Annotated in this window: 58 protein-coding genes and 1 tRNA gene (2 of these 59 cut by a window edge); 32 read left to right on the top strand and 27 right to left on the bottom strand. The window is 64.3% G+C overall.

Annotation, left to right across the window (positions count from 1 at the left end):
- Together AC1DX6_RS07230 and AC1DX6_RS07225 are read right to left on the bottom strand one after the other, a co-directional pair.
- A protein-coding gene (locus AC1DX6_RS07230; RefSeq protein ID WP_477312054.1) for an NAD(P)-binding domain-containing protein crosses the window boundary here: on the bottom strand, positions 1-546 show its 5' end (the start). It extends 1,257 nt beyond the left edge of the window; 546 of the gene's 1,803 nt are visible here — the first part of the coding sequence; its start codon is at positions 544-546; its stop codon lies off the left edge, out of view.
- 174 nt (positions 547-720) lie between these two features.
- Positions 721-1,620: a LysR family transcriptional regulator gene (locus tag AC1DX6_RS07225; RefSeq protein ID WP_477312053.1), complete on the bottom strand. Its 900-nt coding sequence runs from the start codon at positions 1,618-1,620 to the stop codon at positions 721-723.
- Between the two features lie 96 nt (positions 1,621-1,716).
- On the opposite strand from AC1DX6_RS07225, the gene tmpA reads away from it, so the two are divergent.
- The 15 genes from tmpA (at position 1,717) to AC1DX6_RS07150 (ending at position 19,202) form a co-directional block, all read left to right on the top strand.
- Complete coding sequence (gene tmpA, locus AC1DX6_RS07220) at positions 1,717-2,868, top strand: 2-trimethylaminoethylphosphonate dioxygenase (protein WP_477312052.1); 1,152 nt, start codon at positions 1,717-1,719, stop codon at positions 2,866-2,868.
- Positions 2,865-3,449: a (R)-1-hydroxy-2-trimethylaminoethylphosphonate oxygenase gene (gene tmpB / locus AC1DX6_RS07215; RefSeq protein WP_477312051.1), complete on the top strand. Its 585-nt coding sequence runs from the start codon at positions 2,865-2,867 to the stop codon at positions 3,447-3,449. The genes tmpA and tmpB overlap by 4 nt, the downstream gene beginning before the upstream one ends.
- 395 nt (positions 3,450-3,844) lie before the next feature.
- Positions 3,845-5,626 carry an acetolactate synthase 3 large subunit gene (locus tag AC1DX6_RS07210; RefSeq protein WP_477312050.1) on the top strand — a complete coding sequence of 594 codons (1,782 nt, stop codon included), beginning with the start codon at positions 3,845-3,847 and terminating at the stop codon, positions 5,624-5,626.
- An 84-nt stretch (positions 5,627-5,710) separates the two neighbouring features.
- Positions 5,711-6,283 carry an acetolactate synthase small subunit gene (ilvN, locus tag AC1DX6_RS07205; RefSeq protein WP_477244780.1) on the top strand — a complete coding sequence of 191 codons (573 nt, stop codon included), beginning with the start codon at positions 5,711-5,713 and terminating at the stop codon, positions 6,281-6,283.
- A 103-nt stretch (positions 6,284-6,386) separates the two neighbouring features.
- Positions 6,387-6,983, top strand: coding sequence for a LysE family translocator (locus AC1DX6_RS07200; protein WP_477312049.1), 597 nt, complete (start codon positions 6,387-6,389; stop codon positions 6,981-6,983).
- A 135-nt stretch (positions 6,984-7,118) separates the two neighbouring features.
- Positions 7,119-7,589: a nucleoside deaminase gene (locus AC1DX6_RS07195; RefSeq protein WP_477312048.1), complete on the top strand. Its 471-nt coding sequence runs from the start codon at positions 7,119-7,121 to the stop codon at positions 7,587-7,589.
- Between the two features lie 220 nt (positions 7,590-7,809).
- Positions 7,810-9,075 (top strand): efflux RND transporter periplasmic adaptor subunit, encoded by a 1,266-nt coding sequence (locus AC1DX6_RS07190; protein WP_477312047.1) that lies wholly within the window; start codon positions 7,810-7,812, stop codon positions 9,073-9,075.
- Positions 9,072-12,239 (top strand): efflux RND transporter permease subunit, encoded by a 3,168-nt coding sequence (locus AC1DX6_RS07185; RefSeq protein ID WP_477312046.1) that lies wholly within the window; start codon positions 9,072-9,074, stop codon positions 12,237-12,239. The genes AC1DX6_RS07190 and AC1DX6_RS07185 overlap by 4 nt, the downstream gene beginning before the upstream one ends.
- Before the next feature lie 62 nt (positions 12,240-12,301).
- Positions 12,302-12,907: a nitrile hydratase subunit alpha gene (gene nthA / locus AC1DX6_RS07180; protein WP_477312045.1), complete on the top strand. Its 606-nt coding sequence runs from the start codon at positions 12,302-12,304 to the stop codon at positions 12,905-12,907.
- Positions 12,904-13,563: a nitrile hydratase subunit beta gene (gene nthB / locus AC1DX6_RS07175; RefSeq protein WP_477312044.1), complete on the top strand. Its 660-nt coding sequence runs from the start codon at positions 12,904-12,906 to the stop codon at positions 13,561-13,563. The genes nthA and nthB overlap by 4 nt, the downstream gene beginning before the upstream one ends.
- Positions 13,532-13,942 carry a nitrile hydratase accessory protein gene (locus AC1DX6_RS07170; RefSeq protein WP_477312043.1) on the top strand — a complete coding sequence of 137 codons (411 nt, stop codon included), beginning with the start codon at positions 13,532-13,534 and terminating at the stop codon, positions 13,940-13,942. Before nthB ends, AC1DX6_RS07170 begins: the two co-directional genes overlap by 32 nt.
- Before the next feature lie 158 nt (positions 13,943-14,100).
- Positions 14,101-15,228: an ATP-dependent DNA helicase gene (locus AC1DX6_RS07165; RefSeq protein ID WP_477313627.1), complete on the top strand. Its 1,128-nt coding sequence runs from the start codon at positions 14,101-14,103 to the stop codon at positions 15,226-15,228.
- A 135-nt stretch (positions 15,229-15,363) separates the two neighbouring features.
- A complete protein-coding gene (locus AC1DX6_RS07160; protein ID WP_477312042.1) occupies positions 15,364-16,104 on the top strand; it encodes a pyridoxine 5'-phosphate synthase in 741 nt (246 codons plus the stop codon).
- Between the two features lie 103 nt (positions 16,105-16,207).
- On the top strand, positions 16,208-18,127 hold the full coding sequence (locus AC1DX6_RS07155; protein ID WP_477312041.1) for a potassium transporter Kup: 1,920 nt from the start codon (positions 16,208-16,210) through the stop codon (positions 18,125-18,127).
- Between the two features lie 34 nt (positions 18,128-18,161).
- Complete coding sequence (locus AC1DX6_RS07150; protein WP_477312040.1) at positions 18,162-19,202, top strand: SDR family oxidoreductase; 1,041 nt, start codon at positions 18,162-18,164, stop codon at positions 19,200-19,202.
- Between the two features lie 41 nt (positions 19,203-19,243).
- Here AC1DX6_RS07150 and AC1DX6_RS07145 read toward each other — a convergent pair whose 3' ends face one another.
- A complete protein-coding gene (locus tag AC1DX6_RS07145; protein ID WP_477312039.1) occupies positions 19,244-20,137 on the bottom strand; it encodes an SDR family oxidoreductase in 894 nt (297 codons plus the stop codon).
- Between the two features lie 139 nt (positions 20,138-20,276).
- Here AC1DX6_RS07145 and AC1DX6_RS07140 point away from each other — a divergent pair, with 139 nt between their 5' ends.
- Complete coding sequence (locus tag AC1DX6_RS07140) at positions 20,277-20,687, top strand: winged helix-turn-helix transcriptional regulator (RefSeq protein ID WP_477312038.1); 411 nt, start codon at positions 20,277-20,279, stop codon at positions 20,685-20,687.
- 71 nt (positions 20,688-20,758) lie between these two features.
- Complete coding sequence (locus tag AC1DX6_RS07135; protein ID WP_477312037.1) at positions 20,759-21,997, top strand: FAD-dependent oxidoreductase; 1,239 nt, start codon at positions 20,759-20,761, stop codon at positions 21,995-21,997.
- Here the strand turns inward: AC1DX6_RS07135 and AC1DX6_RS07130 are convergent.
- Positions 21,945-22,676: a glutathione S-transferase family protein gene (locus tag AC1DX6_RS07130; RefSeq protein WP_477312036.1), complete on the bottom strand. Its 732-nt coding sequence runs from the start codon at positions 22,674-22,676 to the stop codon at positions 21,945-21,947. The genes AC1DX6_RS07135 and AC1DX6_RS07130 overlap by 53 nt on opposite strands.
- Position 22,677: 1 nt before the next feature.
- Positions 22,678-22,983 carry a Rieske (2Fe-2S) protein gene (locus AC1DX6_RS07125; protein WP_477312035.1) on the bottom strand — a complete coding sequence of 102 codons (306 nt, stop codon included), beginning with the start codon at positions 22,981-22,983 and terminating at the stop codon, positions 22,678-22,680.
- A 99-nt stretch (positions 22,984-23,082) separates the two neighbouring features.
- On the opposite strand from AC1DX6_RS07125, the gene AC1DX6_RS07120 reads away from it, so the two are divergent.
- From AC1DX6_RS07120 to AC1DX6_RS07100, 5 genes are all read left to right on the top strand, one after another.
- Positions 23,083-23,541 (top strand): MarR family winged helix-turn-helix transcriptional regulator, encoded by a 459-nt coding sequence (locus AC1DX6_RS07120; protein WP_477312034.1) that lies wholly within the window; start codon positions 23,083-23,085, stop codon positions 23,539-23,541.
- 155 nt (positions 23,542-23,696) lie between these two features.
- A complete protein-coding gene (locus AC1DX6_RS07115; RefSeq protein ID WP_477313625.1) occupies positions 23,697-24,347 on the top strand; it encodes a TetR/AcrR family transcriptional regulator in 651 nt (216 codons plus the stop codon).
- A 25-nt stretch (positions 24,348-24,372) separates the two neighbouring features.
- Positions 24,373-25,392, top strand: a complete 1,020-nt coding sequence (gene ilvC / locus AC1DX6_RS07110; protein WP_477312033.1) for a ketol-acid reductoisomerase — start codon at positions 24,373-24,375, stop codon at positions 25,390-25,392.
- 138 nt (positions 25,393-25,530) lie between these two features.
- Entirely contained in the window at positions 25,531-25,809 is a 279-nt protein-coding gene (locus AC1DX6_RS07105; RefSeq protein WP_477312032.1) for a hypothetical protein, read from the top strand.
- A gap of 249 nt (positions 25,810-26,058) precedes the next feature.
- A complete protein-coding gene (locus AC1DX6_RS07100; protein WP_477312031.1) occupies positions 26,059-27,027 on the top strand; it encodes a DUF3592 domain-containing protein in 969 nt (322 codons plus the stop codon).
- A 12-nt stretch (positions 27,028-27,039) separates the two neighbouring features.
- Here AC1DX6_RS07100 and AC1DX6_RS07095 read toward each other — a convergent pair whose 3' ends face one another.
- The gene (locus tag AC1DX6_RS07095; RefSeq protein WP_477312030.1) at positions 27,040-27,399 is read right to left on the bottom strand and encodes a hypothetical protein; all 360 of its coding nucleotides are present in this window, start codon (positions 27,397-27,399) and stop codon (positions 27,040-27,042) included.
- Positions 27,400-27,472: 73 nt separating this feature from the next.
- On the opposite strand from AC1DX6_RS07095, the gene AC1DX6_RS07090 reads away from it, so the two are divergent.
- Together AC1DX6_RS07090 and AC1DX6_RS07085 are read left to right on the top strand one after the other, a co-directional pair.
- The gene (locus tag AC1DX6_RS07090; RefSeq protein WP_477312029.1) at positions 27,473-27,994 is read left to right on the top strand and encodes a hypothetical protein; all 522 of its coding nucleotides are present in this window, start codon (positions 27,473-27,475) and stop codon (positions 27,992-27,994) included.
- Positions 27,995-27,998: 4 nt separating this feature from the next.
- Positions 27,999-28,613: a hypothetical protein gene (locus AC1DX6_RS07085; protein ID WP_477312028.1), complete on the top strand. Its 615-nt coding sequence runs from the start codon at positions 27,999-28,001 to the stop codon at positions 28,611-28,613.
- A gap of 41 nt (positions 28,614-28,654) precedes the next feature.
- Here the strand turns inward: AC1DX6_RS07085 and AC1DX6_RS07080 are convergent, their stop codons facing one another.
- The gene (locus AC1DX6_RS07080) at positions 28,655-28,939 is read right to left on the bottom strand and encodes a PilZ domain-containing protein (protein WP_477312027.1); all 285 of its coding nucleotides are present in this window, start codon (positions 28,937-28,939) and stop codon (positions 28,655-28,657) included.
- A gap of 174 nt (positions 28,940-29,113) precedes the next feature.
- On the bottom strand, positions 29,114-29,686 hold the full coding sequence (locus AC1DX6_RS07075) for a BA14K family protein (protein WP_477312026.1): 573 nt from the start codon (positions 29,684-29,686) through the stop codon (positions 29,114-29,116).
- Between the two features lie 186 nt (positions 29,687-29,872).
- Here AC1DX6_RS07075 and AC1DX6_RS07070 point away from each other — a divergent pair, with 186 nt between their 5' ends.
- Together AC1DX6_RS07070 and AC1DX6_RS07065 are read left to right on the top strand one after the other, a co-directional pair.
- Positions 29,873-30,985 carry an endonuclease/exonuclease/phosphatase family protein gene (locus AC1DX6_RS07070; protein ID WP_477312025.1) on the top strand — a complete coding sequence of 371 codons (1,113 nt, stop codon included), beginning with the start codon at positions 29,873-29,875 and terminating at the stop codon, positions 30,983-30,985.
- Positions 30,986-30,987: 2 nt separating this feature from the next.
- The gene (locus AC1DX6_RS07065) at positions 30,988-31,719 is read left to right on the top strand and encodes an NUDIX hydrolase (protein WP_477312024.1); all 732 of its coding nucleotides are present in this window, start codon (positions 30,988-30,990) and stop codon (positions 31,717-31,719) included.
- Positions 31,720-31,771: 52 nt separating this feature from the next.
- Here the strand turns inward: AC1DX6_RS07065 and AC1DX6_RS07060 are convergent, their stop codons facing one another.
- Complete coding sequence (locus AC1DX6_RS07060) at positions 31,772-32,893, bottom strand: 1-aminocyclopropane-1-carboxylate deaminase (RefSeq protein WP_477313623.1); 1,122 nt, start codon at positions 32,891-32,893, stop codon at positions 31,772-31,774.
- 147 nt (positions 32,894-33,040) lie between these two features.
- On the opposite strand from AC1DX6_RS07060, the gene AC1DX6_RS07055 reads away from it, so the two are divergent.
- The gene (locus tag AC1DX6_RS07055) at positions 33,041-33,517 is read left to right on the top strand and encodes an Lrp/AsnC family transcriptional regulator (RefSeq protein ID WP_477313621.1); all 477 of its coding nucleotides are present in this window, start codon (positions 33,041-33,043) and stop codon (positions 33,515-33,517) included.
- Positions 33,518-33,553: 36 nt separating this feature from the next.
- Here the strand turns inward: AC1DX6_RS07055 and AC1DX6_RS07050 are convergent, their stop codons facing one another.
- Positions 33,554-33,796 (bottom strand): hypothetical protein, encoded by a 243-nt coding sequence (locus AC1DX6_RS07050; protein ID WP_477312023.1) that lies wholly within the window; start codon positions 33,794-33,796, stop codon positions 33,554-33,556.
- A gap of 170 nt (positions 33,797-33,966) precedes the next feature.
- On the opposite strand from AC1DX6_RS07050, the gene AC1DX6_RS07045 reads away from it, so the two are divergent.
- The gene (locus AC1DX6_RS07045) at positions 33,967-34,332 is read left to right on the top strand and encodes an ArsR/SmtB family transcription factor (protein ID WP_477312022.1); all 366 of its coding nucleotides are present in this window, start codon (positions 33,967-33,969) and stop codon (positions 34,330-34,332) included.
- Positions 34,333-34,336: 4 nt separating this feature from the next.
- Positions 34,337-34,825, top strand: a complete 489-nt coding sequence (locus AC1DX6_RS07040; RefSeq protein WP_477312021.1) for an SRPBCC domain-containing protein — start codon at positions 34,337-34,339, stop codon at positions 34,823-34,825.
- 101 nt (positions 34,826-34,926) lie between these two features.
- Here AC1DX6_RS07040 and AC1DX6_RS07035 read toward each other — a convergent pair whose 3' ends face one another.
- From AC1DX6_RS07035 to AC1DX6_RS07025, 3 genes are read right to left on the bottom strand one after another with little or no spacing between them, the layout of a single operon-like run.
- Complete coding sequence (locus AC1DX6_RS07035) at positions 34,927-36,144, bottom strand: ABC transporter permease (RefSeq protein ID WP_477312020.1); 1,218 nt, start codon at positions 36,142-36,144, stop codon at positions 34,927-34,929.
- Positions 36,145-36,146: 2 nt separating this feature from the next.
- The gene (locus tag AC1DX6_RS07030; protein ID WP_477312019.1) at positions 36,147-36,854 is read right to left on the bottom strand and encodes an ABC transporter ATP-binding protein; all 708 of its coding nucleotides are present in this window, start codon (positions 36,852-36,854) and stop codon (positions 36,147-36,149) included.
- A 4-nt stretch (positions 36,855-36,858) separates the two neighbouring features.
- Positions 36,859-38,151 carry an efflux RND transporter periplasmic adaptor subunit gene (locus AC1DX6_RS07025; protein ID WP_477312018.1) on the bottom strand — a complete coding sequence of 431 codons (1,293 nt, stop codon included), beginning with the start codon at positions 38,149-38,151 and terminating at the stop codon, positions 36,859-36,861.
- Between the two features lie 113 nt (positions 38,152-38,264).
- Here AC1DX6_RS07025 and AC1DX6_RS07020 point away from each other — a divergent pair, with 113 nt between their 5' ends.
- A complete protein-coding gene (locus AC1DX6_RS07020) occupies positions 38,265-39,173 on the top strand; it encodes a PhzF family phenazine biosynthesis protein (RefSeq protein WP_477312017.1) in 909 nt (302 codons plus the stop codon).
- A 106-nt stretch (positions 39,174-39,279) separates the two neighbouring features.
- Positions 39,280-39,355 (top strand) — tRNA-Lys (locus AC1DX6_RS07015).
- 123 nt (positions 39,356-39,478) lie between these two features.
- Here the strand turns inward: AC1DX6_RS07015 and cobT are convergent.
- The 7 genes from cobT to cbiE are packed head-to-tail and all read right to left on the bottom strand — an operon-like array spanning position 39,479 to position 45,785.
- Complete coding sequence (gene cobT / locus AC1DX6_RS07010) at positions 39,479-40,489, bottom strand: nicotinate-nucleotide--dimethylbenzimidazole phosphoribosyltransferase (RefSeq protein ID WP_477312016.1); 1,011 nt, start codon at positions 40,487-40,489, stop codon at positions 39,479-39,481.
- A gap of 24 nt (positions 40,490-40,513) precedes the next feature.
- Positions 40,514-41,290, bottom strand: a complete 777-nt coding sequence (locus AC1DX6_RS07005) for an adenosylcobinamide-GDP ribazoletransferase (RefSeq protein WP_477312015.1) — start codon at positions 41,288-41,290, stop codon at positions 40,514-40,516.
- A complete protein-coding gene (locus AC1DX6_RS07000; RefSeq protein ID WP_477312014.1) occupies positions 41,287-42,600 on the bottom strand; it encodes a cobyrinate a,c-diamide synthase in 1,314 nt (437 codons plus the stop codon). Before AC1DX6_RS07000 ends, AC1DX6_RS07005 begins: the two co-directional genes overlap by 4 nt.
- Positions 42,597-43,415: a uroporphyrinogen-III C-methyltransferase gene (gene cobA / locus AC1DX6_RS06995; RefSeq protein ID WP_477312013.1), complete on the bottom strand. Its 819-nt coding sequence runs from the start codon at positions 43,413-43,415 to the stop codon at positions 42,597-42,599. The genes AC1DX6_RS07000 and cobA overlap by 4 nt, the downstream gene beginning before the upstream one ends.
- Entirely contained in the window at positions 43,412-44,176 is a 765-nt protein-coding gene (gene cobM / locus AC1DX6_RS06990; protein WP_477312012.1) for a precorrin-4 C(11)-methyltransferase, read from the bottom strand. Before cobM ends, cobA begins: the two co-directional genes overlap by 4 nt.
- The gene (locus tag AC1DX6_RS06985; protein ID WP_477312011.1) at positions 44,173-44,559 is read right to left on the bottom strand and encodes a cobalamin biosynthesis protein; all 387 of its coding nucleotides are present in this window, start codon (positions 44,557-44,559) and stop codon (positions 44,173-44,175) included. Before AC1DX6_RS06985 ends, cobM begins: the two co-directional genes overlap by 4 nt.
- Positions 44,556-45,785, bottom strand: a complete 1,230-nt coding sequence (gene cbiE, locus AC1DX6_RS06980; protein WP_477312010.1) for a precorrin-6y C5,15-methyltransferase (decarboxylating) subunit CbiE — start codon at positions 45,783-45,785, stop codon at positions 44,556-44,558. The genes AC1DX6_RS06985 and cbiE overlap by 4 nt, the downstream gene beginning before the upstream one ends.
- A 1-nt stretch (position 45,786) precedes the next feature.
- On the opposite strand from cbiE, the gene AC1DX6_RS06975 reads away from it, so the two are divergent.
- A complete protein-coding gene (locus tag AC1DX6_RS06975; RefSeq protein WP_477312009.1) occupies positions 45,787-46,554 on the top strand; it encodes a cobalt-precorrin-6A reductase in 768 nt (255 codons plus the stop codon).
- Here the strand turns inward: AC1DX6_RS06975 and AC1DX6_RS06970 are convergent.
- The 7 genes in view from AC1DX6_RS06970 to AC1DX6_RS06940 are tightly spaced (at most 18 nt apart) and all read right to left on the bottom strand, a layout consistent with a single transcriptional unit that may run on beyond the window.
- On the bottom strand, positions 46,518-47,282 hold the full coding sequence (locus AC1DX6_RS06970; RefSeq protein ID WP_477312008.1) for a precorrin-3B C(17)-methyltransferase: 765 nt from the start codon (positions 47,280-47,282) through the stop codon (positions 46,518-46,520). The genes AC1DX6_RS06975 and AC1DX6_RS06970 overlap by 37 nt on opposite strands.
- Positions 47,279-48,052 (bottom strand): precorrin-2 C(20)-methyltransferase, encoded by a 774-nt coding sequence (locus AC1DX6_RS06965; RefSeq protein WP_477312007.1) that lies wholly within the window; start codon positions 48,050-48,052, stop codon positions 47,279-47,281. Before AC1DX6_RS06965 ends, AC1DX6_RS06970 begins: the two co-directional genes overlap by 4 nt.
- Entirely contained in the window at positions 48,049-48,681 is a 633-nt protein-coding gene (locus AC1DX6_RS06960; RefSeq protein WP_477312006.1) for a precorrin-8X methylmutase, read from the bottom strand. Before AC1DX6_RS06960 ends, AC1DX6_RS06965 begins: the two co-directional genes overlap by 4 nt.
- Positions 48,682-48,683: 2 nt before the next feature.
- Positions 48,684-50,147, bottom strand: coding sequence for a precorrin-3B synthase (cobG, locus tag AC1DX6_RS06955; RefSeq protein WP_477312005.1), 1,464 nt, complete (start codon positions 50,145-50,147; stop codon positions 48,684-48,686).
- Positions 50,144-53,680: a cobaltochelatase subunit CobN gene (locus tag AC1DX6_RS06950; RefSeq protein WP_477312004.1), complete on the bottom strand. Its 3,537-nt coding sequence runs from the start codon at positions 53,678-53,680 to the stop codon at positions 50,144-50,146. Before AC1DX6_RS06950 ends, cobG begins: the two co-directional genes overlap by 4 nt.
- Positions 53,681-53,698: 18 nt before the next feature.
- Positions 53,699-54,736, bottom strand: a complete 1,038-nt coding sequence (gene cobW / locus AC1DX6_RS06945; protein ID WP_477312003.1) for a cobalamin biosynthesis protein CobW — start codon at positions 54,734-54,736, stop codon at positions 53,699-53,701.
- A gap of 2 nt (positions 54,737-54,738) precedes the next feature.
- On the bottom strand, positions 54,739-54,884 hold the end of the coding sequence (locus AC1DX6_RS06940; RefSeq protein ID WP_477312002.1) for a DUF1636 family protein. It continues 283 nt past the right edge of the window; 146 of the gene's 429 nt are visible here — the last part of the coding sequence; the start codon falls outside the window, past its right edge — the gene reads right to left on this strand; its stop codon occupies positions 54,739-54,741.

Here is a 54,884-nt window from a genome sequence, read left to right as displayed (position 1 = left end):
GGCGCCGAGCGCGATGCCGCCCTGGCCGCCGCCAATGATGAGCGTATGGGGCTGGGTCTTGAAGCCGAGCTCGGCGGCTTCCTTCTCGCGCTCCTCCTTCCAGGTTGGACGGTTCTTGCCATGACCGTGCTTGGCGCCGAGCGGGCGGTCGAAGCCGGCCGGTTCCTCATGGCCTTTCAGTTCGACCATGGTGGTGAGCAGCGTCCAGATCTTGCCGGCCTTGAGCCGGATATGGCCGAAGCCACGCGCGACCTCTGTTTCGAAGCTGATCCAGCCCTCCAGCAGCCCGTCGCTTTCGCTGGCGTCTTCGCCTTTGGCAATTTCCCAATTCGATGGCTTTGTCTTCGCCAGCTGGCTCATCAGCATGGCGCGCACCTGGTCACGGCCCTCCATGGTCTTGATGTTCCAGGTGAAGGTCACCAGGTCGCGCCAGTAGCAATCCTCCTGAAAACACGCGACTGCCTTGTCGATGTCGCCGGCGGCAAGTGCCGCGCCGAAGCGGTCGAGCAGGTCGGAAAGCTTCTTGTTGGGGGCCTTGTCGAGCATCAAATTTCCTCCGCAATTTTTCGTGGCCGCCTGGGATGAGCGGAACCTGCCGAAGCTTGACGTCCGGCCTTGCGCAGTATCGCGGCAAACTATGCGCCGCGTCACGTCGTCAAATAGTTTGGCGCGTTTTCAGCGACTTATCGGGAAAATCGAGGGAGACTGACCCTGCCGGGATCAATGTGAGGGGTGATCGCTCATGCGTTGAGCGAACACTGTCGCGAACCAGTGACGGACATCGTCTTCCGCGCGGCTGAGATGGGCGCCGGAAGGAGCGGTCAGACAATGGCCGGCGCCGCTCGACAGGGCGAAATCCGACAGCGTCACGAGCGATCCGTCGCGCAGTGCCGCGTCGGCCAGCGGGCGTGAGCCGAGCACCATGCCGGCGCCATGCTTTGCCGCTGCCAGCGCGGTGACGAAACTGTCGAATTTGTGCATGGGACCGATCGCCAGCGTCATGCGGGCGGCAGCAAACCATTCGCCCCACATTTCGCGCGCGCCGACGACGCCCAGCATCGGCAGCTGCGTCCAGTCCGAGGTTTTGGCAAGGCTGGGCGCCGCCATCGGGATCAATGTCTCCCGGGTCAGGCGATCCGCCTGCCGCCCGGCGAAAGAGCCATTGCCGAAGCGGATGTCGAGCACGCCGGAGCGTTCGCCATAGTCGGCGGGCGTGTGGATGGTCTCGATCTGCAGCTGGACGAAGGGCAGGCTTTTGGCCATTTCAGGCAGGATCGGCGCGATCATCAGCACGGCAAACGAAATCGGCGAGCGTATCGTCACGCTCTGGATCGTCTTGGGTTCGAACAGGTCCCGCGTGCTGTTGCCGATCACGGCGAAGGCCGACTGCAGATGCGGCAGGTAGGCGGCGCCTTCCGGGGTCAATTCGACGCCGCGCGCCAGGCGGATAAACAGCGGCTGTCTGAGCCGGTCTTCGAGCGAGCGGACATGCTGGCTGACGGCCGCCTGGGTGAGGCCAAGCTCGGCGGCCGCGGCGGTGAAATTGGACAGCCGCGCGGCGGCCTCGAAACTGCGTAGCCAGTCGAGCGGGGGCAGTTTCTCTGATCGGAAGCCAGTCATAAAATTTCTATGGCCTAAGGTCGAAAAATGATAATTTGAATTATGCATGCGCGGGGATCACGGTGCAAGGGTGGAAGCCAGGCAGGGAACCCAATCATGCTGACCAATGTGGAGATCGCCGACGACGGGCGAACGGTTGAACTCGGCTGGAGCGGCGGCAAGCATGCCCGCTTTCATGCGATCTGGCTGCGCGACAACGCGCTCGACGACAAGACGCGCAGCCCTGGCAACGGCCAGCGGCTGATCACCATTCTCGACATTCCGGCGGAGACGCGGATCGGCCAAGCCACGATCGAACACGGCGACCTGCGGCTGCGTTTCCTGCCCGAAGGCAAGGACGTGACATTCCCGTCCGCGTGGCTCAGCGCAAACGGCTATGACCGTGAGCCACCTGACACGGCAGGCTGGACCGGCGACGTCATCAGGCGCTGGACCAAGGCGACGATGCAGGACACGCTGCCGCTTGCCGGCTACCCTGCAGCGGCTCGCCATCCCGCGGTGCTCGCAGGCTGGCTGGCGGCGGTCAGGAGCTACGGCTTTGCCGTCATGGATGGGCTGCCGGCCGAATCGGGAGCCCTGTGCAAAGTCGTCGACCTGTTCGGCTACATCAGGGAGACCAATTACGGGCGCTGGTTCGAGGTGCGCGCCGAGGTCAATCCAAGCAATCTCGCCTACACCAATCTCGGCCTGCAGGCGCATACCGACAATCCCTATCGCGATCCGGTGCCGACGCTGCAGGTCTTGGCCTGCATCGAAAACACCGTCGAGGGCGGTGAATCGAGCGTCGTCGACGGTTTCGCCGTTGCCGCCGCGTTGCAGGCCGAGAACCCCGAGGGGTTTCGTCTGCTGAGTTCATGTCCGGCCCGTTTCGAGTATGCCGGCTCCTCGGGCGTGCGGCTTCAGTCGAAGCGACCGATGATCGAGCTCGGCCCGGACGGCGAACTGATCGCCATCCGTTTCAACAACCGCTCGCTTGCCGCCACCACCGACGTGCCGTTCGCCGATATGGAAGCCTACTATTCCGCCTATCGGCGTTTCGCCGAACTGATCGAGGATCCCGCCTTCGAGGTGACCTTCAAGCTCGAACCTGGACAGGCCTTCATCGTCGACAACACCCGCGTCATGCATGCGCGCAAGGCGTTTTCGGGAACCGGCAAGCGCTGGCTGCAAGGATGCTACGCCGACAAGGACGGGCTGCTGTCGACCCTTGCCGCGATCGAACACGGGTTCAAGGAAGCAGCCGAATGAGCAAGCAACAACCGACCACCGACACCATCGTCGAATTCATCGCCGACATCTTTGAAAGGCGCGGCGCCGAGTCCTATCTCGGTGAGCCGGTGACGATGTCCGAGCATATGCTGCAAGGCGCCTGGCTGGCCGAGCAGGACGGCGCGCCCGACGTGCTGGTCGCGGCGGCCCTGCTGCACGACATCGGCCACTACACCAGCGAGTTCGGCACCTATTCACCCGACGATGTCGAGGACAAGCACCATGACGAGGCCGGCGGCGAGGTGCTGGCGCCGTTCTTCCCGCCGGTCATCGTCGAATGCGTCAGGCTGCATGTGTCCGCCAAACGCTATCTCTGCGCCACCGACCCGACCTATTTCTCCAGGCTGTCGCAGGCTTCGGTCCATACGCTCTCTCTACAAGGCGGGCCGATGGACGCCGAGGAAGTCGCCGAGTTTCGCAAGAACCCGTTCCATGAGGAAGCGGTGCGGGTGCGCATCTGGGACGAGGGCGGCAAGGTTGCCAACATGAAGACGCGGGCGTTCCGCGATTATGTGCCGCTGCTGCAGCGGGTTGTTCGCGACTTTAGCAAACGCGCCTGACGCTGGCGGGGGCAGCCCATGTGTTTCCGCTTCGATGAAGGCGCAGTGACACCATATAGACCGGATGACTGCCGGGAGGGCCTGCCAGCCACAAGCAGTACCGCTGCGCTACCAACGGCTCCTCGCGGCAAGTTGATTGAACCTGATATGATCTGCGCGTCCGGACAGGCCGAGGACGTGCATATTCGCCGTTGACAGCGGCGCAAAACCAATCCTATTGTCCGCCACCATGAAAAAGGCACTCATTCTCGTAGTAGGAAAGCGCGTGGGCAAGGCGGTGTAACCGCCGGGCGGAAACCTCCCATGCGCAAGACACAGGCTCCCTCGGGGGCCTTTTTTATTGCCTGAAACACGACTAAACAACGCCCAGATGGCGACAGTACGGGACCAGACCGATGAGCAACGGACAGAACGAACGGCGCGAAATGACGGGCGCCGAAATGGTGGTGCAGGCGCTGAAGGACAATGGCGTCAAGCATATTTTCGGCTATCCCGGCGGCGCCGTGCTTCCGATCTACGACGAGATTTTCCAGCAGGACGAGGTCGAGCACATCCTGGTCCGCCACGAGCAGGGCGCAGGCCATGCGGCCGAAGGCTATGCGCGCTCGACCGGCAAGGCCGGCGTCATGCTGGTGACCTCTGGGCCGGGCGCCACCAATGCGGTGACGCCGCTGCAGGATGCGCTGATGGATTCGATCCCGCTGGTCTGCCTGACCGGGCAGGTGCCGACCTCGCTGATCGGCTCCGACGCGTTTCAGGAGTGCGATACCGTCGGCATCACGCGTCCCTGCACCAAGCACAACTGGCTGGTGAAGGACGTCAACGAGCTCGCCGCCACCATTCATGAGGCCTTCCATGTCGCCACCACCGGCCGTCCCGGTCCGGTCGTGGTCGACATTCCGAAGGACGTGCAGTTCGCCAGGGGCATCTACGTGCCGCCGCAGACGGCGCCGCGCACCAGCTACCAGCCGAAGGTCCAGGGCGACCTGGAAAAGATCAAGGCGGCGGTCGATCTGATGGCCGGCGCCAAAAAGCCGATCATCTATTCGGGCGGCGGCGTCATCAATTCCGGCCCGGAGGCAAGCCATCTACTGCGCGAGCTGGTCGACCTCACCGGCTTTCCCATCACCTCGACGCTGATGGGTCTCGGCGCCTATCCGGCATCGGGCAAGAACTGGATGGGCATGCTGGGCATGCACGGCACCTATGAAGCCAACATGGCGATGCATGATTGCGACGTCATGATCTGCATCGGCGCGCGCTTCGACGACCGCATCACCGGCCGGCTGACCGCGTTCTCGCCGAACTCGAAGAAGATCCACATCGACATCGATCCGTCGTCGATCAACAAGAACGTCCACACCGAAGTGCCGATCATCGGCGATGTCGGCCGGGTGCTGGAGGATATGGTGCGGCTGTGGCGGGCGACCGCCAAGTCCGACAAGAAGGCGCTGCACCCGTGGTGGGAGCAGATCGCCAAATGGCGTGCGCGGGATTCGCTCGCCTACAAGATGAACCACGACGTGATCATGCCGCAATATGCCGTCCAGCGGCTCTATGAACTGACCAAGCATATGGACACCTACATCACCACCGAGGTCGGCCAGCACCAGATGTGGGCGGCGCAGCACTATCATTTCGAGAAGCCGAACCGCTGGATGACCTCCGGCGGACTGGGCACGATGGGCTATGGCCTGCCGGCGGCACTCGGCGTGCAGATCGCGCATCCCGACGCGCTGGTCATCGACATTGCCGGCGACGCCTCGGTGCAGATGACGATCCAGGAGATGAGCGCGGCGGTGCAGCACAATGCGCCGATCAAGATCTTCATCCTCAACAACCAGTATATGGGCATGGTGCGGCAGTGGCAGCAGCTGCTGCACGGCAACCGGCTGTCGCATTCCTACACCGAAGCGATGCCTGATTTCGTCAAGCTGGCGGAGGCCTATGGCGGCCACGGCATTCGCTGCGAAAAGCCCGACGAGTTGGACGATGCCATCAAGGAGATGATCGCGGTGAAGAAGCCGGTGATCTTCGACTGCCGCGTGGCAACGCTCGCCAATTGCTTCCCGATGATCCCGTCTGGCAAGGCGCATAACGAGATGCTGTTGCCGGATGAAGCCACCGACGAGGCGGTGGCCAACGCCATCGACGCCAAGGGCAGGGAACTGGTGTAGCCAACAAGCTGAGGCAGGGCTTGTTTAGAGAAGCCGTGCGCAAACAGAGAACTAGCTCAAAAGTTTGAAATCGAGATTCATGTCATGAACGCACAGCTACAGCCGACCGGCTCGGCCTATTTCATCGCCAAGGAAACGGAAAAGCCGGAGAACCACACGCTTTCCGTGCTGGTCGACAACGAGCCGGGCGTGCTGGCCCGGGTCATCGGCCTGTTTTCTGGCCGCGGCTACAACATCGAGAGCCTGACCGTCTCCGAGACCGAGCATGAAAAGCACCTGTCGCGCATCACCATCGTGACGCGCGGCACGCCGCATGTGCTGGAGCAGATCAAGCACCAGCTCGAACGCATCGTGCCGGTGCACCGAGTCGTCGACCTCACCGTGCGCTCGCACGAGCTCGGCCAGGAGCGGCCGCTGGAGCGCGAACTGGCGCTGGTCAAGGTCGCCGGCACCGGCGAAGCCCGTGTCGAAGCGCTCAGACTCGCCGACGCTTTCCGCGCCAGCGTCATCGACGCCAACACCGAGCATTTCATCTTCGAGATTACAGGCAAGGGTTCCAAGATCGACCAGTTCATCGCCATCATGAAGCCGCTCGGCCTGGTCGAAATCTGCCGCACCGGCGTGGCGGCATTGAACCGCGGCGCGCAGGGCATGTAGGCCATAAGCCTCGCGCCTCAGCTGGCCCCGCTGCGGGCCGGCTGTGGCCCTTTGTGCGTCTGGCGTAAAAGGACAATATAGCTGACGTATCTGGGAGGATAGCATGTCCCTCGACGCATTCCTTGCCCTGTTGGTCTACGCGTTCGTGACCTCGATCACGCCGGGGCCGAACAACCTCATGCTGCTGGCCTCGGGCGTCAATTTCGGCATCGTCAGGACGGTGCCGCACATGCTCGGCATCAGCATGGGGTTTCTCGTGCTGTTGCTTGCCGTCGGCTTCGGGCTGGGCGCGGTGCTGACGGCGTTTCCGGTGTTGCATACGGGATTGAAGATCGCCGGCGGCGTCTATCTGCTTTATCTCGCCTGGAAGATCGCCATGTCGCGCTCGCTCAGCAGCAAGGGCGAGGCAGAGGCGCAGCCGATGCGCTTCATCGATGCGGCGGCATTCCAGTGGGTCAATCCGAAGGCGTGGGTGATGGCGATCACCGCCATGGCCGTCTATGCCAATCCCGAGCACCCGTTTCTGTCGGTGGCGCTGGTCGCCATCGCCTTCACCATCGTCAACCTGCCAAGCGTGTCGGTGTGGGCCGGTTTCGGCACGGCGCTGCGCGGATTTCTGTCGGATCCGGTGCGGCTGAAATGGTTCAACATCGCCATGGGTGTGTTGTTGGCGGCGACGCTGTGGCCGATGCTGCGCTAAGGGTGCATTGATTAGAGCCGGAAGATGACGGATGCGGCGATGCAGATCGCCGACTTGAATCTGATTTGCAGCCCCTTGGAAATCCCCCTGATTCAAGACAAAATCATACCGCTCTAGCCTTTTTGGGGGACTCGGATGGAAAGCCACGAGCCGTTTCTACGCGAGGCGATTGCGCTCTCGAAATCCGCAATGGAACGCGGCGACGAACCGTTTGGCTCGCTGCTGGTGAGGGACGGCGAAGTAATCTTGCGCGCCGAAAACAGCGTCTTCACGGGCCACGATATGACGAACCACGCCGAGATGAACCTGGTCAAACTGGCGGCGCAGCACTACGACACTGCTTTTCTCGCTGACTGCACACTCTATACCAGCACGGAGCCGTGCGCGATGTGCGCCGGGGCGATTTACTGGTCGGGTATCGGGCGTATGGTTTTTGCGTGCTCCGAGGCGCGGCTTGGCGAGATCGCTGGAATTGGCTTGAACGTGCCGAGCCGGGCGGTGCTGCAAACCGGCGCGCGCATCGTCACTGTGGTTGGCCCCAACCTCGAAGACGAAGCCGCCGAAGTCCATCAGGGATTCTGGCCAAAGCATCTGGGCAAGGCTTAGAGACCAGCTACCGAGGCCCACGACAGGCGTCGGCCCGGGATCATGAGCCGGCTGCACATCCATTGTGCAGTGCACATTAAATCTTCGTAATGCCGTGTTTTGGCCCTTTTCCGACAAAGGCGCGTCCTATCTATTCGGCGAAATCGCGGCAGGAGCTTGCGAGTTACGCTAGAATGCGACCACCGGGTTCGGCGTGTCGGATAAAGAAGGCATGTTGTCGATGCGTGGAAAGATCGTTCTGGCGGTGGTGGCCGTGGCCTGCCTCGTTGCAGGCTGGCTCTATGTTTCGCCCACCGCCATGGGCAGTCTTCAGCAAATGCTGGCAGGCAAGCAGACGGCGGCCGCGGACAAGCCAGTCGCGGGGGCAAACGCCGCGCGTTCAACCTCGGTGCTTGCCGCCACCGCCTCGACGGCCGATTTCCCGATCCGGCGCTATGCCATCGGATTTGTCTCGTCTCCCGCCGTCGTCAGCATCAACGCCCGGGTCTCCAGCCAGATCGTGTCGATCGCCGTCAAGGACGGGCAGATGGTCAAGGCTGGCGATGTCCTGCTCTCACTGGACGATCGGGCGCTGAAGGCGCAGCTCGCCAAGGACCAGGCTACGCTGGCCAAGGACCAGGCGCTGCTCGCCAGCTCGCAGTCGGATCTTCAGCGCGCCAAGGACCTCGTCGCCAAGCAGGCCGGCACGCAGCAAACCTACGATCAGGCGGTCGCGGCGCAAAAGGCGGCGGCAGCCACGGTCGACGCCGACAAGGCGACGCTCGATGCCGATATGGTGCAGCTCGGCTTTGCCACCATCACGGCGCCGATTTCCGGCCGGCTTGGCGCGGTCAACGTCGCGGTCGGCGATCTCGTCACCACCAGCAACGGCAACAGCAGCACCGCTACGCCGCTGGTCACGATCACCGAAATGGACCCGCTGCAGGTGAACTTCAATCTTCCCGAAAGCGATCTCGCCTTGCTGCACAAGGCGCTGGCGACGCCGCTGGTGGGCGGGGTGACGCTGACCAAGGACGGCAATCCGACGCCGATCGGCAAGGGCACGCTCGACTTCGTCGATTCCAGCGTCGACACCGCCTCCGGCACGATCGCAACGCGGGCGAGCATACCGAATGCCGATCTGTCGCTGTGGCCGGGGCAGTATGTGAATGTCGTGCTCGATGCCGGCACCATGCCGCAGATGACGTCCGTACCGACCGTTGCGGTTCAGCCCAGCCAGAAAGGGCCGTTCGTATATGTGATCAAGGCCGACAGCACGGTGGAGATGCGGCCCGTGCAGGTGGCGCTGACCGAAGGCGGCAACAGCGCCATCAGCCAGGGTCTGAAGAGCGGCGAGCGTGTCGTTGTCGAGGGCCAGACCAGGCTGAAGAATGGCGCCGCTGTCCACGAAGGCAAGGCGACTGCCGCTGATGACCAGGCGGCGCCGAAGGTCGCGGAAGCCGAAAAAGCCGGTGGGGCCGACAAGGCCGGCGGGGCGCGTCCATGATTTCCGAATTCTGCATACGCAGGCCCGTTGCCACGCTGCTGATGTCGTTCGCGCTCGTTCTGGGCGGGCTGTTTGCCTACAAGTTCCTGCCGGTGGCGGCCTTGCCGAGCGCCGAGTTTCCGGTGGTCAATGTCTCGGCGTCGCTGCCGGGCGCCTCGCCGGAAACCATGGCGACCTCGGTGGCAACGCCGCTGATCAAGCAGTTCTCCACCATCGCCGGCATCGATTCGATCTCGACCACCAATTCCCTCGGCTCGACCTCGATCGCCATCCAGTTCGTGCTCGACCGCGACATCGATGCCGCGGCGGCGGACGTGCAGGCGGCGATCGCGCGCACGCAGCGGCAATTGCCGCCGGAGATGACCAGCCCGCCGAGCTATCGCAAGGTCAATCCGGCCGATGCGCCGATCCTTTTGATGTCGCTGGTCAGCGACACGGTTCCGCTGACCGATCTCGATGCCTTCGCCGAGAACGTGATCTCGCCGTCGCTGTCGACGCTCGACGGCGTGGCGCAGGTTTCGATCTTCGGCCAGCAGAAATATGCCGTGCGCATCCAGATCGATCCGACGGCGCTTGCCGCGCGTGGCATCTCGATCGACCAGCTGCAGACGGCCATCGCCTCGGCCAACAGCAACACCCCGCTTGGCGTGCTGCAGAACGATCAGCAGCAGCTGACGATCACGGCCAACACGCAGCTGACCAATGCCGCGGGCTTTTCCAATCTGATCATCGCCACCAAGAACGGCCATCCGGTGCGGCTCGGCGAGGTGACGCGCGTCATCGATTCGGTGCAGACGACAACGACGGCAAGCTGGTATGACGGCACCCGCGCGGTCATCCTGGCCGTGCAGCGCCAGCCCGACGCCAACACCGTCGAGGTGGTCGACCGCGTCAAGGCGATGCTGCCGTCCTTCGAGGAGCAGATGCCGGCGGCGGCCAGCATCAAGCTGCTCAACGACCGCTCGACCTCGATCCGCGCTGCGGTCGATGACGTGCAGTTCACGCTGCTGCTCACCATCGCGCTGGTGGTTATGGTGATCTTCCTGTTCCTGCGCCGGGTGACGGCGACGATCATCCCGGCGGTGGCGGTGCCGATCTCGCTGATCGCCACGCTTGGCGTGATGTTCCTGTCCGGCTTTTCCATCGACAACATCTCGTTGATGGGGCTGACGCTGGCGGTCGGCCTCGTCGTCGACGACGCCATCGTCATGCTGGAAAACATCTTCCGCCACATGGAGGAGGACGGGCTCTCGGCCATGGAAGCGGCGCTGAAGGGCGCGCGCGAAATCGGCTTCACCATCATCTCGATCTCGATCTCGCTGGTGGCGGTGTTCATCCCCGTGCTTTTGATGGGCGGGGTGATCGGACGCATCTTCAACGAGTTCGCGGTGGTGGTGACGGTCGCCATCCTGGCGTCGATGTTCGTGTCGCTGACGCTGACCCCGATGCTGTGCTCGCGGCTGCTGTCGGTGTCGAAGGCCGAGCGCGACGCCGCGCATGGCGAAGGTCGCAAGCATGACTTCGTCACCCGCGCCTATGACTGGCTGCTGACCTTCTGCCTGCGCCATAATTTTCTGGTTTTCCTGGTCTTCATCGGCACGGCGGCAGCGTCGGTCTGGCTGATCCAGATTTCGCCGAAGGGCTTCTTCCCGCAAGAGGATATCGGCCAGATTTCGGTGACGACGATCGCCCGCCAGGACATCTCGTTCGACGCCATGGTGAAGCTGCAGGGGCAGGTGGCGAATGTCTTTTCGCATTCGCCCTATGTCTCGCATGTGGCGTGGTCGGCCGGCAGCGGCGGCAACGCGTTGAACCAGGGCCAGCTCTATGTGCAGCTGAAGGGCAAGGATCAGCGCCCCAATATCGAGAAGGTGCAGGCGGACCTGCGCAAGCAGCTCGCCAATGTGCCGGGCATCGAGGCCTATATGCAGCCGGTGCAGAACTTGCGCCTGGGATCGCGGTCTTCCGCCAGTGCCTATCAGCTCGTCGTGCAGGGCCTCGACACCGGTGCGACCGATATCTGGGCGCAAAAACTGTCGGACGCGATGGCCGCGGACCACACCGCCTTCACCGACGTCACCAACGATCTGCAGAACAACGCGCTGCAAGCGACATTGGTGGTCGACCGCGACAAGGCGGCAACGCTCGGCATCGACACCGATACGCTGCGCTCCAGCCTGTATGGCGGTTTCGGCACCCAGCAGGTCTCGACCATTTTTGGGTCGGCCGACAGCTATCAGGTGGTCATGGAGCTCGATCCGAAGATCGAGTGGTCGCCTGAAAGGATGCTGGCCATCCAGGTGAGGACGGCCAGTGGCAGCCTGGTGCCGCTTGGCGCCTTTGCGCGTGTCGATCGAACCGCCGGCGCGTTGACCGTCAACCAGCTTGGCCAGCTTCCGGCGGTGACCATCTCCTACAATCTGCCGCAGGGCGTGGCGCTTGGCGACAGCGTCACGCATATCAACGCGCTGAAGGACAAGATCGGGCTGCCGACGACGATCTCGACCAGTTTCGCGGGTACGGCCAAGACGTTCCAGGATTCGCTGGCCAACCAGGGGCTGCTGATCGGCGGCGCCATCCTCACCATCTACATCGTGCTCGGCATCCTCTACGAGAGCTTCATCCATCCGCTCACCATCCTGACCGGCCTGCCTTCGGCGGTGCTGGGCGCGCTGGTCGCGCTGCGGCTGGCGGGGATGGACCTGTCGGTGATTGCCGTCATCGGCATCCTGATGCTGATCGGCATCGTCAAGAAGAACGGCATCATGATGATCGATGTCGCGCTGGAGCTGCGACGAGATGGAATGCCGCCGATCGACTCTATCCACAAAGCCTGCATCATGCGTTTCCGGCCGATCATGATGACGACTTTGGCCGCGCTGATGGGCACCATCCCGATCGCGCTAGGCACCGGCGCCAGCGCCGAACTGCGCCAGCCGCTCGGCGTGGCAGTGGTCGGCGGTCTCGTCGCCTCGCAGGCGCTGACCCTGTTCGTGACGCCGGTCATCTATGTCTACATGGAACGCTTCTCCGGCTGGCTGCTTGGCCTGTGGACGCGGCGCCAGGGCGGCGAGCCGCTTCCGGTCGAGGCCGTCGACCAGCCTTCGCTGTTCGACGCCAAGGAAGAGCCATTGGACGAACCGCAAAGGGCCGCCGCCGAATAGCGACGGTCCTGGACCAAGCCGTCGTGCTTGCGGCCTTGCGCCCGCGACCGTAATTTGCGGCCATGGCACACGATCATGACCACGACAACGAACTCGACCCCTTTGCCGCGCGGGTGCGCGCGCTGGAAACGATCCTCACCCAGAAGGGGCTGATCGATCCGGCGGCGATCGACGTCATCGTCGACACCTACGAGACGAAAATCGGCCCCCGCAACGGCGCCAGGGTGGTGGCCAAGGCGTGGGTCGACGCCGACTTCGCCGCCTGGCTGAAGCGCGATGCGACGGCGGCGATCGAATCGCTGAGCTATACCGGCCGGCAAGGCGAGCACATGCAGGCGGTGTTCAACAGCGATGAGACCCACAATCTCGTCGTCTGCACGCTGTGCTCCTGCTATCCGTGGTCGGTGCTCGGCCTGCCGCCGGTCTGGTACAAGGCGCCGCCCTATCGCTCGCGCGCGGTGATCGATCCGCGCGGCGTGCTCGAGGAATTCGGGCTGACATTGCCGGCGGCGAAAAAGATCCGCGTCTGGGATTCGACTGCCGAGCTGCGCTATCTCGTGGTGCCGATGCGGCCCGAGGGTACCGAAGGCTGGAGCGAGGAGCGGCTGGCCGATCTGGTGACCCGCGACGCGATGATCGGCACGGCGCTGGCGCGAGAGCCGGCATGAACGGCCCGCACGATCTCGGCGGGCAGATGGGTTTTGGGCCAGTCGCGCCTGAAACGGACGAACCCTATTTCCATGCCGCATGGCAGAGGCGGGCGCTTGGCGTGACGCTCACTGCCGGCGCCATGGGCGCCTGGAACATCGATGAGAGCCGGCATGCCAGGGAATCGCTGCATCCGGCCGTCTATTATGCCTCCAGCTATTACCAGATCTGGATCAAGGCGCTGGAGGTGCTGCTCAAGCGGCATGGCTTCATCAGTGAGCGCGATCTCGCAGCTGGCAAGGCGGTCGATCCCGCCGCGACACCCAAACGGGTGCTGAAGGCGGAAAACGTGCCGGCGGTGCTGGCCAAGGGCGGGCCGTGCGACCGGCCGGTTGCGACGCCGGCGCGATTCAAAGCTGGGCAGCCCGTGCGCACCAAGAACTTCAATCCGACCGGCCACACGCGGCTGCCGCGCTATGCGCGCGGCAAGCAAGGCGTCATCGAGGCCGTGCGCGACGGTTTTGTCTTTCCCGACAGCAATGCGCGCGGGCAGGGCGAAAATCCGCAATGGGTCTATACGGTGGTCTTTGATGGTTCGGAAATCTGGGGCGAGGGGGCCGACCCGACGCTGACCGTCTCGATCGATGCCTGGGAGAGCTATCTTGAGCCGGCATGAGGTGAACTCAACCGCTGCCGGTTTGCCTGGAGGCGTGGATGCGCCGGTCTTCGCCGAGCCATGGCAAGCGGAGGCTTTCGCCATGACAATAGCGCTGCACGACAAAGGCCTGTTTTCGTGGACCGAGTGGGCGGACGCCTTGTCCGCCGAGGTCAAGCAGCTGGGCGCCGCGGCAGACGGCCACGATTACTACGAGCACTGGCTGGCGGCGCTGGAAACACTGCTGGCGGCCAAAGGCGTCGCCGGCAAGGGTGACGTCGACACACTTGCCGCCGCCTGGGAGCGCGCCGCGCATGCGACGCCGCATGGCAAGCCGATCCTGCTGGAGAACGACCCCGGGCCGACCGAAGGTCATGCCCAAGTCGACCGAAGATCGTAGCGGTCCGGCCGGACAGGTCGTCGCGGCTCGATTGTTTGTTCCCTTTACGTTCTCATCTGCGCCTGATAGCCTGACTTTGAGGCGCTGCGGTCGTCTCCGATAATATCTATGGTGGCAGGCGACTTGTCTTTCCCTTGCGAATCCGGTCTCTCGCGCTGATGGAATTCTCTCCCCAACAGGATGAGGCGCTGCAGGCGGTTGCCCGCTGGCTCAAGGTCGGCCAGCCGCAACTGTTCCGGCTGTTCGGCTATGCCGGCACCGGCAAGACGACCTTGGCGCGCTATTTTGCCGAGCATGTCGACGGCCAGGTGCAGTTTGCCGCCTTCACAGGTAAGGCGGCGCAGGTGCTGCGTTCCAAGGGCGCGGTCAATGCCCGCACCATCCATTCGCTGATCTACAGGCCCAAGGGCGAGGAATCTGTGTCGGACGAGGTTACCGGCAAGACCTCGATGACGCCGACCTTTTCGCTCAACCGGCAAAGCCCGATCTCGCGCGCCAAACTGGTCGTCATCGATGAATGCTCGATGGTCGACGAGCAGCTTGGCCGCGACCTGATGAGTTTCGGCACGCCGATCCTCGTGCTCGGCGATCCCGGCCAGTTGCCGCCGATCTCCGGCGGCGGCTTCTTCACCGACCATGAGCCGGACATTCTGCTCACCGAAATCCACCGCCAGGCGCGCGACAACCCGATCCTGCGATTGGCGCTCGACGTGCGCGAGGGCCGCGAGTTCATGCGCGGCGACTATGGCACCGCGCAAGTGATCGGCAAGGAAGACGTCACCCAGGAGCTGGTGCTGAAGGCGGACCAGGTGCTGGTCGGCACCAACCGCACGCGCCGTCGCTACAATCAGCGCCTGCGCGAACTGAAGGGCTTCAACGCCGACTATCCGCAGGCCGGCGACAAGTTGGTCTGCCTGCGCAACGATCCGGCCAAGGGGCTGCTCAACGGCTCGCTGTGGAAGGTGATGACCTCGTCGCGCGAGACGGTGAAGCCCGGCATCAATTTGCTGGTGTCGCCGGAAGAGGACGATCCGGACCGCGGCGTTGCCAAGATCAAGCTGCTCAAGTCGGCGTTCGAGGATCCGGACGCCGATATTCCCTGGCAACAGAAGAAGCGGTTTGACGATTTCGACTATGGCTATGCGCTGACCGTGCACAAGGCGCAGGGCTCGCAATGGAACGAGATCGTGCTTTTCGACGAAAGCTGGGCGTTCAAGGAAACCCGCCAGCGCTGGCTCTACACCGCCATCACCCGCGCCGCCGAGCGGCTGACCATCGTCAGGTAGCGGACGCGACGCCCAGAAAATTCATGGCTGTCCTCAGCTTGCAGGGCACATACCCGACTGGAACACCCGAAACCCCCTGTCTGTTCCCATCAAAGGCAGTATAGATGCGCTGCTAAAAGAACCGGACCCGAAGCCATGCCCGCAAAGCTTTCCGTCAATCTCAATGCCATCGCCATGCTGCGCAACCGGCGCGACCTGCCATGGCCGAGCGTGATCGGGCTCGGGCGCCTCGCACTTGCCGCCGGCGCGCATGGGCTGACGGTGCATCCGCGCCCCGACGAGCGGCACACGCGGCACTCCGACCTGCCGGAGATCAGGGCGCTGATCGACGACGAATTCCCCAAGGCGGAGTTCAACATCGAGGGTTATCCGAACGAAGATTTTCTGGCGCTGGTGGAAAGGCACCAGCCCGAACAGGTGACGCTGGTGCCAGACGATCCGGCGCAGGCGACCTCCGACCATGGCTGGAACTTTGTCGCCGAGGCTGCGTTCCTCACGCCCATCGTCAAACGCTTGAAAAAGGCGGGTATTCGCGTGTCGCTGTTTTCCGACTCGCATCCCGAAGGCATAACGGCGGCGCGTGATACCGGCGCCGACCGGATCGAGCTCTACACGGGTCCCTATGGCAGCTGCCATTCCGATTCCGCCAGGGCGGCCAAGGAGCTGGAAAAATTGGGAAAAACCGCTGACGCAGCGCTTGCCGTCGGGCTCCAGGTCAATGCCGGGCACGATCTGGTGGTGAACAACTTGCCGGCACTGGCAAAGCGCATCCCGGCCTTGGCCGAAGTGTCAATCGGGCATGGGTTGACAGCCGATGCGTTGGAGTATGGCATGGCCGGCACGGTGGGGCGGTTTCTGAAAGCCTGCGGGTGGTAGAGGGAGAAACCCTGGCGTTACGGTATGACAGCCATTACGTGAGGGCACTTGATATTGCATCGCAGCAAGCGTAGAGCACCGCGCGCTTATCGGAGTGTCGTCCATGGCCCTTACCAATACTGGTAGTGAGGCAGAACCCGTCGAACAATCGAGCCATCCAGAGATCGAACAGCATAGCACCAAGGTGTTGATGCTGGGCGCGCTCGGCGTGGTCTATGGCGATATCGGCACCAGCCCGATCTATGCGTTCCGCGAGGCATTGCATGCTTCGGCCGGCGGCAATGTCGCCGAACGAGGCGATATCCTCGGCGTGCTGTCGCTGATCATCTGGTCGTTGACGATCATCGTCACCATCAAATACATCATGTTCGTGCTCAGGGCCGACAACCGCGGCGAGGGCGGCGTGCTGTCGCTGATGGCGCTGGCGCGCGGCAGTTTCCCGACACGCTCGGCGTTGATCCTCGGCATCGGCATGGTCGGCGCGTCGCTGTTTTACGGCGACGCCGTCATCACGCCGGCGATCTCGGTGCTTTCGGCGGTCGAAGGCATGAATGTCGTCACCCCTGCGTTCCAGCCTTATGTGGTGCCGCTGACACTGCTGATCCTCGCCATAGTGTTCGCGGTGCAGCGTTTCGGCACCGGCGGCGTGGCGCTGGTCTTCGGCCCGGTCACGGCGGTCTGGTTCCTGGCCATCGGCCTGTCCGGCCTCAACCACATCATCGGCGATCCTGAAATCCTGCTGGCCATCAGCCCGCATTACATCGTGGCGTTCCTGATCCATTCGCCCGACGTCGCTTTCGTCACCATCGGCGCCATCTTCCTGGCCGTCACCGGCGCCGAGGCGCTGTATGCCGATCTCGGCCATTTCGGGCGCAAGCCGATCGTGCTTGCCTGGCTGTCGATCGTGTTTCCCTGCCTGCTGCTCAACTATGTCGGCCAAGGCGCCTTCGTGCTGGCCAACGGCGGCGTCGTCGGCCATCCGTTCTTCGAGATGAACGAAGGCTGGACGCTGATCCCGATGGTGGTGCTGGCGACCGCCGCCACCGTCATCGCCAGCCAGGCGGTGATTTCGGGCGCTTTCTCGCTGACCCGGCAGGCGGTGCAGCTCAATATGCTGCCGCGCCTGGAAATCCTGCACACGTCGGAAAAGCAGTCCGGCCAGATCTACATGCCGCGCGTCAACCTTTTGCTGGCGCTGGTGGTGATGCTGCTGGTGGTCGGCTTCGGCGAATCCAGCAAACTGGCCTCGGCCTACGGCATCTCGGTGACCGGCAACATGCTGGTGACGACGGTGCTGCTCTATGTCGTGATGTCGCGGATCTGGAAATGGCCGTCCTGGCTGTCCATCAGCCTGACGGCGTTGTTCGCCTTCATCGATGTCGGCTTCTTTGCCTCCAACATCGTCAAGGTGTTCGAAGGCGGCTGGGCTTCGCTTGCAGTGGCCTTCACCATCGTTCTCGCCATGGCGACCTGGGTGCGCGGCAGCCGCTATCTGTTCGACAAAACGCGCAGGAACGAGATCCCGCTCGATTTCCTCGCCGGCAATCTGCTGAAGAAGAAGCCGCAGCTAGTGTCCGGCACGGCCGTGTTCCTGACCAGCGACCCGCAAAGCGCGCCGACCGCATTGATGCACAGCCTGAAGCACTACAAGGTGCTGCATGAGCAGAACGTCATCCTTTCGGTGGTCACGGCGCCGCAGCCCGTGGTGCCCGACAGCGACCGCGTCAAGATGGAGACGGTCAACGAGCTGTTCATGCGGGTGACGCTGACCTTCGGCTATATGGAACAGCCCAACATTCCGCGCGCGCTGGCGATCTGCCGCAAGCAGGGCTGGAAGTTCGACATCATGACGACGTCGTTCTTCCTGTCGCGGCGCTCGCTGAAAGCGTCGCCGAATTCCGGCATGCCGGTGTGGCAAGACAGGCTGTTCATCGGCCTGGCGCGCACGGCGGCCGATGCGACGGAGTATTTCCAGATCCCGACCGGACGTGTGGTCGAGATCGGAACGCAGGTGGCGATCTGAGGGTCTCGAACAAATAGTTTTTGAGGGGGCGGGCATGAGCGGCGAATTGGTGCTTGTTACCGGTGGCTCCGGCTTCCTCGGCGCTCACTGCATCCTGGCTCTGCTGAATGCGGGCTACCGCGTGCGCACGACGGTGCGCTCAGCCAAGCGCGAAGCCGATGTTCTCGCCATGTTGAAGGTCGGCGGTACCGAGCCCGGCGAAGCGCTTTCATTCGCCTATGCCGATCTGACGACCGACACGGGTTGGCCGGAAGCCGTCGCCGGATGCGACTACATCCTTCATGTCGCTTCGCCGTTCCCGCCCGATATGCCCAGGCATGAAGACGATCTGATCATCCCGGCTCGCGAAGGGGCAATGCGCGTGCTGCGGGCCGCAGGCGATGCCGGCGTCAAGCGCGTCGTGCTCACCTCGTCCTTCGCCGCCGTCGGCTATGGCCAGGCGCCGGTTGCCGGCCGTCCGTTCACTGAGGAGAACTGGACCAATCTGGCGGAAAAGGTGAGCGCCTATGTGAAGTCGAAGACCTTGGCCGAACGCGCAGCCTGGGATTTCATTGCCGGTCAAGGCGGCGCCTTGGAGCTGGCGGTCGTCAATCCGGTCGGGATCTTCGGACCGGTCCTGGGACCGGATCATTCGACCTCCACGGAGTTCATAGGACGCTTGATGGACGGCGCAATGCCGGGTCTGCCGCGCATGCTGTTCGGCGTGGTCGACGTCCGGGACGTGGCGGACCTGCATGTGCGTGCCATGACCAATCCGCTGGCCAAGGGCGAGCGGTTCCTGGCCATCAGCGGCGATTTCATGACGATGCTGGAGATTGCACAAACGCTGAAGGCCCGGCTGGGCAATGCGGCGTCGCGCGTTCCGACGCGGGTGCTGCCGGATTGGCTGGTGAGGATCGTCGGACTATTCGACGGGCAAGCAGCCCAGATCGTGACGGAACTGGGCAAGGCGAGGAACGCGACGGGGGCCAAGGCCATGCGGATGCTCGGCTGGGCGCCGCGCTCGCGGGAAGAGGCCATCGTTGCAACCGGCGAAAGCCTGATCCGACTGGGGTTGACCAAGACATCGAAATAGTGGTGCGGGGAGCCGAACTTCGGCACCCCGCAGCGCAGGCTTCAGCCGGCCAAGGCGACCTTGTTGGCCTCGAGGAACTGCTTCAGCGTTTGCGGCTTCCTGCCGGACAACGTCTCAACCGCGTCCGTCACCAAGTCGATGCGGCCTGAGCGCGTGTTGGTGTCGAAGGAAACGATGACGCTGGCGAACTCCTCGGGAACGCCGGCCGCTTTCACGCCTTCGATCAGGGCCTCTTCGGGCAGTTGGATGACTTCCAGCTTCTTGCCGGTGACTTCGCTGACCAGGGCGGCGATCTCGGCCGTCGTGTAGGCTTGTGGGCCGGTCAGCGTGTAGGTCTTGCTGTCGGTCGAGCCGGAAGCCAGGCCGGCGGCGATGGCTGCTGCCATGTCGTCGCGCGCGCCATGGGCGACGCGGCCGTCGCCTGCGGACGTGTACCATTGTCCCGAGGCAATGGCGTGCGGCAGCGCCAGAAACAGGTTCTCCTGGTACCAGCCGTTGCGGAAGATCGTATGGGCTATGCCGCTGGCCTTGATCGCCTGCTCGGTGCCGTAGTGGTCGCCGGCAAACAGCACCGGTGAACCCGGCTCCGGATTGGGCATCGAGGTGTAGAGCAGATGGGAAACGCCCGCCTGCTTCGCAGCGGCCACAGCCGTCTCATGCTGCTTCAGACGCCTGCCGGTTTTGATGTCGAGATCGCCGGTCGAAATGATCAGCACCCTGTCAGCGCCCTTGAATGCGCTTTCCAGCGAGGCTGCGTCGTTGAAGTCGGCGGCCCTGACAACGACGCCGCGCGCCGCCAGATCGGTGAGGCTTTCGGGATTGCGGGTGGTGGCGATGATGTTCGCCGGCGCAACCTTGTGCGTGTCCAGGAGATGATTGATGACGCCGCGGCCGAGCTGGCCGGCGGCGCCGGTGACGAGAAGGGTTTCGGTCATTGGGAGATCCTGTCGTTGCGCCGAAGCGGCGAGTGCCTATATGCCAGTCTCAAAAAGAGACCAGCACTAAAATAGGAATTGACCGACCCCCGTAAAGAAGGCAGTTTTACGGGAGGTAGGCACAGGCAAGGAACCAGGCGTGGACAGCAGCATCGTCAATCTGAAGTCGAAACTCGAGATCTACAAGGCGCAGAGCGGCGGCGGAAATCTTGCCGATTGTCCGGTGCGCGATGTGATCCAGGGTATCAGCAGCCGATGGAGTTCGCTGTTGATGATGGCGCTTGCCGAAAAAACCTATCGCTTCGGCGAGTTGCGCCGCCTGGTGCCCGATATCTCACAGCGCATGCTCACCCAGACGCTGCACGATCTGCAGCGCGACGGCTATGTGCATCGCCAGGTGTTCCCAACCAAACCGCCAAGCGTCGAATACAGCCTCACCGATCTCGGGCGCTCGATGTTCGGCGCCTTGCATCAGCTGATCCAGTGGGCCGAGCTCAACCACGATGCAGTGCGCAACGCACGGGCTGTTTTTGATACCGACCAAGCGTGAAAGTCCAGACCGCAACTTGATTTGGCGACACCGCTGAAGGATTGTCCGGGTGGGGCAAGACTCGGCGGGCAATGGGCATTTCTCTCGACATCGCGATTGCCGGCGCCGGGCCGGCCGGATTGGCCGCCGCGCTCTATCTGCAGCGCGCCGGGCACCGGATCACCGTCTTCGAGCGCTTCGAGGAGCCGAAGCCGGTCGGTTCCGGGCTGATCCTGCAGCCGACAGGGCTGACGGTGCTTGCCGATCTCGGCCTGCTCGACGACATCCTGGCGCTGGGCAGCCGCATCGATCGGCTCCATGGCGCGGACGCCAGTACCGGCCGCACCGTGCTCGACGTTCGCTACGATGCGCAGCGTGGCCGCCGTTTCGGGCTGGCGGTGCATCGGGCGGCCCTGTTCGGTGTGCTTTTCCGTGCCGCCCTGCGCGAAGCGATCACCATCGAAACCGGGGTCGAGATCGAGATGCTGGAAACCGGTGAGCGGGCAACGCTGATCTGCGGCAATGGGCGAAGGGCAGGGCCGTTCGACCTCGTCGTCGATGCCAGCGGCTCGCGCTCGAGACTGCGGCAGCGCGTGAAAGGCTCGGGTGAGCCGCGACCGCTCATCTATGGCGCGTTCTGGGCCTCGCTCGGTTGGCGGGGCGAGGGTTTTGATGAGCACGCGCTGCTGCAGCGCTACGACAGAGCCAGCGTGATGGTTGGTGTGCTGCCGATCGGCCGGCCGGAGCCGGGTGCTGAAAAGATGGCGGCCTTCTTCTGGAGTCTCAAGCCGGCGGACGTCGATGACGTGCGCGCCCGCGGCCTGGACGCCTGGACGGAAAGGGTGGTCCGGCTGTGGCCTGAAAGCGAGGCTTTCACCAGCCAGATCGACAGTTTCGACCAGCTTTCGCTGGCGCGCTACGGCCATCACACGATGAAGCTGCCGGCCGGCCGGCGATTGGCGGTCATCGGCGACGCGGCACATTCGACCAGCCCGCAACTGGGGCAAGGCGCCAACATGGCGCTGCTCGACGCCGCCGCGCTCAGCCATGCGCTTGCACGGCACAACAGTGTCGATGCCGCTCTGGAGGCCTATGTAAGGGCGCGGCGCTGGCATGTGCGCATCTTCCAGGCGCTGTCGCTGGCCTTCACGCCATTTTATCAGTCGGACTCCGTGGCGCTGCCCTTCATCCGCGACAGGCTGGTGGCGACCATCGCAAAAATCCCGCCGGCGCCACAGTTGCTCGCCTCGATGGTGGCCGGAACCGTGATCGATCCGTTCAGGCGGATCGGGCTCGTTGAAGCGCGGTGGCCGGATCGTTTCGGCGAATGAGGGCCGACAGCTGCGAGCCTTTGGCCAGCAGGAAGGCATCAAGGCGCTGCGGATAGTCGGGGGCGACGGCGTTCTTCACGGACTGGCGTTCGGCCAATGCCTTGCGCCAGGCCTGGACAAGCGGCTTGCCGCTCAGGATGCCGAAATCGCCGATGCGGTCGAAGGCGTCGAAATAGCGGAAGACCGGGCCATAGACCGCATCGACGAGTGAAAAGTGCTCGCCGGCGAACCATGGCCCTGACCGATCGATACCATCCGCCAGTTCGGCTTCAAGACGATCGAACATCGCCGACAGCGCTTCGCTTTCGGCAAGCAGAGATCCTTGCGTCGGCGCCGAATAGAAGCGGCCGATGGCGTTCAGGGTTGCCGAGCCGAATTCGACCCAGGCGCGGTGCCGGGCGCGGGCATAGGGGTCGGCAGGGTGGAGCGGGTTGGCCTGTGTTTCCTCGAGGAATTCGAGGATAACAGCCGATTCGAAAATCACCGTTTCGTCGCCGTCATGCCGGACGATCAGCAGCGGCACCTTGCCGAGCGGCGACATCGCCTTGAACCAGGCCGGCTTGTTGGCCAGATCGATGGTGATGCGTTCGAACGGCACGCCCTTCTCGGCCAGTGAAATCGCGGCGCGCTGCACATAGGGGCAAAGATGATGGCTGACGAGGATGAGCTTGTCGGTCATCTCATTCTCCCCAGACATAGTTCAAGGCGCCGTCCTCGACGCGGGTGGAGAGGAACATCAGCCGGGAGGTTTTGGGCGCCGGGCCTTCGAGGCGGTCGCCGCTTTCCATATCGAACGAGGCACCGTGCCACTGGCAGACGAGCTTGCCGTCCTTGCAGTCGAGCGGCCCGCCGAAGTGCAGACAGACATTGGCGGCGGCGCGGATGCGGTCGCCGCTGCGATAGACATGCACCTCGCGGCCGAAGAACGGCGCGATCAGGCTGCCTGTTTGCGGGATGTCGGCGAGTTTGCAGATTTCGTGTTTCATCGGAATTGCCCTTCGAGTTAATGCAATTGCATCTATATAGATGCATATGCATCGATCGTCAAGCTTGATGCAATTGCATCTATCGACTAGGATACTGCGATGACAGAAAAAGCCATGCCTTCGCCCGCGGCCGTCAAGGGCTGGGCCCGCCTCATGCGGGTTTCACGCCAGCTAGTGGAAAGCGCTGAAGAGGCGCTGAAGGCCGGCGGCCTGCCGCCGCTTGCCTGGTACGACGTGCTGCATGAGCTTGCCGAGGCGGGCGAGGGTGGGCTGCGGCCGTTCCAGCTGATCGAGCGCACCTTGTTTGCGCAGTACAACATCTCGCGGCTATTGGCGCGGCTCGAGGCCGACGGGCTGGTCGAGAAGCTCAGGGTTGCCGATGACGGCCGCGGCCAGACCATTCGCATCACCGCCAAGGGCCGCGAGACGCGTCGTAAGATGTGGACTGTCTACGGAAAGTCGATCACTGAGCTGGTCGGCGCCAGGCTTTCACAGGATGAACTCGACACCTTGTCGGGCTTGCTTGGACGGCTGCGCCTTCCACCCGCAGGCGACTGAGCCAAGGCCCGAACGGGCATTGTGCGCCTGGCATCGACGATTTTTTCCTTATCGGCTCTTGCGTGGATCGTCGGATTGCGCAATATGCCGAACCGTAACGTACGGTACGCCTCTGGGCGAGACCTCCAGACATCATCGGGCAGGAAGAAGTTTTGTTGCAGGCAAGCGCCGACATCGACAGCAGCGAAGCGCTGACAGAACGGCAGCAGGCCGTGCTGGACGCGGCGTTGCGCCTGCTGGTCGAGGAGGGCGATCATTTGACCATGACCGCCGTGGCGCGGCGGGCAAGCTGTTCCAAGGAAACGCTCTACAAATGGTTTGGCGACCGCGACGGGCTGTTGACGGCGACCGTGCAGTGGCAGGCCTCGAAAGTGCGCGTGGCACAGGTCGACCGCAAGGGTCTCGATCTCGCCTCGCTGACGGCGAGCCTCGAGCGCTTCGCCTGCGACTGGCTCAAGGTGATTTCGAGCGACACCTCGATCGCGCTCAACCGCGTGGCGGTTGGTCATGCCGGTTCCGGCAAGGACGATCTCGGCGCCATCGTGCTGGAGAATGGCCGCTTCGCGCTGGCCAGGCGGCTGAAGCCGGTGCTGGAGGCCGGCAAGCAAGCCGGGGTGCTCGACTTTACGGATGCCGAAACGGCGTTCCGGACTTTTTTCGGGCTGGTCGCCCGCGATGTGCAGATCCGTCTGCTGCTCGGCGACCGGCTGGAATCGACTGACGCGGCAATCGGCGGCGATGCCGCCCGGGCGACGCAGCAGTTTCTCGCTCTCTACGGAGCAAAAACCGGGCCGCAAGGCCTCTGATCTTCAAACGGGAAGGAAGCAAAAGATGCGTGTTTATTACGATCGCGACGCCGATCTCAACCTGATCAAGGGCAAGAAGGTCGCCATCATCGGCTATGGCAGCCAGGGCCGGGCGCATGCGCTCAACCTCAAGGATTCCGGCGCCAAGGAGATCGCCATCGGCCTCAAGGCCGGCTCGGCGACCGCCAAGAAGGTCGAGGCCGACGGTCTCAAGGTGATGAGCGTGGCGGAAGCCGCCAAATGGGCCGACCTGATGATGATGGCGACGCCTGACGAATTGCAGGCCGACATCTACAAAAACGAGATCGCGCCGAACATTCGTGACGGCGCGGCGATCGCCTTCGCCCACGGCCTCAACGTGCATTTCGGCCTGATCGAGCCGAAGTCGACCGTCGACGTCGTCATGATCGCGCCGAAAGGCCCTGGCCATACGGTGCGCGGCGAATACCAGAAGGGCGGCGGCGTGCCGTGCCTGGTCGCCGTCAACCAGGACGCCTCGGGCAACGCGCTCGACCTCGCTCTGTCCTACGCCTGCGGCGTCGGCGGCGGCCGTTCGGGCATCATCGAGACCAATTTCCGCGAGGAGTGCGAAACCGATCTGTTCGGTGAGCAGGTGGTGCTGTGCGGTGGCCTGGTCGAGCTGATCCGTGCCGGTTTCGAGACGCTGGTGGAAGCCGGCTACGCGCCGGAGATGGCCTATTTCGAGTGCCTGCACGAGGTCAAGCTGATCGTCGACCTGATCTATGAAGGCGGCATCGCCAACATGAACTACTCGATCTCGAACACCGCCGAATGGGGCGAGTATGTCTCGGGTCCGCGCATCATCACCGCCGACACCAAGGCCGAGATGAAGCGCGTGCTGAAGGACATCCAGACCGGCAAGTTCACTTCGGAATGGATGCAGGAATACCGCGCCGGCATGTCGCGCTTCAAGGGCATCCGCCGCAACAATGACAGCCACCAGATCGAGGAAGTCGGCGCCAAGCTGCGCGCGATGATGCCGTGGATTTCCAAGAACAAGCTGGTCGACAAGGCCAAGAATTAATTCGCGATTTTACGATCGTATGGAAAAGCCGGCGGAGCGATCCGCCGGCTTTTTTCGCGTCCTGGTTGTGCCATTCCGGTACAAATGTACTGGCACGAAACTCGCAACGTCGCTCTCAAGGACAATGGGACCGAAACGATGAACATAACAGTCGGCGGCAAGGCGTTTTTCGACGAGCGCCGTTCAGAACAGCGGCGACGTGCGCTCAAGGGCGCCACGCTGCGCTTCAACAGAGGCTTTGGCACGATGGAAGGCGTCGTGCGCAATGAGTCCGAAAATGGGACGCTGCTGAGCTTCGGCGATGCAACCGGCGTGCCCTCCGGGTTCGAGTTGGCGGTCAACGGTGCCGAACGGATTCGTGCGGCGCGCGTGTGCTGGCGCTCGATGACGCTTGTCGGCGTCGAATTCGTCGACTAGAGCCTGTTCCATCCCGATGGCATCGGGATGGGGCTCTATCTCTTTGTTTGAGTATGATCTCTGGACAAAACGGTTCCCGTTTTTGTCCGAGAAAACCGGTCCCCACTTTTCGGGATCATGCTCTGGGCGCGATCTCTCCAAGGTTTTTTGAACAGACGCGTCGTTCTCACCATCCGTGCTATGCGTGTGCAGGGTAGGACCAATCGACATCACGATTGGTCCTGGGCAGGCAGTGCCAGGGGGTGAGTGTTGGATATCAAGTTTTTGCTGATCGGGTTCGCATGCCTGGTTGCCGGTGGGCTCAGCCTTGTGACGTTGTTGAAGTGGCGCGAGGTGCAGGCGGTCAGCCGATGGTTGCCGACGCCGGGCAAGATCATCTCGTCACGGGTAGAGGCGCGCGAGGTGACCAGTTCGGGATCCGGCTCGGACAGCAGGGGTTCGACCGAGATCCGCAATTTTCCGGCGATCACCTTCCAGTACAAGGTGGGCGGCAAGTCATTTCAAAGTTCGCATTACAGCGTGCAGGAGAATCTCGGAAATTTCGAGGTGCCTGAAACCCTCGCGCGGTTTCCCAAGGGGGCCGCAGTTACCGTTTTTTACAACCCACGCGACCCGGCCAAGGCCGTGATCGAGCGCACCATGCCTGAAGGCGCGTTCAAGTTCATGGCCACGCTCTCGGCAGGGCTGGTGGTTGGCGCGCTTGTGCTGGTCTTCTCCGTTGGCGGTGCGCTGGATGCGATCGGGCCGCATTTGCCCAAGCCGCAGAATCTTGGCGCCGCGGTGCTGTTGCTTGTTATGGGATTGTTCATCCTGCGCATGGGCTTTGCCCAGAAGTCGCTGGCCGAACAGGCGGCCAAATGGCCTGTCACTGCGGGACGCATCGACACGTCCGGCCTGCAGGAATTTCAAACTCGCAGCAGCAGTTACCGCTCCTGGCGCACGGTCTTCAAATCTCGCATCGTCTACAGCTATAGCGTCGCCGGCCAGCGCTACAGCGCCGATCGCGTCGCCTTCGGTGCAACACTGACGGCCACGCTGCCAAGCCTCGTCGGCGGCCATTCGAAGCGCTACATCGAGGGCAGCAAGGTCGACGTGCACTATGATCCCTCAAATCCCGCCGCCGCCGTGCTCGAATGCAAGGTATGGGGTCTCTGGATTCTCTGGGTCTGCGCTGCCGGCTTCCTTGGCGGAGCAGCACTGCTCGTCGGGTTTATCTAGGATCGACTGTCTTCAGCATCGGACCAGCGGTCCGCTGTCGAAGCCAGGCCAGGTCAACCGCAGCATCGCCCCGTCGGTAACGATATGAATGACACGGGAGAACGGCTCTTCGGCCGATGGATCGGAGCCGTAGCACTGGCTCGCCCGCACCAGCCAGCCTGTGGCGTCCTTGCGGAATTTCGCCTTTTCGCAGCCGAGATCGGGAGCCGAAAGGGCTTTCCGGTACAGAGTGTAGACGGTCTGGCGCTGGACATCGGCGGCAGCTGTGCAGTTCAGTCTATCGCGGGACCAGGTGCCGACATAGGGCTCGGCGCCGAGGGCAGGGCCGCTGAGAAATGCGCCTATCGAGATCATCACCATCAGACGCTGCATCGCCGGATTTTCTTTCCCTTTGGCCACGACCCTGGTCGGATGCTACACGCTTGATGCTTCACGGGGGAAATCAATGATCATCCGCAAGACAGGCGTCATCGTTCTGAGCATGCTCAGCCTGTTGCAGGTCGCGAATGCAAAAGAATGTCTGTTGAGCCACGCTACCTATCGCGAACCGCGCTCGGGGGCGACCATGCAGTTCCGGCCCATCGCCAACGAGCCGGCGGCATTGACCACCGAGGTGTTCTCTCTGACGGTGCCCAATACCGATATTCGTTTACCTTCCGACATCACCTGGACCAATGGCAAGAATTCTTTTCCGCTGGGCACGATCCGCCATCCCTGCACGGACGATGACCGTGACGCCGGCCGCGAGGATGGCAGCGGACTCTGCCGGGTGTGGGAAGGGCAGGTCTATACCTTGAACGCAGGGGGCGCCGAGCAATTGAACGCCCACGACGCGTCGCCGGCGCCGACCGGGCTGTTGTTGCCCGACTTCGGTGCGACCTTTGTCGAATGGCCCGACTTTGCCAATGCCAATCCCGACAGCGCGGCCTGGGATGCCTTCACTTTGACTGGATGCAGCGATGAATAGAAGCATGAGATTGTTCGCCCGGATTTTTGCCCTGCTGGCGCTTGTGGCCATGTCTGGCGGGGCGCATGCCGCCAAAGGCAAGCCATCGCGCCCGCCTGTCGACAAATGCGCCTGGGAGAGGCTGGCGGACCAGGGCGTCGGGCTTGCCGCCTGGGTGCAGCGCTGCGATTTCGGCTTTCGCCAGATCCATTTCGAGTTTGTCGGCACGGCACTAGCCATCAAATACAGCGATGGCGGCGCGGCCGATCCGCTGGTCGAGGTCTTCGACGTCCGGCCCAGCGAAACCGCAAAGGCTGCATTGCAGCGCATATTCCAGGAAAAGACCGACAAGGCTATCGCCAACCACTGCGAGCTCATTCGCTACACTGAAGGGACCACGCCCGCGGGCGTCACCCGGTACACTTTCAGCCCCAACGCCGCCTATGCCAAGGAGTTGAAGGCGCTCGCCAATCCCGATGAGGTTGGCGAGCCGCCTTGCGGCGAATGGGGTGAAGCCCCCGACGGCATCCAGTATTTCGAGCTGCAATCATCCGAACCCAGCAGACTGCTGTTTGTTCGCGTCGGCCAGGACGAACCCTTGTTTGACGAGCAGACGCTGAAAATCCTGCCGCCGGGCTAAAAGCGCGTTCTCCGGCTGCAACGACCGCGCTTCCCGGGCGCTCAGCCGTAATGCCAGTGAGGTTTTGGCTCGGTGCCGGCGAACACCACCCCGATGCGGTCGTCGCGGCGCCAGCGGACCACGGCCTTGTAGCCGATGCCGTCGGTTGGCACGTAGAGCAGGAATTCGTCCGGCACGCGCGCGTCTATCGCCACTTTCAGCTCGGCGCCGCCGGCATGCATGTTGCGCACCGTGCACTTGACCTCGGAATTGGTCAGACCGGTCAGGATCGTCGCGCCCTTGAGGACGCGCTGCCTGCGTTTGTCTCTGTGTTCGTCGTCGGCCATCGCACAAAAATCCCGGGCGATCGTCGCATGGGGAGCGGTTTGATCGACAGATCGATAGACCTGCCGGATAAACATAGCGTTAGCGTCGATGATGCTGCGCGGATTTTCTGGTGCCTGTTGACGAAAACGGCGCCGCGATGCGCGGCGCCGTAGGGAGTTCGCCAGGCTGCCTGCTCAGCTATAGGGCGACCAGCACTGCTGGCGCGGGCCGTTGTAAGGCTGGAAGCTGTTGTCCCAGGCGCGATACGACCGGTAGCGATCGTAGCACCACTGAACATGGGCGCTTGAAAGCCGCTGCGTCCGATAGTGGCGGCGCGGTGCCGGCTCAACATACTGATAGTTGTTGTAGTACTGGTAGGCAGGTATTCCGAGGCCGAGGCCGAAATAGATCGAGGAATCGTTGAAATGACGGCGATGGTGGTGGCGCCGCCAGCGCCAGTCGTCGTTGCCGTTGTCCCAGTTGCCATTGTCCCAATCGTTCGACCGGGTGAAACGGCGCTCGCCAAAATTGTTGGACCACCGACGGCCATCGTGACGGCGCCAGCGCCAATCCTCCTCGATTTGGCTGTTGGGGCCGTTGCCGGCCCACTCGTCGCGGACAGGTGTGATTTCCGGCGCCGCGGCATTGGCCGGGACCGATAGATCGGGTTGCAGGATAGGCCCGGCCAGGGATGGGGCCGTCAGGCTCGCCAAAAGACCGAGGGTCATTACCCCGGACCGGACAGAAGACAAAAAGAGCGAGTTCATCGCACTCTCCTAGAGATACAGGCCCCACGCCCAGAATACCCCGGGGAAGAACCCTATTGATGGAACTTCTCGTCTGAACGGAGGATGAACGGAAAGGTTCCATCAACCATGACGGGCATGGAAGCAGGCCCCCTTGTCTTCGTGCCCGCTTGTCTTCGTGCCCGCGTGCAGGCAAAGGTCACGGTCATGTCGCTGCGCCTTGCCACCTTCAACGTCGAAAACCTGATGAACAGGTTCGATTTCTCCGGCTACCGCAACCAGCTCAACGAAGACCGCACGCTGGCGCTTTTCGATATCCAGAGCGAGGCCGAATACAAGATGCTCGAGCAGGCTCGCGCCATCGCGCAGTCCGACGACACACGTCAGCTGACGGCGCTGGCCATAGCTGCAACGCGCGCGGACATCATCTGCATGCAGGAGGTCGACAATATCGAGGCGCTGAAGGCCTTCGAATACGGCTATCTGTTCAAGATGGTGGGGCAGGGCTACCGGCAGAAATACACAACCGCCGGCAATGATTCGCGCGGCATCGACGTTGCCGTGATGATGCGCAACGAGACCGCGCAGGGCCAGCCGATCGAATTCGTGCGCATGACCAGCCATGCCTACGTCACGTTCGAGCAGTTCGGCCTCCACACGCCGGAGCTGGCGGCACTGGGAAACCAGGCCAATGAGCGCATCTTCCGGCGCGACTGCCTGGAAATCGACGTGACCGTGGGCGGCGTGCCACTGACGCTTTACCTCGTGCATTTCAAATCGATGGGCTCGCCGCGCAACGGTCTCGATGGGCGCGAGGCGACGATGCCGGTGCGCATCGCCGAGGCGCAAGCGGTACGCCGCATTATCGAAGAGCGTTTCAGCAAGGACCACGCCGCCGACAAGCGCTGGGCGATCTGCGGCGACATGAACGACTACCGGCAACGGGTGAAGATCGAGGGCGACAATATCGATGGCTACCGCTTCACGGTAATCGACGAGAGCCAGTCCTGCCTCAACGTGCTGACCGCCGGCGGCTTTTGCGAAAACGTCGTCGAGCGGCGGCCGGAAATGGACCGCTGGAGCTTTTACCACACACGCGGACCGGAAGAGCGGCATCTGTGCCAGCTCGACTATATCCTGTTGTCGAAGGGGCTCGCCGCAAGCAACGCGACGGCGGTTCCCGACATCATCCGCAACGGCCAACCCTGGCGCACCATATTTCCGGCGGGACAGGCGGTGGAGCGCTTTCCGCGCGCCGGCTGGGACCGGCCGAAGGCGTCCGATCATTGCCCGGTGGCGATCACCCTGGACATGGTCTGAACGTGAGCTTCGACCTGCCGCGCAATGTCATCCTGCCGGTCGACGAAGTCGACGTCCGGCTCGACCCCGGCCCGCATCCTTTCGAGCGCGACAATGCGCAAGCCATTGCCGACAACTGGCGGCATGAGACAGCGGCCAAACCGGCACTATTCGACGGCACCGTGGTGCTGCTTTCGGCACTCGCCTGGCGCGACAACCGTCTTGCCGGGCGGTGCCACGCGGTCAAGTACTCGACCTTCATGCTGTGGCGCAAGAACCGGCAGGGGACCGGCGCCGAGCATGCCTATGGCCACGCCATGCTGGTCGCTAGCGACAATGCGCTGGTGGCGATCCGCATGGGCCAGCACACGGTGGGTGCCGGCAGTGTCTACTTCGCCGCCGGATCGTTCGAGCCGATCGATTTTCGCGACGGCGTTGTCGACGTCGATTTCAACATGATCCGCGAAGTGCGCGAGGAGACCGGGCTTGACTTGACGACAGCTGCGCGCGGCAAGCGCTACCATACGCTGTCGACCGCGACCGGCACGGTCCTCTTCCGCCGCTATCACGTCGACGAGCCGGCCGATGAGATCGCCCGGCGCATCAATGCCTTCGTCGCGACCGAGACGGATCCGGAGATCGAGGGGCCGGTGATCGTCCGCCATGCCGCCGACTTGCCGGACGGGCTATCGCCGCACATGAGGCCGCTGATCGAGTGGCATTTTGCGAGTGGTGAACAGGACCCTGACCTGTGATGTCGCCGATCAGTGACCCGTCGTCAGGTTGATCGCCTGAATCGAAACCGAACTACGGAAAGAGCGGCGGCAGCGCGTCGTATTGCGAACTCTCCGGGATGCGAGGTTCAACCACTGGGACCACCGCTTGTTTCGGCCGGCCCGGAAGGCTGGCGCCATCGTCCTTGTAGTAATAGCTGTAGCCGTTGATGGCCGGGGCGCCGCCGAGATGGGCGTAGAGAACTCTGGCGCCCTCGGGGAAGAAGCCTTTTCTGGTAAGATCGATCAGGCCCTGCATCGACTTCCCCTCGTACACCGGATCGGTGATCATGGCCTCCGTGCGGGCCGCCAACCGGATCGCGTCATTCGTGGCTTCCGACGGAACGCCATAGGCCGGATAGGCATAGTCGGGATTGATCACGATTTCGTCGTCGCGGACGGCGCGGCCGAGCCCGACGAGGGCGGCAGTGTCGTCGACGATGCGGCGGACCTGCGCGCGAGTCTGGTCCAATGTCCCGGAGGCGTCGATGCCAATCACCCGGTCGGCGCGGTCTTGTGCGGCGAAGCCAACGATCATGCCGGCCTGCGTCGAACCGGTCACGACGCAGACGATTATGTAGTCGAAGATGAAGCCGAGCTCGGCCTCCTGCCTTGCGACCTCCTCGGCGAAGCCGACATAGCCCAGCCCGCCGAATTTGTGCACGGAGGCGCCGGCCGGGATCGGATAGGGCTTGCCGCCTGCGTCCTTCACCGACTGGATCGCGTCCTCCCAGCTCTTGCGGATGCCGATGTCGAAGCCGTCGTCGACGAGCCGGCAGTCCGCCCCCATCAGACGTGTCATCAGGATGTTTCCGACCCGATCGTAGACCGCATCATAGTGGGGCACCCACTTCTCTTGGATCACCACGCATTTCATGCCGATCTTGGCGGCCGTCGCGGCGACCATGCGCGTATGGTTCGACTGGACGCCGCCAATCGACACCAGCGTGTCGGCGCCGGAGCGAATAGCGTCAGGCACGATGTATTCGAGCTTTCGTAGCTTGTTCCCGCCCATGGCGAGCCCGGAATTGCAATCATCACGCTTTGCGTAAACCTGTACTTTCCCGCCCAACGCCGCGCTCAGCCGTGGCAGATGCTCGATAGGCGTCGGGCCGAAGGTCAGCGGATAACGTTCAAACTTTGCGAGAAGCGACATCATATTAGTCTCCTCCGTGGTCGTTTTCTATGGGCTCATTATGTGCGAACTCATGCGAAAGGTGCTCTCGAACTTGCTTATGAAATTTGCACACATCCCATACAGTTGCAGTATGATTGGCCTGTTCGTCCACTTGAGCGCCTAAAAATGGAAGAATCTTCCACCGAAGCTCTCGACCGCATCGATCTCAAGATCCTGCGCGCCCTTCAGGCCGAGGGACGGCTGACCAATGCCGATCTGGCGGCCCGGGTGAATGTCAGCGCAGCCACCTGCCATCGGCGCACACAACGCCTGTTCGATGAAGGCTACATCACCGGAGTCAGGGCGGAGATCGCGCCCGTTGCAGTCGGACTTGGCGCTCTGGTCATGGTCGGCGTCGTGCTCGACCGTTCAACGCCTGACAGCTTCGCTGCCTTCGAGGCGGCCGTGAACGAACTTAAGGAAGTGCTGGATTGCAATCTCGTGGCGGGCGACTTCGACTATCTGTTGAAGATAAGAGTTCGCGACATGGCGGATTTCAACAAGCTGCACGGGCAAAAGCTGATCGCGTTACCCGGCGTTCGGCAAACCCGGACTTTCTTCGTCATGAAGGAGGTCAAAGAGAACGCGCGGCTGCCGTTTTGACAGACCGCTTGTCCCCTGTTCAGATGTGGCTGACGGTCAGCCTTGCCCCTTGTTCTGCGCCGCCTTGCGGTCGTTGCGAGCGGCGACAAAGAACAAAATAACGCCGAGACCGAGCAACCCGCCCATCGCCATTCCCATCGTCTGGCCGACGACCTGCTGGAAATCGGCATGGACGCGATCGGGATTGGCCATGCCGTAGCCGGCAAGATACCACCAGAGGCCTGCCAATGCGGCCTCGATGATGAACATCACCAAGATCAGTCGTGCCTTCTTGCTCATGCGTTGTTCGCCCCTGACCAGAGATATCTTGCCTTAGGGCCTGGAGATCGCCAAGTCGATCGAATCTGCATCGAAATGGTGTCGATTTGCGAGCGAAGGCGGCCGGCAACGCAGCACGCGCTCGGCCTCCCCTTGCATGCCGCCAATCCGTCTGCTAGATACTGAACCACATGGTTCAGTATCATCGCCCCCATCTCGATACTTCGTTCGCCGCGCTCTCGGACACCACCCGACGCGGCGTTCTGGAGCAGCTCGGACGTTCCGATGCTTCGATCACGGAGCTCGCCGAGAAGTTCCACATGACCCTCACGGGCATGAAGAAGCATGTCGGCGTCTTGGAGCAGGCGGGGCTCGTCACCACGGAAAAGGTCGGGCGCGTTCGGACCTGCAAGCTCGGCCTGCGCCGACTGGAGGAAGAGGCGGCATGGATCGAGAGGTATCGCCAGGTCTGGGACGCACGCTTCGACGAGTTGGACAAGGTTGTCGAGGAATTGAAACAGAAGGAGAAAGCCGATGGACGCCAGAAGAGAGAGTGAGCCCATGAACAACCGCACGACGGTCGAACGGAAGTCCGAGCGAGAGCTGGTCGTTACGCGAACCGTCAACGGCCCGGCGCGCATCGTGTTCGAGGCGTGGACCAAGCCCGAGCTGTTCATGCGGTGGTGGGCGCCGAAGTCGATGGGCATGTTCCTGCGTTCCTGCGAGATGGATGCTCGTACCGGTGGCACGTACCGTCTGGTGTTCGGCCACGATGCCTCAAACTCTGACGAGTTCTTCGGCAGGTATGTCGAAGTGATACCGCACTCGCGCATCGTCTGGACCAATGACGAAGGTGGTGACGTTGGACCCGTCACCACGGTGACCTTCGAGGAAAAGGGTGGCAAGACGCTGCTGGTCCTGCACGAACTCTATCCCTCGAAGGAAGCTCTCGACGCTGCCGGGACCGGGGCGGCGGATGCGATGGGCGAGCAGTTCGAGCAACTGGATGAACTTCTCGTCGCCCTGGGCGCGGGCGGGGGAGGGTCATGAAGTCGTCCACGCATGGAGCAGCGTTGACCGGTCGCTGATCGGACGGCGACAGCAAACATCCCAAGCTTGTGGATGGAGGTCCCCGTCGAGCTGGCCTCGGCTTACTCGTGCCGCAGCGCGTCGATCGGATCGAGCCTGGCGCCGCGCAGTGCCGGGAAGAAGCCGAACACCATGCCGATCAGCGCGGAAAAACCGACGGCGAGCAGGATGACCGCCGGGCTTGGCGCGAACGGGATGGTCAGCGTTACCGAGGCGAGACCCGCCAGCGCCAGGCCGATCAGGATGCCGATGATGCCGCCGAGTAGGGACAGAACCGTCGCTTCGACCAGGAACTGGATGAGTATGTGTTTCTCGTGCGCGCCGATGGCCAGCCTGATGCCGATCTCGCGGGTGCGCTCGGTCACCGAGACCAGCATGATGTTCATGATACCGATGCCGCCGACCAGCAGGCTGACGCCGGCCACAGCACCCAGCATGCCGGTCATGGTGGTGGTGGCGCTGGCCATTGCGTCGGCGATCTGGGTCATGTCGCGGATCGAGAAATCGTCCTCGCGGTCGGGCGTGATGCGGCGCGTGTCGCGCAAAATATCCTCGACGCGGGTCTGCAATTCGCTGGTCGGCGTCGTGTCGTCGGCGGCGACGTAGATGTTGTCGATGTCGCGATTGCCGGCGATGCGGCGCTGGTAGGCGGCAAGCGGCATCAGCACGACATTGTCCTGGTCCTGGCCGAAGCCGGTATAGCCCTTCGGCTCGAGCAGGCCGATGATCTTGCAGGAGGTGCGGTTGACGCGGATGATCTCGCCTTCGGGATCGCCGGCGCCGAAGAATTGCTGGCGCACCGTCTCGCCGATCAGGCACACGCCGGTGCCCGAGCGTGTCTCGGAATCGCTGAACGGCCGTCCCGAAACCAGCTTCCAGTCGCGGGCGTCGAGATAGGCGCTGTCGGTGCCCGTGACGCCCGAGGTCAGGCTCTCAGTGCCGAAGATGACGCGGACCTGCTTTTGCGAGGCCGGCGAAATGGCGCGGGCGCCGGTGAGATGCGCGACTAGCGCGGCAAGGTCCTTTTCGGCCAGCGGCCGGACGATCTGGTCGAGCCCACCGGGTCCGCCGGGGCCTGCGGGTCTCCCGGAGCGGACGACTAGGAGATTGCTGCCGAGCTTGGAGATGTCGGCCTTGACCTTTTCGGTGGTGCCAGAGCCGATGGTCAGCATGGCGATGACGGCGGCGACGCCGATGACGATGCCGAGCAACGTCAGGAACGAGCGCAGCACGTTGCGGCGAATGGAGATCAGCGAGAGGCGGACAGTTTCCCAGAGCATGGTTACGCCACCTCAAATTTCATCGTGTCAGAGGCGACATGGCCGTCGAGGAAGCGGATCGTGCGCTCGGCATAGCCGGCGACATCGGCCTCGTGCGTGACCATGGCGATGGTCAGGCCAAGCTCGGTGTTGAGGCGCGTCAACAGTTCCATGATCTCGTGCGTGCGGGCGGTGTCGAGATTGCCGGTCGGCTCGTCGGCGACGAGCAGCGTCGGCCTGGTGACGATGGCGCGGGCGATCGCCACGCGCTGCTGTTGGCCGCCGGAGAGTTCGGCCGGCGTATGGTGCTCGCGGCCGACGAGCCCGACCTGCGCCAGCGCCTGCATGGCGAGATCGCGACGCTCGCGGGCGGCGACACCACGATAGATCAACGGCAGCTCGACATTTTCCGCCGCCGTGGTGCGTGGCAGGAGATTGTAACCCTGGAAGACGAAGCCGACATAGAGATTGCGCAGCAAGGCGCGGCGGTTGCGGTCGAGCCGGCCGGCATCGACGCCCATGAAGGCGTAGGTTCCCGCCGTCGGCGTGTCGAGGCAGCCGATGATGTTCATCGCCGTCGATTTGCCGGAGCCTGATGGACCCATGATGGCGACGAATTCTCCGCGGCGGATGGCGAGGTCGACACCGGCCAGCGCATGCACCCTGGCCTCGCCCTGGCCATAGGTCTTCCAGACCTTGTCGAAGCTGATGAGGGTCGCGCCGGCCGCCACGGCCTTAGCTCCGCTGCTGCGACGCGGTGATGACCAGTGCGCCTTCGCCAAGGCCTGACGTGATCTCGGTCAGTTCGCCGTCGGTGGAACCGATCTTGACGTTGACCGCGCGCGGCCGACCGTTCTCCAGCACATAGAGCGTGCGCGAGCCGTCGGTGGGCGGTGTCGGCTGCTGGCGCTGCCGATTGCCGCCCGGACGGCCCATGCGGCCGGTGAACAGGTCGCTCAGGCTCCATGTGCGGGCGGCCTGCTGCGCCGGGCGATAGCGGAAGGCGGTGGACGGCACGGTGAGCACGCCCTTGGCCTGCCTGGTGACGACCGAGACAGTGGCGGTCATGCCGGGCCGCAACAGAAGCTCGTTGTTGTCGACCTCGAGCCGCGCATTGTAGGTGACGACGCCGTCGGTGGTCACCGAGGCAAAGGAGATGTCGCGGATCTCGGCGTCGAACGGCCGATCGGGGAAGGCATCGACGGTGAAGCGGGCATGCTGGCCGGTCTTGACCGCGCCAATGTCGGCCTCGTCGACCGCCGCCACCAGCTCCATGTTCCTGAGATCGGCGGCGATGATGAACAGCACCGGCGCCTGCAGCGAGGAGGCGACGGTCTGGCCGGGATCGACCGAACGCGTCAGCACGATGCCGTCGATCGGGGCATAGATGGTGCTGTTGGCGAGGTCCGTCTGCTGTGATTTCAGATCGGCATTGGCGATGGCGAGATTGGCCTCAGCGCTATCCAGCGCCGCCTTGGAGCGGTCGCGCGTCGCGGTTGCGGCTTCGAGCGACTGGTCGGTCGCCATGCCGCGCCTGGTCAGCTCGGCCGCGCGGGTGAGCGCGCTTTCGTTCTCCTTCAACGTGACTGTGGCGTCCTCGACATTGGCGCCGGCTGCCTTGGCGGACGCTTGCGCCCGTTCGATCTGCACCTCCAGCTTGGTGGTGTCGAGCGCGGCCAGCACGTCGCCCTTCTTGACCTGCTGGTTCTCGTTGACCGAGACCGAGCGGACGACGCCCGACAGCTGGCTGGAAATATCGACCTGGGTGAGGGGCTGCAACGTGCCTGTGGCCGAGACCGCGACGGTGAGATCGGCAATGGCGGCCGGCACCGTGGTGTAGTCGATCTTGGCGGGGGAGCCGGCATACCATTGGTAGGAGGCGAGGCTTGCGGCGATGACGATCAGCGCCAACAGGCCATAGAGCCAGCCACGGCGACGTGTCTTGCGCCGCCCTGTGTGATCAAGGCCGAGCGCCGTCTCGATGGCGGAATCCGATTCCGTCTTTGGCAGATTGACAATCTGGTCCACGCCGGACCCCTATAATGCGCGATGTCCCTATCAGTGCACAGATCAGGCTTACTGGTTCGAATATCAAATTAAATTTCGCCCATGTTGGGATTTGAGGCAGAAGGCTTTCGACAATGCGGACCCGCAATTACTTGCTCTACGACGTGTTCACCACCGATCGGCTGGCCGGCAATCCGCTGGCCGTCGTGCTCAACAGCAAGGGGCTGGATACCGCCGCCATGCAGGCCATCGCGCGCGAGTTCAACCTGTCCGAATCGGTCTTCGTGTTGCCGCCGGACAATCCCAAGCACCGAAACCGTATCCGCATCTTCACGCCCGATTACGAAATGCCGTTTGCCGGTCATCCGACCGTGGGTTCGGCGATCGCGCTCGCCGAGCTGGCAGGCGAGGGCGGCGCCGGCATCTTTGTGCTGGAAGAGAATATCGGCCCGGTGCGCTGCGCCGTCAGCAAACACGATGGCGCCACCTTTGCCGAATTCGACCTGGCCAAACTGCCGGAACCGCTGGAATTGTCCGCCGATCCGGTGGCGATTGGCGCCGCCCTTGGCCTGGCGCCGCATGAGATCGGCTTCGAGAATCACCGGGTGTCGTTCTGGTCGGCCGGCGTGCCCTATGTGACCATCCCCGTCGCCAATCTGGAAGCGGCGGCGCGGATTAAGCTGGACAACCAGGCGTGGTCGGAACTGGCGCCGCGCAAGAGCGAATGGGCCTTCGCCAGCCCGTATGTCTATTGCCGCGAGACGGTGAACCACGAAAGCGCCTTCCATGTCCGCATGATCGTGCCGGGCACCCCTTCCTACGAAGATCCGGCGACCGGTTCGGCGGCCGCCGCCTTCGCCGGCGCCATCATGCATTTCGACGCCCCGACGGACGGTATTTCGCAGCTGTGGATCGAGCAGGGCCTGGAGATGGGCCGTCCCTCGCGAATCCGCCTCGAACTCACTGTCGAAGGCGGAAAACTGGCCTCGGCGCGCATCGGCGGCCATGCCATCAAGGTGGCGGAGGGCAAGCTGTTCGTCTGACCATCTGCGGCACTTCAGCGATTTGTCGGGAAATGATTCCGGCAGGGCTGGACATGACCGGTATCGGCGGCTATATGCCCGCCAACACCGGTTTTGCCGGTCGAGTGGGTGCGTAGCTCAGTTGGTAGAGCAGCTGACTCTTAATCAGCGGGTCCACAGTTCAATCCTGTGCGCACCCACCAAAGATCTCCCGGATTTGGTGGAAAGACCTTAGAAGAACGGCGACATGAGCCGGTTTTGACTTTGTCGAGACCGCGTATCGCCGAGGTGCCGCATCCTGATGCGACACCTCAGGACTTGTCCGATTACTTCTCCGAAACACCAGCCTCGGCAAAACTTGCCATGCGGGCGTGGCATTCCAGCGCCGAGCGGACGATGTTGACGGCGAGGCAGGCGCCGGAGCCTTCGCCGAGCCGCATGCCGAGGTCGAGCAGCGGCGGCAGTTCGAGCGCTTCGAGCAGGCGGCGGTGGCCTGATTCGGCCGAGACATGGGCGGCGAGCGTGTGGGCGAGACCGGCCGGGTGAAGCTTCGCCAGCGGTGCTGCAGCTGCGGTGCAGACGAAACCGTCGAGCAGCACAGGCACGCCGAGATGGCGGGCGGCCAGCGTGGCGCCGAAGATGGCGGCGAGTTCACGGCCGCCGAGCGCTGCGGCGATGCCGAGCGGGTCTGCCAGGGCGCCTGCGTGGCGCTTGAGGCCGGCTTCGATGGCGGTGACCTTTCGCTTGAGGCCGGCATCGTCGACGCCGGTGCCGCGCCCGGTCCATTTCTCTGCGCCGCCGCCGAACAGAGCAGCCGATATGGCTGCGGCCGGCGTGGTGTTGCCGATGCCCATCTCGCCGAAGCAGACGAGGTCGATGTCTTTCGTCACCGCGTCATAGCCGGCCGAGACGGCGGCGAGGAACGCCTTGTCGTCCATCGCCGGCGTTTGCGTGAAGTCGCCTGTTGGATGGTCGAGGTCGAGCGGAATGACGTCAAGTTCGGCGCCGGCGATGCGGGCGAGCTGGTTGATGGCGGCGCCGCCGCCGGCGAAATTCGCCACCATCTGCACGGTGACCTCAGACGGGAAGGCCGACACGCCTTGCGCGGTGACGCCATGGTTGCCGGCGAAGACGAAGACTTTCACGCGGTCAAGCTTCGGCATGTCGCGGCCCTGCCAGCGGGCGAGCCAGGCGGCGATGGTCTCCAGCCGGCCAAGGCTGCCTTGCGGCTTGGTCAGCGTGTCCTGGCGGCGGGCGACGGCATTGGCTGCGGTTTCGCTGCCGGCGGGCAGGTCAAGGCAAGCGGCGCGCAGGTCTTCGAGCGATTTGAAGGGCATGGGGGCAAAGTCTCCGAAAGAGAGTCAGGACAGGGAAACGGAAGCGACGAGCAGGATTGCGATCTCGGCCAACTGTTGCAGCGCGCCGACCGTATCGCCGGTCTGGCCGTCGATCTGGCTGAGGCAGAGCGCGCGGAAGGCGAAAAACAGTAGGCCGAGCAGGATGAGCGCGAAAACCGCGCCGCCGAGCCCGAGCAAGAGGAGTGGTACCGCGCCGAGCACGGCGCCGGCTATGGCGGTTTCCCGCGAGACGGTGCCGGCGCCGGCTGAGAGGCCATCGGACCGCGCGGGGTGCAGCAGGTGCATGAAGGCGCCGAGCAGGCCGCGCGAGGCCGCGTGTGCGGCCAGGAGGGCGAACAGGGCCTGGTTGGGATCGGCGAATTGCGAAAGCGCGCTCCAGCGGATCAGCAGCGACAGGCCAAGTGCCGATGCGCCATAGGCGCCGATGCGGCTGTCATGCATGATTTCCAGTTTGCGGCCGCGTGACTTGCCGCCGCCAAAGCCGTCGGCGACATCGGAAAGCCCGTCCTCGTGCAGGCAGCCGGTGGTGAGCAAGGTTGCGGTCAGCGCAAGTGCCGTCGCCGGCCCCATGGCGAGGCCAAACCTTTCCGCCGTGGCGTAGACGACCGCGCCGATCAGGCCGACGACGAGGCCGGCGACCGGTGCGGCCCAGATCGCGGCGGCAAGGCTGCGGCCGCGAAAGTCGAAGACGGGCAGCGGCAGCCGGGTGAAGAAGACCAGGCAAAGCGCGATGTCGTCAACGACCTGCCGCGGCGAAAGGTTCATGTTCGGGAGCTTCATTGGCCCCTCGCAATGGCATGGAAGAACGTGCCGCTGACAGGGCCGCGCCGATAGCCGGAGGCGCCGATCGGATTGCCCTGGCCATCGGCGAGGTCGGCCAGCGGCTCGTCATTGCCGGTCGCAATCATCTGCGCATAGTGGAATTCATGGCCGCGGATCAGCGCGCCCTTTGATCCGAGCGGGCAGTCGGCGCGCAGCGTAGCCTCCCGATAACCGAGGTTCATCTTGCGCTTGGCAAAACTGGTGGAATGGCCGAGCAGGCCGAGCATTTTGTGCGTCTCGGCAGACGCGTCTTCCAGCGCTTCCCCCAGAACCATGAAGCCGCCGCACTCGCCATGCACCGGCTTCGTCGCGGCAAAGCGTGCCATGCCGGAGCGGAAATTTGCAGCAGCAGCGAGTTTGCCGGCGTGAAGCTCGGGATAGCCGCCGGGCAGCCAGCAGACATCGCAGCTGTTATCGGGTGGTTCGTCGGCGAGCGGCGAGAAGGGGACGATTTCTGCTCCGGCCTGGCGCCAATGCGCGGCGACATGCGGATAGAGGAAGGTGAAGGCGGCGTCTTCGGCCAGAGCGATGCGCTGGCCGGGCGGCGGCAAGGCGTCGCCGAAACTGCCCGGCGCCGGCGTAAAGGGCGCTGCCAGCGCCATGATGGCGTCGAGGTCGAGTGACTTTTCGACCATGTCGGCCAGACGGTCGAGATGCGCCATCAGGTTGTCGTACTCACCGGCCTGGACGAGGCCGAGATGGCGCTCGGGCAGGTTCAGCGAGGGATCGCGCAGGATGGCACCGACGACCGGCAGGCCGAGTGCCTCGATGGCCTCGCTGCACAGTTTGCGGTGGCGTTCGCTGCCGAGGCGGTTGAGCACCACGCCTGCCATGCGCACATTCGGATCGTAGGTGGCAAAACCCTTGGCTACGGCCGCCGCCGTGGTCGACTGGCCCGAGACATCGAGCACCAGCAGCACCGGCAGGCCATAGAGGCGCGCGAGGTCGGCGGCCGAGCCGGTGCGGCCCGGAGCGGCGGGAATGCCGTCGAACAGGCCCATGGCGCTTTCGAGGAAGACGAAGTCGGCATCCTCGGTGGCGTTGCCGGCCAGCGCGTTGAGCAATGCCGGCGACATCGCCCAGCTGTCGAGGTTGACTCCGGACAGGCCGGTGGCGGCGGTGTGGAAACCGGGATCGATATAGTCGGGGCCAGACTTGGCGCCGCGCACCTTCAGGCCGCGCCGGGCGAGCGCGCGCAAAATGCCGATGGTGACGCTGGTCTTGCCCGAACCGGAGCGCGGCGCGCCGATGATGATGGCGCGGGTCATGGTTCGCCCGCCAGTGCCGCGCGCATGGCGACAATGCCACCGACGACGATGAGCGCCGGCGAGGCCAGCCCGGCCGCCGCGGCTTGCTCGGCGATGGTGGCGAGCGTGGCGACGACGATGCGCTCCTGCGGTGTGGTTGCAGCGACGATCACCGCTGCCGGCGTCGACGGCGCCAGCCCGCCCTCGAGCAGGGAGGCTGCGATAACCGGCAGATTGGCCATCCCCATATAGATCACTACCGGCTGACCGGTGTGGGCGATTGCCGCCCAATCGAGGTCGTCATCGGTGCCGGCGGCATGGCCGGTGGCCAGGATCACCGCCTTGTTGATGCCGCGCATGGTGGCCGGAATGCCGGTCGCGGCCAGCGCACTCAGACCCGAGGTGAGACCGGGCAGGACGCGAAACGGGATACTTTCACGCGCCAGCGCCAAAGCTTCTTCGCCGCCGCGGCCGAAAATGTAGGGATCGCCACCCTTCAGCCTGACGACGCGGCGGCCTTCGCGCGCCAGCCGGACCAGCAAAGCGGTGATGTCGTCCTGCTTCATCGACGGTTTTCCGCCGCGCTTGCCGGCATAGAACAGCTCCGCGCCTTCGGCCACGGCGACGACGTCAGGCGAGACCAGTGCGTCGTAGACGAGGGCGTCGCACTGTCCAAGCGCTGCCAGCACTTCCAGCGTCAGGCAGCCGGGATCGCCGGGGCCGGCGCCGGTCAGCCAGACATGGCCAGATTCCAGCTGGCGCGGCTTGAAGTTCAGCCGGGCCAGTGCCTGCTCGACCGTGGCGTTTCCGCCGTTGTTTTTGGCGCTGCCGCTCACAATCCGTCCCGTCCGCGAAAACGCCGCTGATAGTGGGCGTCGTAAAGTGAACTCTCGCCAAAACCTTCCGCCGCCAGCGAACGGCCGACGAAGATGATCGCCGTGCGCTCCATCGGATCGGCGGCGAGCAGAGCTTCGATGGTCGCCAGCGTGCCGGTCAGCACGCGCTCGTCCGGCCAGGAGGCGCGGAAGACCACTGCAACCGGGCAATCGGCGCCATAGAGAGGCGTCAGCTCGGTGACGACGCGGTCGATAGCATGGATGGCCAGATGAATGGCGAGCGTCGCGCCAGTGCGGCCGAAACCGGCCAGCGTTTCACCGGGCGGCATTTTTGAGGCGCGGCCGGAGATGCGGGTCAGCACCAGGCTTTGCGCGACTTCAGGAATGGTCAGTTCGCGGCGCAGTGCGGCGGCGGCAGCAGCGAAGGAGGGCACGCCCGGCGTCAGTGTGTAGGGGATGCCGTGCTTTTCCAGCCGGCGGATCTGCTCAGCAACGGCGCTCCACACCGACAGGTCGCCGGAATGCAGGCGGGCGACATCCTGGCCGGCTTTGTGGGCCGCAACATATTCCGCCTCGATCTCGTCGAGCGACATCGGCGCGGTGTCGATCAGCTTGGTGCCGGGTGCGCAGTGCTGCAGCAATTCAGGCGCGACGATCGAGCCGGCATGCAGGCAGACCGGGCAGCTTGCCAGCAGCCTCGCGCCGCGCAGGGTGATCAGGTCTGCGGCACCGGGACCGGCGCCGATGAAATGGACGGTCATGGCGCATCTCCGCTGATGGCGATGGCGCAGGTGACCGAGCCGAGCACGGTGCGAGGGCCAAGCAGCCTTGCACCGGCGCCGGCGACGGCAAGGGCGGAAGCCTCGGAAACCGATGGCGTGCCGGCTTGCGCCTGCGATAGGTCGGAACGGCTGAGTGTGCCCGATGAGGCCACCTTGAGCGCCTCGTCTTCGACAACGATAACCGGAAGGTCGAGCTCGCGGCCTGCGGCAAAGATTGCGTCTTCGTCGCGCTTGAGAGTGGCGGTGGCCAGCGCCGAAAGCGCCGTCATCGTCAGCCCATGCACTTCGAGCGCGGTTTCAATCGCCGCAAGCACGTCTTCAACGCTGACACCCTTCCGGCTGCCGATGCCCGCGACCATCATGGTTTCACCCAGCTCCATTGGGTGACCGGCATCGCCGGCCGCCAGGCCTGCATCGAGCCGACCGGCGTCACGCGCGAGACCGCGATGCGGGTGAGATCGCCGCCGAGCGACGCATGGCGGGCAAGCAGCAAGGTTTCCATTTCCAGCGTCACAGCATTGGCGACGAGGCGGCCGCCGGCGCGCAGCGCCTTGATGGCGGCGTTCAGCACGCCTGAATCACTGCCGCCGCCACCGATGAAGATCGCGTCGGGCGTTGGCAAGCCGGCAAGAGCCTTCGGTGCGCTGCCTTCCACCACGACAAGGCCGGGAACGCCTGAGGTGGTGGCGTTGCGGCCAATACGGGCGGCGCGGGTCGGGTCGGCCTCGATGGCAACCGCGCGCATCGAGGGATGAGCCAGCATCCATTCGATGCCGATCGATCCGGAGCCGGCGCCGATGTCCCACAGCAATTCGCCGCGCCGGGGGGCCAGCGCCGACAGCGTGATGGCGCGCACTTCGCGCTTGGTGATCTGGCCATCATGCTCGAACAGATGATCGGCAAGGCCCGATGTCAGCGGAAGGATTCGTGCTTGCGGACTTGATTCAATTTCGATGGCCAGAACGTTGAGCGGATTGATGTTTGTGAGGTCGAAGGCGTCGGCGCGGCTCGAACGCAACTTCTCATTTGGGCCGCCCAAAGCCTCCAGAACCGTCAGCTGCGAGGCGCCGAAGTCGAGTTCGGCCAGCAGGCGGGCGATCGCCGCCGGCGCCTCGGCGTCGGAGGTCAGGGCGAGAATACGGGCGCAAGGCTGCAGCAACGGCCTGATCAGGTCGAGCGGGCGGCCGTGCAGCGAGACGGTCTCGATGTCCTGCAGCGCCCAGCCGAGGCGGGAAGCGGCCAGCGAAATCGCCGATGGCGCCGGGATGACGTGCATGTCCTGCGCCTTCACCTTGCGGGCGAGGGTGACGCCGACACCGTGGAAGAACGGATCGCCGGAGGCGAGCACGCAGACCTTTTTGCCCGCAAGCGCCAGCACGTCGTGCATTTCGGCATCGAAAGGGATGGGCCAAGGCCGTGCCTCGCCTTTGGCGAAGGATGCGACCAAAGCGAGGTGGCGCTTGCCGCCGAAGATCACTTCGGCCCTGGCAATGCGCCGCTTGGCCTCGTCGCCGAGACCCGCTAAACCGTCCTCGCCGATGCCGACGACAGTGAGCCAGGCGGGGCGCGAATGACCTTCAGCAGGCATGATGACCCACCGCATTCTGATCCTTGGCGGAACCACCGAAGCCCGGCAATTGGCGGGAAAACTGGCTGCGCGCGATGATCTGTCGATCACGCTGTCGCTGGCCGGCCGCACCGAAAATCCTGTCGCGCAAAATGTGCCGACAAGGGTCGGCGGCTTTGGTGGCGCTGGCGGGTTGGCGGCTTACCTCAACGACATGCGCATCGACCTGCTGATCGACGCCACGCATCCCTATGCGGCCCAGATTTCGGCTAACGCCGCCGAGGCGGCGCGCCAGACGGGCACGCCGATCGTTGCGCTCAGACGCCCTGGCTGGGAGCAGGTCGAAGGCGACCGCTGGATCTCGGTCGACAGCTTCTTCGGCGCGGCCAAGATACTCGGGATTGTGCCGCTTCGCGTCTTCCTTTCGCTCGGCCGGCAAGAGGTCGCCGCCTTCGAGGCGGCACCGCAGCATCATTACTTGATCCGCAGCGTCGATCCAGTCGAGCCGAAGCTGGCGGTGCCCGACGCCAGATATCTGCTGGCGCGCGGGCCGTTTCGGGAGGCCGATGAGCGCGCGCTGCTCGAAAGCCATCGCATCGATGTCGTCGTCTCCAAGAACAGCGGCGGCGCGGCGACCTACGGCAAGATCGCCGCGGCGCGCGCGCTGGGCATCGACGTGGTGATGGTCCGCCGACCGGCCTTGCCGGACGTTCCCTCCGCCGAATCCGTCGAAGCGCTTGCCGCGATGGTCGATCATTTTCTTGGGCCCGCTGCCGACCGCGGCGTGTAGACCAGCGCCGGCCTGTCGCCGCGCTTGATGATCCTGGTTTCCGGCGAGCCGATGATGATGCAGGTCGCCATGTCGGCCTTTTCAGCCTCGACATCGGCCAGCAGATAGACCTCGATGCGCTCGTCCGGGCGGCCTGCGGCACGGCCGAAGATCACCGGCGTGGTGCCCGGCAGGATCGCGGTGAGGCATTCGAACGCGCGGCCAAGCTGCCAGGGGCGCGCCTTGCTGATCGGGTTGTAGAGCGCGATGACGAAGCCGGCGCCGGCTGCCGCCAGCAGGCGCAGTTCGATCAGCTCCCAGGGCTTCAAATTGTCGGACAGCGAGATGGCGCAGAAATCATGGCCGAGCGGCGCGCCGATGCGGGCGGCGACGGCGAGCATGGCGGTGATGCCCGGCACGACAGCGACATCGACGGCGCGCCATTCGGCCGGACCAGCCTCGATCGCCTCGCAGACGGCAGCTGCCATGGCGAAGACGCCGGGATCGCCGCCCGAGACAACGGCGACGTCGTGGCCTTGCGCAGCTTTTGTCAGCGCATCCTTCGACCGTGCAAGCTCCTCGCGATTGTCGGAGGCGACGCGGGTCTGGTCCGGGCGCAGCTCAAGGCGGTCGAGATAGGGCTTGTAGCCATAGAAGAATTTTGCTTGCGCGACAGCGCGGCTGGCTTCCGGCGTGACCTGGTCGGCATTGCCGGGTCCCAGGCCTATCACGGTGACGCGGCCGCTCATGCCTCGCCCCCCGATACCGGCGGGCGGCCGGACCAACCGGCCACCAGCACAATGGCGAAATAGGGCGCCTTGTCGTCCGGCTTGTCGGCAAGCCGCATCGAGACGCTGCCCGGCATGGTGCCGCGCTCGACATAGACCGCGCGCGACAATTTGCTGGTCGCTTCCAGGGCCCGCCTGATCTTGGGCAGGTTGCGGCCGACCTTCATGATGACGGCGGCATCGGTATCGGCGAGGCGGCGCGTTAGTTCGAACTCGCTCATCGTGCCCGGCAGCACGGTCAGCACGTCGTCGCCCTGGACGATCGGCAGGCCGGTTGCCGACCAGCAGCCCGACATGGCGGTAACGCCGGGAATGACCTCTGTGGGGAAACGGTGCGCCAGCCGGACATGCAAATGCATGTAGGAGCCGTAGAACAGCGGATCGCCTTCCGAGAGGACCGCGACCATCCGGCCGGCGTCGAGGTGCTCGGCGACCTTTTCGGCTGACTCTTCATAGAAGGCCGTGATCTGCGAGCGGTAGTCGTCGTGGTCCTTGTCGATTTCGGTGGTGACGGGATAGAGCAACGGCAGTTCGGTCATGCCGGGGCGGAACTGCGCTTCGACGATGGCGCGCGCGTTGCTGTTGTTGCCGCGCTTGGCGAAATAGGCGACGACGTCGGCCTCGGCCAAGGCCCGCGCGGCCTTCAGCGTCAGCAGTTCGGGGTCGCCGGGACCAGTGCCGACGCCGACGAGACGTCCCTTGGCCAAACCTTCTTTAACAGCCGCGTTCACAGGCCCGGCCTCGCCAATGCGTTGAGGGCAGCGGCGGTCATGGCGCTGCCGCCCAGCCTGCCGCGCACGATGGCATAGGGCACGCCATAGGAGTTCTCGGCCAGCGCATCCTTCGATTCGGCGGCGCCGACGAAACCGACCGGCATGCCGATGATGGCCGCCGGTTTGGGGCCGCCGTCGCGCAGTTTTTCCAGGAGGTAGAAGAGCGCGGTCGGCGCATTGCCGATGGCGACGACCGAACCGGCCATGCGCTCGCCCCAGAGGTCGATGGCCGCGGCCGAGCGGGTGTTGCCGATCTCCTTGGCGATGTCATGCGTGCGCGGGTCACGCAGCGTGCAGATCACCTCGTTGCCGGCCGGCAGGCGGGCGCGGGTGACTCCATGCGAAACCATCTCGGCGTCGCAGAAGATCGGCGCACCGGCCGAAAGTGCAGCGCGCGCGGCGGCGACGAAGTCGCTGGAGAAAGCGAAGTGTCGCGCGGCTTCTACCTGGCCGCAGGCATGGATCATGCGAATGGCGACATCGGCCTCGGCGTCGGAGAAGCGCGACAGATCGGCCTCGGCGCGAATGATGGCGAAAGAGCGCTCGTAGATCGCGTTGCCGTCATGGATGTAGTCGTAGGCGGCCATGTTCATTCCTGTCGGTAGAGTTCGGCGACACCGGCCGCGCCAAGCCTTGTCAGGCAAGCGGCGGCGGTTTCGCCTGAAAGTCGTGCGCGGCGGATCGCTGCTGCGACGCGGCTGACGCCGCGCGCGGCGTCATAGCCCGGCCTGTAGCCGGCAGGAAGGGCCTTTGCCGTCGCGTTCACGACAAGTCCGGCTCCGTTTTCGCCGCCGACCAGTGTGAGTGCGGCCGGGCCCGGGTGAGCGCAGCCCTTGGCACAGCCGGAAATGTGCAGGGTGAAGTCGAGCACGTCGGCGTTTTCAGCAGCGATCGACTCGGCGATGTCGCGCGTTGCGATGCGGCCAGAGGCGCAGGCGGGTGTGCCGGGGCACGCGGCGATGCGTGTGCGGGGATCGGTGGGGGTGGTCACGAAGCCGAGGGCGGTGGCGGTATCCTGAAGGGGCTGACTGGCGGCGGGTGACTGGCCGAGGAAAAGCAAGGCTCGGCCTGGGGCGAGGCGGATTTCGGTGGTACCGAGGGTCAGCGCGTGCTGGGCGAGGGCGATGAGCTTGTCGGCCGGCATGCTGCCGTAGGGCAGGCTGATGCCGAGGGCGGTGGCGTTGTTGGCGAGGTCAAAGGTTCCGATAGGCCGGAGTTCCTTCGCGCCCCCCTCTGTCCTGCCGGACATCTCCCCCACAAGGGGGGAGATTGAACTCTCATCTCGGCCTTCGCCAATCACCGACGTTGCAATTGGAGCGCCGGCGTCCAAGCTGCCGATCTCCCCACCCGTGGGGGAGATGTCCGGCAGGACAGAGGGGGGCGTGACGGAGTGCCAACCTGCGAGAGAAGCCAACTGCCGTTCCGACAAATCCCTTGTGTGTGCCTCACGGCCCTTCTCGGCAACCATCCTCACGGCAGCCACAGTGATATCGCGCGCTGCATCGTCTCCCACCGTGGCGAGCGGCCTTGCATTCTGCCCGTCACCAGCGACAGACACCCGCCACCGAATTCCCGCATCGGTGCGCACCGCACAAAGCCGCACATCGGCCGTCACCGCATCCATCGTCAGTTGCCCACCGCCGTCGACAACCACCGAAACCTTCGGTCCCAATCTTGCCGTCAGCCCGGCTTCCACGACCGCCATCCTGATCCGCTCAGCCAACGGTCGCGGATCGGCTATCTCGTGCGGATCTAGCCCGGCCAGCGGCCCGGTCTCTACCGGCACGCCGGTGCGTACTGCAATGCCCAGCGCATTCACCTCAGCCGCCAGCAGCGCTGCGCTTTCGGTTGTCAGCCCGCGGATCTGCAAACTGCCACGCGCGGTGACTTCCATGATGCCGTTGCCGTGCCGCAGGGCGGATTCGGCTAACCCGATCAAAAGCTTCGGCGAAAGTCCTCCCGCTACCGGGTTGAGCCGCACCAGCAGCCCATCGCCGGTCTGCATCGGCGCGGAGAGTGCGGGGCAGGCGCCGCGGCGCGAGAAGGCGTTCATGCCGCCACCCCTAACGCCTGGGCCTCGGCAATCAGTGCCGCCAAATCGTCGTCGATGGAATTGCGCAAGGGATGCCAGAGGCCGCGCCGCCGCGCTGATAGAAAGCGCTCGGCAATGACTTTTGCGGCGGCAGGGTTCTCGCGCAGGATGAAGGCGCGCACTTCCGCGTCGCCGAGATAGGCGTCATGCACGGCCTCGATCAGCGTGCCCGAAATGGCATGCGTGGTTTCGGCGAAGCCGATGAGACGGTCGACTGTTTCGGCGAATTCGGAAGCGCCGCGCGGGCCGTGGCGCATCTGACCTGATATGAAGCGGGGATTGACCGCGCGAGCACGCACGACGCGGGCCACTGCCTCGCCAACCGAGCGCGGCCTCGGCTTTTGCGGATCGGTGGTGTCGAGTACGATGACGTCGGCATTCCTGCCGAGGGCGGCCAGGGCTGCCGAAAAGCCGCCGATGAAGGCGACGTCGGCGGAGCCTTCGAGGATGTCGCGGCCGGGGTCGTCGCCGGTGTGGACGAGAAGATCAGCCTCGGCGATGCGGGTTTCGAAGGCGCCGGGCGCTGAAACGCCTTCGCCCTCGGCGCCGCCATAGGCATGCGACGTGGCATTGAGATAGGCGCGGCCGATTTCTTCTCGCGCGCCCCAGTCGCCGCTTGCCAAAAGATCCTCGACGCCGGCGCCGTAGGTGCCGGGCGAGGTGCCGAAAATGCGCGGGCTGATCTTGCCATCCGTGCGGGTCCGGGCCGCCAGGGGGTTTTCCGAATCCTCCTCGTCGCGTGTGGCGACGGCGCTGGCGGCGGCATCGATCAGCGCGATCTGGGTCGGGAACATGTCGCGGAACAGGCCCGATATGCGCCAGGTTACATCGACGCGCGGCCGTCCGAGAGCGGCCGGCGGCAGCACCTCAATGCCGGTGATGCGACCGGTCGCCGAATCCCATTGCGGCCGGCAGCCCATCAGCGCCAGGCCTTGCGCGATCTCCTCGCCGCCGGTGCGCAGCGAGGCCGAGCCCCAGAGGTCGATGACCAGCGAGCGCGGCCAGTCGCCATGCGACTGCATGTAGCCGCGCACGACCTCTTCCGCCGCCGCTCTGCCGAGATCGTAGGCTGTCGGGGTCGGCATGGTGCGCGGGTCCGATGCGAACAGGTTGCGGCCGGTGGGCAGCACGTCGGAGCGGCCGCGCGCCGGCGCGCCGGCCGGGCCGGCCCTGACGTGGCGGCCGTCGAGCGCGGCAAGCAGGGCCGACTTCTCGGCTGCAGCACTTTGCCGGCGCATCGCGTCGGGCTCGTCGTCGGGCGCGCGGCCATAGATGTGCAGGCCGTCCTTGATGGCGAAATCTTTGAGGTCGCAGAGCCAGGCGTCGATGCGGCGCAGCGCTTCGTCGGGCGCATCGCTCTTGGCAACGCCGGCCTCCGAGGCAAGTCCGGTCTTTTGCGCCGTCTCGACGATCAGCTTGGCCAGACGGTCGCGGCGGCGGCGGTCGAGCCCGTCGGCCTGGGCATACTCGTCGACCAGCCGCTCGAGCCTGTGCTGGTTTTCGTCCAGCCCGGCGCCGGCCAGCGGCGGCGGCAGATGGCCAAGGGTGACGGCGGCAATGCGCCGCTTGGCCTGTGCGGCCTCGCCGGGATTGGAGACGATGAAGGGATAGATGACGGGCAGTGGGCCGGTGACGATCTCGGGAAAGCAGTTTTCCGAGAGTGCAACGGTCTTGCCGGGCAGCCATTCCAGCGTGCCATGGGCGCCGACATGGATGAGGGCCTGCACGCCGAGGGATTTTTGCAACCAGAGACCAAAGGCGATCAGCGCATGGCGTGGGGGGAGCGTCGGGTCGTGATAGTCGGCGCGGCGGTCGGCGGAGCGGCCGCGATCGGGGGCGAGGGCTACGGTGATGTTGCCGAAGGTGGCGGCTCGGAAAGGGAAGTGTTTTTCGCCAGCGCGCGGCGAAGGCCGGCGTTCTGTCGCGCCCCCCTCTGTCCTGCCGGACATCTCCCCCGCGAGGGGGGAGATTGGGCCGTCATCGGCGCTTTCGCCAATCTCAAACGTTGCAGGAAGGGAGCCGGCAGCGGAGCTGCCAATCTCCCCCCAAGTGGGGGAGATGTCCGGCAGGACAGAGGGGGGCGCCTCGCGCAAACCTGCCTCTTCCGCCTTGCCCCATGCGGCATCTACCGCAGCAATTGCCGCCGTCGGCAGCTCCTTCGAAAGGGCGAGATACTCCGCAAGCCCCAACTCGTCGCCGCTTCGCTCCAACAAATCGAGCAATTCCCGCGGCGTTTGCGGAATCCCTTCAACCGCATAGCCCTGCTCCTTCAGGTCATGCAGCATCGCCAGCACGCTGGATGGCACGTCGAGCCCGACGGCATAACCGGTGCGGCCGGGGGCGCTTGGATAGTCGGGGATCAGGATGGCGAGCTTGCGCGTCGCGCGTGGCGTCTGTTGGAGCTTGATGAAGGCCGCAACGCGGTTTGCCACCTGCGCCACGCGGTCGGGCTCTGGCCGATTGGCAAAGGAGCGAAAAGCCAGCGCCGGGTCGGTCTCGCTTTCACCCTTGAAGGAAATCGCGCCCGCGAGGATGCGGCCGTCGAGTTCGGGCAGCACGACATGCATGGCGAGGTCGGCGGGCGCCAGGCCGCGCTGGTTCTTGTCCCAGACGTCGCGGCGGGTGGTGGCGACGATGACCTGGAAGACAGGCACGCCGGCGCGGTCGAACAGGGTTTCGACGCCGGGTTCGGCGCCGGAGGCGAAGGCTGTCGCGGTGATGATGGCGGCGGGGTTCAGGGAGGCCAGCGCGGTTTCCACGAAGGCGAGGGATGCCGGGTCTTTCAGGCTGGAGACGAAGATGGGGGCCGGGGTGAGGCCGCGTTGCCGCAGCGCTTCAAAAAGGGCATCGATCGGCGCGACGTCGGCGGCCAGCAGCATCGAGCGGTAGAAGAGGATCGGCACGACCTTTCCCTCTACTTCGAGGGGGAGGGGGACGACGCCATGGCTCAGCTCGTAGTAGCCCGCTTTAGGCACGCTTACCGGCTCTAGGACAGCCGCATCCTGCCCAGCCAACCCTGCCAGCCTGTGCACCAGCGCGGTCATGTTCGCAGGGCCGCCCTCGCGGAAATAGCCAAGCAATGCATCGAGCTCCCCGCGCGGCAGCGTCGAGGATTCGATCAGGCGCAGATCCTCATCGTGGCTCTCGCCCGGCAGCAGCGCCAGTTTGATGCCGCGGGCGCGGGCGGTCGAGGCGAGCTGGTCGCAGCCATAACGCCACCACTCGTAGCCGCCGAGGATGCGAACCAGAATGACCTTGGCGTGGCGGGCAACGCTGTCGACCCACAGGTCGACGGACATCGGATGGCGCAGGTCGCGCAGTGCCGCGAGCCGCATCGATGGCAAGCGTGCCGCGTCGGCCTTCCATGCCGCCGCCAGTCCGGCGAGATCGCTGTCGGTAAAGGACAGCGCAACGACATCCGCCGGCGTCTGCCGGAGATCGACAGGCTCGGCGAGATCGTCGAGCGAGGCGGATGTGGTGGTGAGGATGTGCATCGCGGCTCGTGCCTGAGATCAGCCGGCGAGTATACGCTCGATCGCCGGGCGGTTCAGCCCCTTCAGGCCGATGACGACGAGGCGCGAGCGGCGGTCGTCTTGAGCGGTCCAGGCGCGATCGTAATAGTGATTGACGCGCGGGCCGACGGCCTGCAGCAAAAGCCGCATCGGCTTGCCGCCGACCTCGACGAAGCCTTTGACGCGCAGCACGTTTTCTTCTTCGGCCGCAATGGCGACGCGCTTTGCCAGCTCATCGGGATTGGCGATCGAGGCAATGTCGACGATGAAGGTGTCGAAGTCGTCATGCTCGTGGTCGAAGGCGCCGTCATGATGCGACTTGCGGTTCTCTATGTCTTCCTCGACGGCGAGGCCGAGGCCGAGCAGTACTGAGGGGTCGACCTTGCCATGCGATGTCGGCACGATTTTAACGGCGCGGGCGGAGTGTTCGGTGATGATGGCGTTGGCGCGGGCCGAACCGGCGGCGTCCATCAAATCGCTCTTCGACAGGATGATCAGGTCGGCGCAGGCGATCTGGTCCTCGAACACTTCCTCGACCGGGTCGTCATGGTCCAGCGTCTCGTCCTGAGCGCGCTGCGCCTGCAGGGCGTCCATGTCGTTGGCGACGCGGCCTTCGGCCAGCGCCGGCCCGTCGACCACGGCAATGACGCCGTCGACGGTGACGCGGCTCTTCACGCTCGGCCACTGGAAAGCTTGGACCAGCGGCTTGGGCAGCGCCAGGCCCGAGGTTTCGATCAGGATGTGGTCGACCTTCGGCGTCAATGCGAGGATCTGGTCGAGCGCCGGCACGAAATCGTCGGCGACGGTGCAGCAGATGCAGCCATTGGCCAGTTCGACGATGTTTTCCTCCGGGCAGGTGTCGATGCCGCAGCCTTTGAGGATCTCGCCGTCAATGCCGATGTCGCCAAACTCGTTGACGATGATGGCAATGCGCTTGCCGCCGGCGTTCTCCAGGAGATGGCGGACCAGCGTCGTCTTGCCGGCGCCGAGGAAGCCGGTGACGACGGTGCAGGGAACTCGGGAAACGGAAGCGTTCATGATCAGTCCTTCAGCAGGTCGAGGGGAGGAATGCGGGCGACGAGGCCGCGCTTGAGGCTATCGGGGCGGCCGCGCCACGGGATCAGGCCGTCGGTCGAGGTGGCGAAGAGTTTGGCGCCAGCAACGAGGTCGGCGCCGCTGGTCAAGG

It is taken from the genome of Mesorhizobium sp. P2_C4, assembly GCF_056404575.1.
Note: the sequence above shows the minus strand (reverse complement) of the source record. Positions and strands in the feature narration are given on the sequence as shown.

Coding starts and splice junctions, on each gene's coding strand:
- AC1DX6_RS07225 (WP_477312053.1), bottom strand. CDS start 1,620: ATGACTGGCTTCCGATCAGAGAAACTGCCCCCGCTCGACTGGCTACGC.
- tmpA (WP_477312052.1), top strand. CDS start 1,717: ATGCTGACCAATGTGGAGATCGCCGACGACGGGCGAACGGTTGAACTC.
- tmpB (WP_477312051.1), top strand. CDS start 2,865: ATGAGCAAGCAACAACCGACCACCGACACCATCGTCGAATTCATCGCC.
- AC1DX6_RS07210 (WP_477312050.1), top strand. CDS start 3,845: ATGAGCAACGGACAGAACGAACGGCGCGAAATGACGGGCGCCGAAATG.
- ilvN (WP_477244780.1), top strand. CDS start 5,711: ATGAACGCACAGCTACAGCCGACCGGCTCGGCCTATTTCATCGCCAAG.
- AC1DX6_RS07200 (WP_477312049.1), top strand. CDS start 6,387: ATGTCCCTCGACGCATTCCTTGCCCTGTTGGTCTACGCGTTCGTGACC.
- AC1DX6_RS07195 (WP_477312048.1), top strand. CDS start 7,119: ATGGAAAGCCACGAGCCGTTTCTACGCGAGGCGATTGCGCTCTCGAAA.
- AC1DX6_RS07190 (WP_477312047.1), top strand. CDS start 7,810: ATGCGTGGAAAGATCGTTCTGGCGGTGGTGGCCGTGGCCTGCCTCGTT.
- AC1DX6_RS07185 (WP_477312046.1), top strand. CDS start 9,072: ATGATTTCCGAATTCTGCATACGCAGGCCCGTTGCCACGCTGCTGATG.
- nthA (WP_477312045.1), top strand. CDS start 12,302: ATGGCACACGATCATGACCACGACAACGAACTCGACCCCTTTGCCGCG.
- nthB (WP_477312044.1), top strand. CDS start 12,904: ATGAACGGCCCGCACGATCTCGGCGGGCAGATGGGTTTTGGGCCAGTC.
- AC1DX6_RS07170 (WP_477312043.1), top strand. CDS start 13,532: ATGCCTGGGAGAGCTATCTTGAGCCGGCATGAGGTGAACTCAACCGCT.
- AC1DX6_RS07165 (WP_477313627.1), top strand. CDS start 14,101: ATGGAATTCTCTCCCCAACAGGATGAGGCGCTGCAGGCGGTTGCCCGC.
- AC1DX6_RS07160 (WP_477312042.1), top strand. CDS start 15,364: ATGCCCGCAAAGCTTTCCGTCAATCTCAATGCCATCGCCATGCTGCGC.
- AC1DX6_RS07155 (WP_477312041.1), top strand. CDS start 16,208: ATGGCCCTTACCAATACTGGTAGTGAGGCAGAACCCGTCGAACAATCG.
- AC1DX6_RS07150 (WP_477312040.1), top strand. CDS start 18,162: ATGAGCGGCGAATTGGTGCTTGTTACCGGTGGCTCCGGCTTCCTCGGC.
- AC1DX6_RS07145 (WP_477312039.1), bottom strand. CDS start 20,137: ATGACCGAAACCCTTCTCGTCACCGGCGCCGCCGGCCAGCTCGGCCGC.
- AC1DX6_RS07135 (WP_477312037.1), top strand. CDS start 20,759: ATGGGCATTTCTCTCGACATCGCGATTGCCGGCGCCGGGCCGGCCGGA.
- AC1DX6_RS07130 (WP_477312036.1), bottom strand. CDS start 22,676: ATGACCGACAAGCTCATCCTCGTCAGCCATCATCTTTGCCCCTATGTG.
- AC1DX6_RS07125 (WP_477312035.1), bottom strand. CDS start 22,983: ATGAAACACGAAATCTGCAAACTCGCCGACATCCCGCAAACAGGCAGC.
- AC1DX6_RS07120 (WP_477312034.1), top strand. CDS start 23,083: ATGACAGAAAAAGCCATGCCTTCGCCCGCGGCCGTCAAGGGCTGGGCC.
- ilvC (WP_477312033.1), top strand. CDS start 24,373: ATGCGTGTTTATTACGATCGCGACGCCGATCTCAACCTGATCAAGGGC.
- AC1DX6_RS07105 (WP_477312032.1), top strand. CDS start 25,531: ATGAACATAACAGTCGGCGGCAAGGCGTTTTTCGACGAGCGCCGTTCA.
- AC1DX6_RS07095 (WP_477312030.1), bottom strand. CDS start 27,399: ATGCAGCGTCTGATGGTGATGATCTCGATAGGCGCATTTCTCAGCGGC.
- AC1DX6_RS07090 (WP_477312029.1), top strand. CDS start 27,473: ATGATCATCCGCAAGACAGGCGTCATCGTTCTGAGCATGCTCAGCCTG.
- AC1DX6_RS07085 (WP_477312028.1), top strand. CDS start 27,999: ATGAGATTGTTCGCCCGGATTTTTGCCCTGCTGGCGCTTGTGGCCATG.
- AC1DX6_RS07080 (WP_477312027.1), bottom strand. CDS start 28,939: ATGGCCGACGACGAACACAGAGACAAACGCAGGCAGCGCGTCCTCAAG.
- AC1DX6_RS07075 (WP_477312026.1), bottom strand. CDS start 29,686: ATGAACTCGCTCTTTTTGTCTTCTGTCCGGTCCGGGGTAATGACCCTC.
- AC1DX6_RS07070 (WP_477312025.1), top strand. CDS start 29,873: ATGTCGCTGCGCCTTGCCACCTTCAACGTCGAAAACCTGATGAACAGG.
- AC1DX6_RS07060 (WP_477313623.1), bottom strand. CDS start 32,893: ATGTCGCTTCTCGCAAAGTTTGAACGTTATCCGCTGACCTTCGGCCCG.
- AC1DX6_RS07055 (WP_477313621.1), top strand. CDS start 33,041: ATGGAAGAATCTTCCACCGAAGCTCTCGACCGCATCGATCTCAAGATC.
- AC1DX6_RS07050 (WP_477312023.1), bottom strand. CDS start 33,796: ATGAGCAAGAAGGCACGACTGATCTTGGTGATGTTCATCATCGAGGCC.
- AC1DX6_RS07045 (WP_477312022.1), top strand. CDS start 33,967: ATGGTTCAGTATCATCGCCCCCATCTCGATACTTCGTTCGCCGCGCTC.
- AC1DX6_RS07040 (WP_477312021.1), top strand. CDS start 34,337: ATGAACAACCGCACGACGGTCGAACGGAAGTCCGAGCGAGAGCTGGTC.
- AC1DX6_RS07035 (WP_477312020.1), bottom strand. CDS start 36,144: ATGCTCTGGGAAACTGTCCGCCTCTCGCTGATCTCCATTCGCCGCAAC.
- AC1DX6_RS07020 (WP_477312017.1), top strand. CDS start 38,265: ATGCGGACCCGCAATTACTTGCTCTACGACGTGTTCACCACCGATCGG.
- cobT (WP_477312016.1), bottom strand. CDS start 40,489: ATGCCCTTCAAATCGCTCGAAGACCTGCGCGCCGCTTGCCTTGACCTG.
- AC1DX6_RS07005 (WP_477312015.1), bottom strand. CDS start 41,290: ATGAAGCTCCCGAACATGAACCTTTCGCCGCGGCAGGTCGTTGACGAC.
- AC1DX6_RS07000 (WP_477312014.1), bottom strand. CDS start 42,600: ATGACCCGCGCCATCATCATCGGCGCGCCGCGCTCCGGTTCGGGCAAG.
- cobM (WP_477312012.1), bottom strand. CDS start 44,176: ATGACCGTCCATTTCATCGGCGCCGGTCCCGGTGCCGCAGACCTGATC.
- AC1DX6_RS06985 (WP_477312011.1), bottom strand. CDS start 44,559: ATGATGGTCGCGGGCATCGGCAGCCGGAAGGGTGTCAGCGTTGAAGAC.
- cbiE (WP_477312010.1), bottom strand. CDS start 45,785: ATGCCTGCTGAAGGTCATTCGCGCCCCGCCTGGCTCACTGTCGTCGGC.
- AC1DX6_RS06975 (WP_477312009.1), top strand. CDS start 45,787: ATGACCCACCGCATTCTGATCCTTGGCGGAACCACCGAAGCCCGGCAA.
- AC1DX6_RS06970 (WP_477312008.1), bottom strand. CDS start 47,282: ATGAGCGGCCGCGTCACCGTGATAGGCCTGGGACCCGGCAATGCCGAC.
- AC1DX6_RS06960 (WP_477312006.1), bottom strand. CDS start 48,681: ATGGCCGCCTACGACTACATCCATGACGGCAACGCGATCTACGAGCGC.
- cobG (WP_477312005.1), bottom strand. CDS start 50,147: ATGAACGCCTTCTCGCGCCGCGGCGCCTGCCCCGCACTCTCCGCGCCG.
- AC1DX6_RS06950 (WP_477312004.1), bottom strand. CDS start 53,680: ATGCACATCCTCACCACCACATCCGCCTCGCTCGACGATCTCGCCGAG.
- cobW (WP_477312003.1), bottom strand. CDS start 54,736: ATGAACGCTTCCGTTTCCCGAGTTCCCTGCACCGTCGTCACCGGCTTC.